This window comes from Sporosarcina sp. E16_3 (genome assembly GCF_017347125.1).
Classification (GTDB): Bacteria; Bacillota; Bacilli; order Bacillales_A; family Planococcaceae; genus Sporosarcina.
Window position 1 is genome coordinate 1 of sequence record NZ_JADPRX010000035.1, and the last position, 41,846, is coordinate 41,846.

The following is a 41,846-nucleotide window of genomic DNA, read 5'->3' on the forward strand; positions in this document are numbered from 1 at the left end:
CCAGCTATGTGGCAAAGAGCGCCACGTCGCTGGATCGACTTATGCCTGTCGCGTCTAGAAGGCGCCTTCCGCTTTTCTTTAGAATAAATTCCCCACTCCCGCATATACATGGCTAGAGAGGATATCTCGTTAAATATGAGCGTCACACAGACGGGCGTCCGTTCATACGATGGATTGACGGAAGGGGGAAATTTTTAAGTGGAAGTCCATATTGTTGTAAAAGGGGATACGCTTTGGAAGATTGCGCGTCAATACGGTATCCCGTTTGAAGAGCTAAAGCGGGTGAATGCGCATCTTGCTAATCCAGATTATATCGTACCTGGAATGAAAATTTTCTTGCCGAAAAGACAGCACCATGGAACGAATGAGCACGTCAAGCACCCTGAGCACGTCAAGCACCCTGAGCATGTCAAGCACCCTGAGCACGTCAAGCACCCTGAGCACATCAAGCATCCTGAGCACATCAAACAACCTGAGCATGTCAAGCACCCTGAGCACGTCAAGCATCCCGAACACGGGAAGGGACCGGTGAAACCAGTACCAAGACCACCAGCGCCAAGACCGCCAATGCCAACACCGAGACCACCAACGCCAGTACCACCATCTAAACCAACACCAGTACCGGCTCCGATACCATTACCGACGCCGACGCCGACACCGACACCGATGCCAGCGCCTCCGCAGGCGCAAATGCCGATGCCGATGCCGATGCCGATGCCAATGCCAATGCATCCGATGATAGGTATTCCATGTGGATGGATGCCGATTTTTGACGCAGATTGTTTCCCGTTCATGCATTCGGGACAAATTCAGGCGATGCCAAGTTCAGAACCACCGATGTATGAACAAGAATCACCAATCTTTTCTGGGCAGGGCCCTGCAACATCTCCCTTAGGAATACCTATGGTAGAAGGGTGGCAGTTGCTCGAATCCCCTGATTTCATGTTTGAAGAAACGGCCGAAATGGTTATGAAACCAGCCGCTGAGTGTTCACCAGAATTTATGCAAGAAGCATCACCAGAATTTGACCTGCAACCTTCTGCTCCGTGTCCGCCTGGGCCGGGTTACGTGCCGCAGGCTATATCACCAGCTATGCAAGGTCAGTGGAATCCTGCACAATTCGGTTATCCTGCAATGCAACACCCGGTTCATCATCCCGGTTGCGGCGGATGTGGATGTGGTTGCGAAGGGCCGCAACACCACCAACCCCATCGTCAGCAAATGATGATACCGATATTTTACGGTCAACCGTGCAATTGCCCTTCATGCATGCAACAGGCAACTCCTTATTCTGGAATGCCTCCTAATCAAGGTTCCAACTGGTTCGGGGCGTATTGACCGGCATATGGAGCTGGATGGAAAATTAGAAAAAATAAAAGATAATGTGTGGAAACTTGAGAAAGATGGCAAACGCTTTTCGGTGAAGCGATATCATTCCAACTCCACCGCGATGAAAGTACACCGTGTACATGATGCCCTTCATTCTGTTTCTTTCACAAATATTGTAGATGTCGTGCCTCAAGACAATAAACTTATGTTTGTTCAGCCGTGGTTAGATGGCGCGAAGGCGGTCAACTTCAAGAAGAGGGCAGATCGGACGGATTCACTTGCTGCTCTTCATGCCCTTCATGAAACCAAAGCACAACTTGACTGGCACGCCTCACCTTATTTACATCCGTACCCACTTATCGCGAAGTGGGGAGACCGGATAAGTCGTTTCCGTGAAATTAGCGGGGCTTGTGAGGCGTATATTGAAAAAGGCCTTGTCGATGAAATCCTGTTTTACGCATTGAACGCGATTAGCGCAGTGAAGAAAACCTATAAAGATAATCTGGATGGTACATTGCTTCACGGTGATGTCGTCCATCATAATATTTTGCGTGATAGAGATGGCATCATCCGTTTCATTGATTTCGATCTAGCAAGCACGGGACCGGCCGGCACTGAGATTGCGCTCTGGATTCATCGGGTGCTGCCACAAATCGACTATGACATTGATTTTCTGTTTGAAGAACAGCCGTCGTTGCGAAGATTAGATTATGCTTCCAAGACACTGCTCCTATTTCCGAATGAAATACTTCGTGAATGGCTTCATTTCTTTTCGTTGTCACCATCTAGAAGAGAAAGACAGGCGAAGCAATTGGTCCCCTTTACCGAGTCCGCACTCTCGCATTGGCCTAAATTATGGTATGATGTAGAACGGATTAACAGATAGTGGAAAAGGTAATCGTCGGACTTTTAGCGTGATAAAGACACTAAAAGCAGAAGACTAAGATTAATCCCATTAAATAGGATTCATTATACTATCCATCCACCGTTTAAGAATGGTGGATGGATATTTATTGTGATAGATAACAATGAAAAATATATACATATAGAACCGTGAAATAGTGTACAATTTAATTGTGTGTACATCTATATAATAGGCACTTAACAAATAGAATGTTATTCCAACATCGCTTAGCCGTTTTGTAATGGCTGAACGCAAAAAAACTGTCAGAAGATCACTGGGGTGGGGTTGAACTGCATTACTCCATGGTCTTATTGCTCTTTTGCTAGATTAGTTCGTTATACGGGTGAAGTATTCCACCTAGTTAATTCGAAATTAGTAGTGCCGAATATATAGCAAAATAATAATTACGTAATTAGAGCCGTAGGAAGGAGATTTCTTTTGATTGAAACATTATTGTTGAACTTTTTGTTTTTACTCTTTCCGATTCTAATTGCTGTAATTTTCATTGAAAATGGTTTGACTAATTTCAATAAATATCTGTTTATTTTATTGTCCTCTGTGACGCTCATTTTTTGTATGGCTTTCCCAGTTAGATTGGAGTTAGGGTATATCGTTGATTTAAGATATATTCCATTTATTATTGCTGCCCTTTTTGGCGGGTACAAAATGGCCTTTCCACTTTATTTCATTTTAAATGCTTATCGGTTCTTTATCGGTGGAGATGGGATTTATCAATCACTTGCGCTCTCGACAATAGTCCTTATTTTGGTGCCTTTATTAAGTGCGAAATTTTTGCAACAAAGCTCGCGCTTTCGAATTTTTTATGCGATATGCGTCACTTTTATTACTATGACGTATTATTTTTTCACGTTAAGCTTTAAATTCCCTGAACTGACAAGTGAATTTTGGGACTTAGCATTTTATACGCTTAGTACTTATCTAATGGCAGTTTTTATACTAATGGCTTTAATAGAGAAAATTATCACGAACATCAAAAGACGCGAAATGTATATGCAAGCAGAAAGAATGAGAGACGTTAGCCATTTTTCGGCAAGTATTGCACATGAAATCAGAAATCCACTTACTGTAACGAGCGGGTTTCTTCAACTGTTAAATGAGTCCAAAACGATTACCGCTGAAGAAAAAATATATATTGAATTCTCGTTGAAAGAATTAGAGCGAGCAGAAACTATTGTTAGTGACTTTTTAACGTTTTCGAAACCGCAGAGTGAACATATGGTTTTCTCTGATTTTAAAAATGACATAAAGTACGTCGAGAATATTATGCAACCGTATGCAAAAATGAATCAAGTTAAAATTCTAGTTCGTTTAACAAATACACTAAAAACAACATATGATGAAAATCAAATGCAACAATGCCTTATTAATTTAGTTAAAAACGGTATTGAATCGATGCAAGAACATGGCGGCATGCTTTATGTTGATGTGACGGAACACAAGAAGAACATCTTGATAAAGATTCAAGATAGTGGAAGCGGCATGACAAGAGAAGGGATTTCACAAATGGGAAAACCTTATTACTCTACAAAACAAGAAGGGACTGGCCTTGGAATGTTCATGGTTTATAGCACAATCAGGAATATTAAAGGTGAAATTAAAGTGAAAAGTACAGTAGGGAAGGGAACAACTTTTCTGTTATACATACCGGTCTAACTGTATTGATAAATAGTGCGGTAATTGTTATGATAAGTGTAATCAAGACTGATGCGAGTAAATTACTGATGACCGCCAACAAAGCGGTCATCTTTTCTTTTGCGGGATAAACTTAGATCAGTTATAGCTTGGCGTAATTGTGGTTGATTCAAGTAGAAGGTAGAAAGTGCGTTCGTATGGTATAATTAATTCTACATATATAGGGGGAGAATAGCGTGTATGACTACATAAAAGGGCAAGTCACACGTGTGACGCCTGAACATATCACACTCGAACAAGGTGGGATTGGCTGGCTCATCATGACGCCCAATCCGTATGCTTTTCATAAAACAGAAGATATACAACAAGTGTTCACTTATCTACATGTCCGTGAAGATATCCAGTTGCTTCTTGGATTCAAATCTCTGGAACAACGGGAATTGTTTAAAAAGCTGATCACGGTATCAGGTATTGGTCCAAAAGGTGCTTTGGCTATACTCGCTAGCGGCATTCCTTCCCAGGTGATTGGTGCAATTGAACGGGAGGACGAAACGTTCCTTGTTCAATTTCCGGGAGTTGGAAAAAAGACGGCTCGGCAGATGATCCTCGATTTGAAGGGGAAGTTGTATGATCTGTTTAATGCAATGGACATGCCGGATGAGGATATAACACTTCTGACAATGGCCGAAAATGGTGCGCTTGATGAAGCGATACTTGCGCTAGAAGCACTTGGTTACTCCCAGCGCGAGCTGACGAAAGTAAAGCCGAAATTAGAAAAAGAAGAACTCGATACAGAAGGATACATGAAAATGGCACTTCGGTTATTATTGAAGCAGGGTTAATTGTATGTATAAACTGAAGTATTGAATCCCGGGTTTAAACTAAGCGAATTCAATGGAATTCTTTATTTAAACCTATATAACAACAGTAGAAAGGGGGACGGACAATGGAGGAACGTGTTATTTCGGGAGAAGTATCGGATTTCGATGAACGGTTTGAACAATCACTTAGACCGCAATTTCTGAGTCAGTATATCGGACAGGAAAAAGTGAAGGAAAACCTCGGTATTTTCATCGAAGCAGCAAAAGGCCGTAGCGAAAGTTTGGATCATGTCTTATTGTACGGTCCACCGGGTCTCGGGAAGACAACGCTTGCAACCGTCATTGCCAATGAGATGGACGTCAACATACGAATGACCAGCGGCCCTGCAATTGAACGCCCTGGTGATCTCGCAGCGGTCGTATCATCTCTTGAACCGGGGGATGTGCTATTCATTGATGAAATCCACAGGTTGAACCGGGCAATTGAAGAAGTGTTGTATCCTGCAATGGAAGATTTTTGTCTAGATATCGTTGTCGGGAAAGGTCCTTCAGCACGGTCTATCCGGCTAGATTTGCCGCCATTCACCCTGATTGGGGCAACAACCCGCGCGGGGGCATTATCAGCGCCACTAAGGGACAGGTTCGGCGTTCCCCTGCGGCTCGAATATTACGATGTTGCGCCACTCAAGGAGATCGTAGTACGTAGCTCTGGCCTTTTTGAAGTGGCAATCGATGGGCAGGCCGCGGTTGAAATTGCCCGCCGTTCTCGTGGAACTCCTCGTATTGCAAACCGCCTGTTGCGCCGTGTGCGAGATTATGCACAAGTAAGAGGCAATGGGAGCATTACAATGGAAATGGCAAATGAAGCACTAGAAATGCTGCAAGTCGATTCACATGGTCTAGATCATATTGACCATAAGTTGATTACAGGGATGATTGAACGCTTTCGTGGCGGACCTGTTGGAATTGATACGATATCTGCAAGTATTGGCGAGGAGTCGGTAACAATCGAAGATGTCTATGAACCGTATCTTCTTCAAATCGGTTTTATCCAGCGGACACCGCGCGGGCGGATTGCGACTCGTCTTGCATACGAACACTTCGGCTATCCAGTTCCCGAGCACAACGATTTCTAATTCAATTATAAAGGGAGAATTTATAGACGATGGATGTAAATGATTTTGATTTCGATTTACCAGATAATCTTATTGCACAAACGCCGTTGCTAGACCGCACAGCAAGCCGTCTTATGGTCCTCGACCCAGAGACGGGGGATGTGGAGCACCGTCATTTTCGCGATCTTCTCGATGAACTTGAGTCAGGGGATATGCTCGTACTGAATGATACGCGGGTCTTGCCGGCGCGATTGATGGGTGTGAAAGAAGATACTGGGGCAATGATTGAAGTATTACTATTGAAGCAAACGGCAGATGATGAGTGGGAAACGCTTGCAAAACCTGCGAAACGTGTGAAGCTTGGCACGATTGTCACATTTGGTGACGGACGTCTGAAGGCAGAATGCACGGGCATTTTGGAACAAGGCGGACGTACATTCAAATTCATCTATGACGGGATCTTTTATGAAATCCTAGATGAACTAGGGCAAATGCCACTACCGCCTTATATTACTGAAACGCTGGATGATCAAGCGCGCTATCAGACCGTGTTTGCGAGAGAACGGGGTTCGGCAGCCGCGCCGACTGCAGGGCTTCATTTCACCGATGAAATCCTGGAAAGTATACGGCATAAAGGCGTCAACATTGCATTTATCACACTGCATGTTGGCCTTGGCACATTCCGTCCAGTCAGTGCAGATACGATTGAGGATCATACGATGCATTCTGAATACTATCATGTCACTGAACAAACAGCGGATGCAATAAATGAAGCAAAAGCGCAAGGTGGGCGTGTAATCGCGGTCGGCACGACGTCTGCGCGGACACTTGAGACAATCGCTTCGGAAAATGGCGGTAAAATAGTGCCTTCAAGTGGCTGGACGTCGATTTTCATCTATCCAGGTTATGAATTCAGTATTTTGGATGGACTATTAACCAATTTTCATTTACCTAAATCGACGTTGATCATGCTTATTTCAGCACTAACAACTAGAGAGCATATTCTAGCAGCATATAACCGGGCGGTTGCGGAAAAATATCGCTTCTTCAGCTTTGGAGATGCAATGTTCATCAAACCGTCACAAAGGAAGGAATCATAAAATGACAGCAGTCACATACGAACATATCAAAACATGTAAACAAACCGGAGCACGTCTTGGAATCGTCCATACACCGCACGGTTCATTTGAAACACCAGCATTTATGCCAGTTGGTACACAGGCGACAGTCAAAACATTGTCACCTGAAGAGTTGAAAGAAGTTGGAGCAGGCATTATTTTAAGTAATACCTATCATCTATGGCTTCGTCCGGGTCAGGATATTGTTGGAGAGGCGGGCGGACTACATAAGTTCATGAACTGGGATAGACCGATTCTGACTGACTCAGGCGGTTTCCAAGTGTTTTCACTTAGTGAATTCCGTAAAATCGAAGAGGAAGGTGTCCATTTCAGACATCATCTGAACGGTAGTAAACTGTTCCTTAGCCCTGAGAAAGCGTTGGAAATCCAGAATACACTTGGTGCAGACATTATGATGGCTTTCGATGAATGTCCGCCGTTCCCTGCTACGCATGAATACATGAAAGCCAGCGTTGAACGAACATCTAGATGGGCCGAAAGATGCCTAGGAGCACATGCACGTCCGGCAGACCAAGCCCTATTTGGCATTGTACAAGGTGGCGAATTTGAGGATTTACGCGCTCAAAGTGCAAAAGATCTTGTGTCACTTGATTTCCCGGGCTATGCAATCGGTGGCTTGTCTGTTGGAGAGCCGAAAGATATTATGAACCGGATTCTTGAACACACAACACCACTTCTACCACAGGACAAGCCGCGTTACTTGATGGGTGTCGGTTCGCCGGACTCACTTATTGACGGCGCTATCCGCGGAATTGATATGTTCGACTGTGTTTTACCAACTCGTATTGCGCGAAACGGTACGCTTATGACAAGTGAAGGACGTTTGAATATCCGTAATGCGAAATTCGAACGTGATTTCCGTCCTCTAGATGAAAAATGTAGCTGCCATGTTTGTAAAACGTACAGCCGGGCTTACATTCGCCATCTTATTAGAGCGGATGAAACATTCGGAATCAGATTGACGTCTTATCATAATCTCCACTTCCTTCTTAATTTAATGGAGCAAGTTAGGGATGCAATTCGCCAAGATCGACTCGGTGATTTCCGTGAAGAGTTTTTTGAAAGCTACGGATTTAATAAACCGAATGCAAAAAACTTTTAAATCTTGTATAATGAATCTTGATTGAAGGGGGGATATATATATGGGTTCAGTAGCACAACTATTACCATTCGTTGCGATGTTCGCAGTGATGTGGTTCTTGCTTATCAGACCGGCGCAAAAGAAACAGAAAGCGACGAAGCAGATGCAAGGAGATTTAAAACGCGGAGATAAGGTTATTACAATCGGCGGCATTCACGGCACAATCGACGCTGTAGATGATTCATCAGTTTTCCTTAAAGTTTCTGAAGGTACGACTTTGCAGTTCGACAGACAAGCTGTTGGACGAGTAACGCAATCAATTTAAGTCTTGTAAGAATATGAAGAGGCGATTGGCTGAGTGGGAAATTTCCCGTTCAGGCAATCGCTTCTTTTTCGATAATAAGCATGTATACAAGCATTAGGGTAAAGGGCATCCTTTCTTAAAAGGGAGAGATCTTAGTTATGAATGATTTACTAATCATCAGTTTCCGAACTGTGTTTCTGTATATTCTCATTTTAGTCATCTTACGAATTATGGGGAAACGTGAAGTCGGGGAGCTAGGGATTATTGATGTTGTTGTCTTCGTTATTATGGCAGAAGTTGCCGCATTTGCACTTGATTCCCCTGATAAGAAACTGATGCACTCTATTGTGCCAATGCTTGTTCTGCTCGTAATCCAACTCGTTTCTTCTTATTTCTCATTAAAAAGTAAAAAATTCAGAGACATCGTCGACGGTGAACCGACACTTATTATTAGACATGGAATAATACTGGAGCAAGAAATGCGAAAACAGCGCTACAATCTGGATGATTTATTCCAACAGCTTCGCGAGCAACAGATTGGCTCCGTTCATGAAGTATCATTCGCTTATTTAGAGCCGTCTGGAAATCTGTCTGTATTCAAACACGATGATGTCCAACCTGTTCTTGCGCTAATTTCAGACGGTTTTATTCAATCTAGACATCTAGCACTTATCGGTAAAACAGAAGAATGGCTTGTAAAAGGACTTCAGCAACTGGGAGTGAATGATGTGAAACAGATTTTCTATTGTTCATATGAGAATAATGAACTGAAGTTTCAGTTGAAAGACGAGTATCAATGATTTTTCAACAGTTTCTTGAATAGGAATAGGTCACTTTTTTTAACTTGACCCGTTAAAATAAGAATCGCAAGAAGGAAAATTGATGTAATCGCGCATTCCATAAATAATCCGAAGTCCCCAATCGGGATGAAAATGGGCCTCATAATACAAGTCATGATAAAGGAAGCATAGGGCAAAGCGAATATAGTGAAGCCGGAAGCGGTCGATTTGTTTTTCCGAAGTGTTGCTATATGAAGGAATGATGTAATAAGTACACCGAAGCCGATTGCAAGGACTGCCCCTGTTACCTGTAGACCAGGTTGGGAGGCAAGGATGAACATGACCGCCAGTTTTGCAATACCGCCGTATACGGAGTTCATCATCCCTGCCTTGGCATCGCCAGTGGCTTGTAAAATTGAATAAAGTGGTCCTTGAATATAATAAAAGAAAAAAACAGGAGCAAGTAACGCCATATAAGAAGCACCCTGAGTTACATGGAATAACTTTACTGCTAAATCCTCACCATGAATAAAAAACACAGTTGCTGCAAAAGTACCTGTTAGAGCGGATAAGCGCAAGGACAGATGAATCCGTTCTTTCAGTTTGCTCGTATTATTTGATGCGACTGCTCCGCTTACAGCAGGAACCAGGACAACAGACAAGGCGTATGGGATGAAAGCTGGGAATAGGAGTAACGGTACGAGTACACCAGATACAATGCCATACAACGTTGTACCAGCAACAGCTGAAACTCCCGAAAACGCAAGTGCCCGAAGAAAGATAATCGGCTCTAGGAACCAAGTAAACGTACCGAACAGGCGACTGCCTGATGATGGCAATGCGATGGCTAGCAGAGGTTCCATAGGATAGCGCTTAAGTTTCCCTTGCTGTTTTGGTCCGCGTTTTTTCTGTTGCCTATATTTGAACAGCAAATATAGGACTGATAGCATTTCCGCAAGAAGCGTAATACCCATCGCATAAGCGGCACTCAGTGCTGTATTGTCGGCTATCAAAAGATGTGGCAAGAGCCATGTGATTAGCGCAATACGGCATATTTGTTCGATGATTTGTGACCACGCTGTTTCTTCGATTCGTGCGATACCTTGGAAATATCCACGGATCAAGCCTCCAATGGCGGCGATTGGCACAATTGCGATTCCGACGTACAATGTAGTGGACGAAGCTGAATTGCCAAGAAGCGTTTCAGCTAAGTAGGGAACGAACAAGATAGAAGCTGGGATAAAAACGACTGCTGTCAAAATGGTGATGAAGGAAGCTGTCTTCATGAGGGAAGGGATTCTTACGGATTGCCCTTTCGCTTCGAGTTCGGCAATCACTTTTGCTATGGCGATTGGTACACCAAGCTGGACAAGTGACAGGAAAAAGATAAAGGCGGGATAAGCAGTCATGTAGATGCCGACCGCCTCTTCGCCTGCAATCCGCATGAATTGAATCCGGAAGACGAATCCTAAAAGCTTGGTTAGGAAGACGGCAACCATCAGGACGACAGTTCCGCGGATGAATGAAGACAATTTAAACAACTCCTTCTCAATTCCGGTCATTTCATATACACTAAACCTATGCAGAAATATCCGTACTTACGACTGTCCAGGAAAGGGATGGGAAATATGCCAAGACGATACGGACAACTATTCACCCATATGCTGCCTGCAATTGAAAGCAAAAAGACTGAATTTCATCTGTACGGTTATACAACAGTAACCGAAGAGGATATTTGGACATTTTGTGTCCAGAAGAAATGGCGTAAAAGAAATATCGAGGAAATGGGGATGCATGAAATTGCAAATGGAATCCTCAAAATCTCACCAGCAGAATATATGACGTTTACACAGATTGAAGAACAACGAGGTGCAAACTGGTTTTCCGACTTGAACAGCGAAGAACTACAAATCTTACTGACACCACAAAAATCGAAAAGTGAGTTATGATTGGGTAAAACACGGTCATTTGACACATGAATGACTGTGTTTCATAATAGACTTATTGTGTTTTTATAATTGTGTAGTATTCAGCGCCAATTTTCACGGGGGCGCTGTCGCTATTCTAGGAGTATGTACATAGATAAATGCCGTACAGTTGCGCTCCATATTTAGAGGGGGAAATTGGATTATGAAAAGAAGAGGACGGATCGTAGCGTTTCTATTATTAATCGTCGTGTTTGGCTTGACGATTGGAACGACTGCAAATCCGATAGTGAAAGATGTAAAACTAGGTCTAGATTTACAGGGCGGCTTTGAAGTCCTTTATCAAGTTAAGCCTTTGAAAGAAGGCGGCCCAAAAATAACAGAAGAAATGGTTAAAGATACAGCTAATGCGCTGACAAGCCGGATTGACGTACTTGGAGTAAGTGAACCAAGTATCCAAATCGAGTCAGGTAACCGGATTCGCGTGCAACTTGCGGGAGTAGAGGACCAAGAATCAGCTAGGGAGCTACTTTCTACTCAGGCAAACCTGACATTTAGGGATGCTGATGACAATCTTCTTCTAGACGGAAACGACCTGAAAGAAGGAAAAGCGAAAGCGAACTTCGGCGAAAATGGTAACCCCGTCGTTACGCTTGAAATGAAATCGCCGACTAAATTTGGCGAAGTTACAACATTGATCTCACAAAAAGCACCAGAGAACGTAATGGTCATCTGGCTAGACTTTGTAGAAGGTGAAGATTCTTTTAGGGCGGAAGTAACGAAAGAGAAACCTAAATTCGTTTCTGCTCCTTATGTGAAAAACCCAATTAACTCATCGAACGTTGAAATCTCAGGGTCATTTTCATTAGAAGAGACGAAGAGCCTCGCGGGAATTTTGAACGCAGGAGCACTACCTGTTCACCTTGAAGAAGTTTATTCGACATCTGTCGGCGCGCAGTTCGGTGAACAAGCGCTTAACAAAACAATCTTTGCGGGGATTATTGGTATCTCGCTTATCTTCTTATTCATGCTTGTGTATTATCGCTTGCCAGGTTTTGTGGCAGTTATTACATTGTCGGTCTATATTTTTATTATATTGCTAGTCTTCACACTTATTAACGGTGTGTTGACGCTACCAGGTATTGCGGCACTTATGCTCGGGGTCGGTATGGCCGTCGATGCGAATATCTTGATGTATGAACGGATACGAGAAGAATTGCGTGTCGGTAAATCTGTTAAGACATCGTTTATGGCTGGAGCGAAATCATCGTTCACTGCCATTCTTGATGCCAATATCACGACACTTCTTGCGGCAGTTGTTTTGTTCAGTTTCGGGACAAGCTCAGTTAAAGGGTTCGCGACGATACTGATCATCAGTATTCTAGCCAGCTTCTTGACGGCTGTATGGGGGTCACGCATACTCTTGGGACTCCTTGTCAATAGTGGTGTGTTTGATGGGAAAACAGCATTATTCGGTGTTTCGAAAAGTAGGATTCATCCAGCTGAAGAACAAATTGAAACGCTGGAGCTAACTACGAAATTTGACCGTTTCGATTTCGTAGGAGCGCGTAAAAAGTTCTATGTCATTTCGGCAGTGTTACTAATTAGTGGTGTCGCTATGCTTGGTGTATTCAAGTTAAATCTTGGCATAGACTTCTCACAAGGAACGCGTGTTGAGGTGCTTGCTGACCATTCATTGACGAAAGATGAACTTTCTACTTATCTTGATAAAATTGGGCACCCGACAGACGATATCGTCATCTCTGGCGATACGAAAAATATCGGTGTCATACGCTTTAAAGAAGACTTCAAACAAGAGGAAGTCAATAAATTTAAAACGGATCTTGCTGCCGAATATGGTTCGGATCCGAATATCTCAACAGTTTCACCAACGGTCGGTAAGGAATTGGCGAAAAATGCAATTTATGCCCTTCTTATCGCAGCGCTTGGAATCATCATATACGTTGCATTCCGTTTCGAATGGCGAATGGGTGTTGCCTCGATTATTGGGCTCTTCCACGACGCATTCTTCATGGTCGCGATATTCAGTATTCTGCGTTTAGAGGTTGATATCACGTTTATTGCGGCTGTCTTGACCATTGTTGGTTACTCCATCAATGACACAATTGTTACATTTGACCGTATACGGGAAAATATTAACCATCGAGGCCGGATTGACGATGAAGCAGAATTGGCAGACATCGTCAACAGATCATTACGTCAGACACTTGGTCGCTCTGTAAATACGGTGCTTACAGTAATATTTGTTGTAGTAGCGTTAATGCTATTCGGAGCAGAATCGATTCAAACCTTCTCAATCGCCCTTCTGATTGGATTGTTTGCAGGTACTTATTCTTCGATTTTCATATCAGCTCAAATTTGGTTTGATCTGAAAAAACGTGAAATGAAGAAAAAAGGCGCGATTAAAGTAGAAGATACGAAGAAGCAGTGGGGCTCAGACGAACCTATCGTTTAAGAACCTATATGATAAGTTTCGGTTATTCATGGAACGGGGTATACTTTATGTATACTCTGTTCTATTTTTTTCTTAAGGAAAGGGGAAAGCTATATGAAATTTCAATGGAATTTGCTGTTAGGTCTTTTATTCGCTATTATTATCGCTATCTTCGCTGTCGTTAATGTTGATGCGGTACAAGTCAATTATGTGTTTGGACAAGCACAGTGGCCACTTATTCTTATTATTTTAGGTGCAGCTCTTCTTGGTGCGATGGTCAGTGGGTTTGTCGCAATGTTCCTGTCCTTTCAATCAAACCGTCGCATTAAAGAGCTTCAAAAAGAAATGACTCTCAAAGAGCAAACAATTGCTGCACAACAGAATGAAATTGCAGAACTGCAAAAGTACACCGCCTTACCATCCAATGACGAAGTATTTATCGAAAACAAAAATGTATAAGCGAAGAGCATCTTCCGGCTACTAATACCGGGGAAGATGCTCTTTTTTGTTAGCGAAATCAGTTTGGTCTTCTACTTCGTGGAATTAAAACAGTCTTTTCTTTTAGAGTCGTAGCCCATCCGCTATAATGAACGTAAGGATGTGAAGGAATTTGATCGAATCAATGAAAAGATGGAAAGTGGATCGACCGGATGAAGAACTTGTAGCGATGTTGTCAAAGGATCTCGGTATTTCATCTGTCCAGGCAAAAATACTTGCTTCAAGGGGAATAATAGATTCCGAAGTGGCAAAAGATTTTTTACATATGGATGCATCAAGTATGCATGACCCTTTTTTACTATATGATATGGACAAAGCAGTGTCACTCATAACAACGGCAATCGCAACAGATAAGAAAATTGCTGTTTATGGCGATTATGATGGTGATGGCGTGACGAGTGTAACGGTCCTGACAACGGCCTTGGAGCGAATGGGTGCAGATGTGTTCTATGCGATACCCAATCGGTTCAAGCATGGCTATGGACCGAATAAAGACCTTTTCTTGGAGCTATACGAAAAAGGGGCTTCGCTTATTATTACAGTAGACAATGGCATTTCCGGCGTCGATGAAATTGCATATGCGAAATCACTTGGCATGGACATCATCATTACAGATCACCATGAAATTGGTGAAGTGTTACCAGCAGCAGATGCCATCATCCATCCTCGACATCCAGAAGGGGCTTATCCGTTCGGAGAGCTTGCTGGAGTTGGTGTGGCATTCAAGCTAGCGTGTGCGTTACTTGAGGATGTTCCGGAAGATTTATTTGAACTAGTTGCTATCGGGACAGTTGCGGACTTAGTTCCGCTTCGGGATGAAAACAGATATTTCGTTAAAGAGGGCATTAGACAGATGCGTGTGTCAAAGCGCCCTGCAATCCAGGCGCTCGCACGCATCGCTAGCACCGAACAAGCAACACTCTCAGAGGAGTCAATCGGATTCATGATTGGGCCCCGTCTGAACGCGGCTGGGCGTCTAGGTGATGCTACCCCGGCAGTTCAACTATTGAAGACAGAAGATACAACGCTTGCTATGACGTTGGCAAAAGAACTCGACACGCTGAATAAAGAACGGCAAGCGATTGTAGCTGAAATAGCTAAAGAAGCGGAAGACATGATTTTGCAAATGTACGGTGATACAGTTCCGCTCGTTTTCGTTATCGGAGGAGAAGGCTGGAATTCTGGTGTTGTGGGAATTGTAGCTTCTAGATTAACTGAGAAATATTATCGTCCGTCCATCGTCTTGTCGATTGACAGGGAAACAGGAATTGCGAAAGGGTCTGCAAGAAGTATTGCTGGTTTTGATCTGTTTGCCGAGCTATCTAAAAATGCACAGCTTCTACCTCACTTTGGGGGTCATCAGATGGCGGCAGGTATGTCTCTTGCAGTTACAGACGTTGTCACGCTACGTGAAAATCTTAATAAACAGGCAGTTCAAGTGTTGACAAAAGAAATGCTTACACCTGAAGTTCGTATCGATGTTCCGCTGTCGATTAGTGAAATTGATGTCAGCGTTTTGGAATCGCTAGAACTACTACGTCCATTTGGCATGGCTTTTGAAAAGCCAATTTACATGCTTGAGAACATTACAGCCACAAGTGTGCGGAAAATTGGTGCGGCAAAGAATCATATGAAGCTGGAATTAGCGGATGAGGGCGTTTCACTTGATGCCATCGGATTCGGGCTCGGTCCTATTGCTGACCAACTGACGCCAGGTGTAAAGTTGTCGGTTACGGGAGATTTGCAGGTGAATGAATGGAACGGCAATAAGAAGCCTCAGTTATTAATCAGCGATATTCGTTCTGATGAGTGGCAGCTGTTCGATTTGCGCGGTGTGCGTGAAGCAACCAGATGGCTTCCAACCATTCCGCTAGACGATACGTTATTTGTAGCTTTCCATGAACAAACGGTTGCACATTTCCAATCATCCATGAAGGGAATTGTTATTACTCTATTCGGACAAGAAACAATAACGAGGGCGAGAAATCTCGTGCTTTTGGATATACCGGACGATGTTGCCCAACTTGAAGAACTTGTGAATTCTGTCCAGCCAGACCGCGTCTATGCGCATTTCCACGCATCCGAATCAAGGTATTTTGATGGGATTCCTGACCGCGAACAGTTTGGCTGGTATTACAGTTTCTTGAAAAAACGCGAGAAATTTGACTTCGTTACGAACGGAGCCCAGCTCACAAAACATAAAGCGTGGAAAAAAGATACGGTTTATTTCATGTCAAAGGTGTTTTCTGAGCTTGGATTTGTTAAGATTGAAGATGGTTTTGTTTTCGTTCAGGAAACGGCCGGTAAACGTGATTTGACGGATGCACCCGCTTACAAAGAGCGCGAACGTCAAATTGAGCTTGAGAAAAGACTGCTATATGCGCCTTATATGGAATTGAAACAATGGTTCGATACTGTGCGAAATGGAATTGTCGACAGGGAGGAACACTAATGGATTTGAAAGAATATGTGACGATTGTACCGGATTATCCGAAAAAAGGAATTAGCTTTAAGGATATTTCAACAATCATGGATAACGGCCAAGCTTATAAGTTCGCAACAGACGAAATCGTCAAGTTTGCGAAAGAAGTTAATACGGATATTATTGTAGGCCCTGAAGCCCGTGGATTTATCATTGGCTGCCCAGTTGCCTATGCACTGGAAGTCGGATTTGCTCCTGTCCGTAAACCTGGCAAGTTGCCAAGAGAAACGATTGAGGTCGAATATGATCTTGAATATGGAAAAGATACATTAACAATTCACAAAGATGCCATAAAGCCAGGTCAGCGTGTACTAATTGTCGATGATCTTCTTGCGACAGGCGGTACAGTGGGTGCGACAGTCGAGCTAGTTGAAAAACTAGGCGGAGTTGTTGCAGGCTGTGCGTTTATCATAGAACTGTCGTATTTAAGCGGCCGTGAAAAATTGCAAGGTTATGACATGCGTTCACTGATTACCTATTGAAAAAGGTCCTCCGCCATAATAAGCGGGGGATCTTTTCATATATCTAGAACGAAGGTGTTAACCACATTTCCATATACTAACCCTTTACATGAGCATGTATTTATACATACAATAGGGAATACAATCATTTTTGCGGATAAAGTCGAAAGGGGTAATATTATGGCGAAAAATCGTGACATGACGGCGGAAGAAATATTCACACTTGTTGCCTCTTATATGAATGAAGAACACGTTGCGTTCGTCAAAAAAGCATATGAGGCAGCGAAGACTGCACACGAAGGACAGCACAGAAGTTCAGGTGAAGTGTACATCATTCACCCTGTCCAAGTTGCGGGTATTCTTGCCGAATTGGAAATGGACCCTTCGACAGTTGCAGCCGGGTTCCTTCACGATGTTGTGGAAGATACAGACATCAGCAGGGACGACATCATCCGTGATTTTGGCGAAGAAGTGGCAATGCTTGTCGACGGTGTGACGAAACTTGAGAAATTACAATATAAATCCAAAGAAGAGAAACAGGCAGAAAATCATCGTAAAATGTTCGTGGCGATGGCACAGGATATTCGTGTCATTCTTATTAAATTAGCTGACCGGCTCCATAATATGCGAACATTAAAACATGTCCCAGAGGAAAAGCAACGGCGTGTTGCAGCTGAAACGTTGGAAATTTTTGCACCGCTTGCCCATCGGTTAGGGATATCAGCTATTAAATGGGAGCTTGAAGATACAGCTTTACGTTATTTGAATCCACAGCAATATTATCGAATTGTCAATATGATGAAGCGCAAACGTGTCGAACGAGAAAACTATTTAGTAAATGTTATGGACCAAGTCAAGACGGAAATTGGAGAGATGGAAATTGAGGCTGATCTTTCAGGTCGTCCAAAACATCTTTATTCAATTTATCGCAAGATGGTTATCCAAAAGAAAGAGTTCAATGAAATCTATGACCTTCTGGCTGTTCGAATTATCGTTTCAAGCATTAAAGATTGCTATGCGGTCCTTGGTATTATTCATACACTATGGAAACCGATGCCTGGCAGGTTCAAAGATTATATTGCGATGCCGAAACAGAATCTTTACCAGTCGTTGCACACAACTGTTGTAGGCCCGGCTGGCGATCCGCTTGAAGTGCAAATCCGAACTGAAGAGATGCATAAAATTGCAGAATTCGGAGTTGCAGCACACTGGGCATATAAAGAAGGAAAAACGATAGCCGAAATCCCAAGTAATATAGATTCGAAATTGACTTGGTTTAGGGAAATACTCGAATTCCAGAACGAATCTTCTAACGCTGAAGAATTCATGGAATCACTGAAATTCGACTTGTTCTCGGATATGGTCTATGTCTTTACGCCGGATGGAGACGTTATTGAACTACCGGCAAGTTCGGTCCCAATTGATTTTGCTTACCGTGTCCACTCGGAAATTGGAAATCGGACGATTGGTGCAAAAGTGAATGGCAAGATGGTCCCGCTAGATACTGAATTGTTTACAGGAGATATTATTGAAATTTTGACATCGAAGCAATCGCTTGGACCGAGCCGTGACTGGTTGAAAATTGCCAATACGTCTCAGGCTAAAAATAAAATCCGGCAGTTTTTCAAGAAACAACTTCGGGAAGAAAACATCCTAAAAGGCCGGGAAATGATTGAAAAAGAAATAAAATCACAAGATTTCGATCTGAAAGAAGTCCTTTCACAGGAGAATATTAAACGCACTATCGAAAAATTCAGCTTCACATCTGAAGATGATATGTATGGGGCAGTTGGCTTTAATGGCATAACCGCTCAGCAGGTCGTTAATCGTCTAGCTGAAAAATTGCGAAAAGTACGCGAACAGCAAGATACAATTGATAAAATCGTTTCAGATATGAAATCACCTCAACCGGAAAAAATGACTGAATCGGGTGTTATCGTTAAAGGGATTGACAATCTACTGATCAGGCTATCGAAATGTTGTAATCCAGTTCCGGGAGATGAAATTGTAGGATTCATCACAAAAGGACGAGGTGTTTCCGTCCATCGTACCGACTGCCCTAATATTGTGGTCGGTGATGACGAGAATGAGCGGATTATCGACGTGGAATGGGCGATTGGACCTTCTAGTTCAAGGAAAGAGTTCCTAGTTGATATAGAAGTGTCCGCATTCGATCGTCAAGGGTTGTTGAATGAAGTGATGATGGTTGTCGCGGATACGAAAACGCCAATGGTTGCGGTAAGTGGCAAAGCGGACCGTGACAAAATCGCCCGCATTCATATGACGATTAAAATTACGGATATTGCACATTTGCAAAGAATTGTTGATCGGATTAAACAAATCCGCGATATCTATTCTGTGGAACGTGTCATTAATTGATTGGAAGGTGTAACAGATGAAAGTTGTGTTGCAACGATCGGGTCCAGCTACTGTCCGTATCGAGGGGGAGACAACGGGTTCAATTGACAAGGGCTACGTGCTACTCGTTGGTATAACTCATGCAGATAGCGAAGAAGACGCTGCTTATCTGGCGAAGAAAATCGCGGGTCTCCGTTTATGGGAAGATACTGAGGGCAAGATGAACCACTCAATCCTTGAGGTGGGAGGGGATATTCTTTCAGTATCACAGTTTACTTTGTACGGGGACGTGAAAAAGGGACGTCGCCCAAGTTTCATAGAAGCGGCAAGACCCGAACAGGCAAAACCGCTATGGGAATACTTCAACCGTAAATTGGAGGAAGAAGGATTAAGAGTTCAAACAGGCGTTTTTGGCGCAATGATGGATGTTGAGCTCGTTAACGATGGACCTGTAACGATTATTCTAGACTCAAAATAACATGAAAAAGGACCTCCCTCAATACCTGGGAAGGTCCTTTTTGCTTGTGTAGAGTGTTTGATATGATCTTTTCTATTCTATTCAGTGTGTGGTACCAGCCTGCTGCCACAATGCATTTTTCTCCATGCTACTGTTGATTGGGTTTCTATATACATTGAGCGAAGGCGCCTTACAAGGGGGCATCCCCTAGCGCCGTAGCGGATTCAATGTGGTTCTATATTTCAACATTTCTAGTTAATTAGTGTTGAAGTAGTCGAGAAGCCCTTGATAGATACCATGCGTTGCACGTTCACGGAACATGTCGCTAGTGACTGCCCGTTCCTCAGCAGAATTTGATAGGAAACCAAGTTCAATCAAAATTGCATTTTGCCTGTTCTCACGAAGAACTAAGAAATCGCCGGGCTGTGATCCTCGGTTACGAAGATTTACCGATGAAGCAAGTCCTTCATTGACGGAAGAAGCAAGCGCTTGTTGATGTGCGTGTGAGTAATACGTCGTAAAGCCTGCTACGCTAGAATCGGGATTGGCATCATAATGGAGACTGATGAAGGCATCCGCAGCATGCTGATTACTGATAGCGACTCGTTTTCTTAATGATACATATGTGTCTGTTTCACGAGTTGTAATCACATTCGCGCCTGCAGCTTTTAATTTAGCTACTAACAATTCAGAAGTGAGAATTGTAATATCCTTTTCGTCAGTCCCTCGCGTCCCTGTTGTGCCGCGGTCATTACCGCCATGACCAGGGTCAATCACGATAGTTAGCCCCTTTAACGTGCCGGCAACACGTGGTATCGATTCTTTAATAACGGGTTCTGTCAATACTGATTCATCGCCCGTAGACACGACCCATGTGGCAACAAATGCAGAAGCTCCTGTCGGTAAAGAAATTTCATACCAATCACCATCTTGTTTGACAATTGGAAACTTTTCACCTGCATCGGCAAGGGCAGCGATCTGTGAAGAAGTCGTAGCGGCTTCACGAATATTCGTCCCGTTTGACAGGATGGTAACCGTACCTAAATTGGAGCTTTCGGAAGCCTGTTTGCCATTCGATGACAGCGTACCATGGAATGAGTAGACCCAACCCGATTCGTTATTACCTAATGATATATGGACCCAATTGCCGTTTACTTCTTTAACATCATAGGATTCACCTTGATTAATGAGGCCAATCCGCTTAGAAGAAAGGTCTGCATTCTTTCTGACATTAAGTGCATCAACCGAAACGGTAAATGACTCGGGTGATGTAGCTTGATTGGTTGCCTGTGGTGCAGTTTGATTTGCTACCGCTGTAATATAATCCGTATGTACCCAACCGTTTATGCCGTTAAATGTAATAGAAGTCCATTCACCGTCATTGCCAGTGGCAATTGCTTCATCTCCAGCGGCCATCCGACCGAGTACAGCTGAATTCGTGGAAGGGCTGGATCTTACATTTAGCTGATTGACGCGTGAAACGACTGCAGTGCTTGTCCCAGTAGATTTATCTGCGGAAGTAGTTAGCCAAGAGGCAATCCATCCAGAACTGTTGCCGTGCTGGATTTGGTACCAGTCTCCAGAAACAGCAATAACTTCTACCTGATCACCTTTTTTTAACGATCCTGTTACAGCATAGGTAAGCCCGGCACCAGACCGGATGTGCACTGATGGCGCATCAACGACGACAGATTCCGTATTGGCGTTAGCCGTTGGAATGTCGTGGAATACGCTGAATAAAAGTATAAATACGATCATCCATTTTCTCATTTTCGACAAAATATCATACCCCCTATAATCCATTGTAGAAGTTTTCACCACAAAAAACTACAATTAATCGAAAAAGGTTGACACTATGACGCAGAATCATTAAGATGATGATTAATTAACAATTTAACTCACACAATAATTTTTTTATATTTATGCCAACGACATGGAAAGTAATTGTATAATTGACTGACAAGAGAGGGACGGACGTGGCTGAAATCCATCCTACAGCGGTTTACAATGAATAACACCATCGAGGCTCTGTGCTGAACGATTTCAATTCAGTAAGTACAGACGGAACCGGCCGTTATCCGGTTTTAAAGTGGGCGCAAAACTTTGCGTCAATTTGGGTGGAACCGCGGAAGCTATAAAGGCTCTCGTCCCTTGCGTAGGCAAGGGATGGGGGTCTTTTTTTGTGTCTCGACTAAACGTGTCTAGACTTCGGGCGCCAGAAGCTCGGGGGCTCACAGGATGTAAGTTACGCAGCCGGTGCCGCAGGACGCGGCGCACTTAGGCTGGGTTCCTAGATAGTCAGTCCAGCTATGCGGCAAAGTACGCCGCGTCGCCGGCCCGTCTTATGCCTGTCGCGTCTGGACGGCGCCCTACGCTTGGGCCTACAGGAAGTAGGTTATGCAGTCATTGCCACAGGACGTGGCGTACTTAGACTGCAATCCTTATTTAGAAAGGGGAATTTATATGAATTTTAAAGTGCCAAGAGGAACGCAGGACATTTTGCCAGCTGAAACATGGAAATGGCAACAAGCAGAAAAAATCATTAACGAAGTATGTGATATCTATCGTTATAAAGAAATCCGTACACCGATTTTTGAACAAACGGAATTATTTCAACGTCTTGTAGGTGAGACAACCGATGTCGTTCAAAAAGAGATGTATACCTTTATGGATAAAGGCGATCGTTCAATGACGCTGCGACCAGAAGGAACTGCAGCTGTTGTCCGCTCCTTCGTGGAGAATAAAATGTTCGGTTACCCAGATCAGCCTGTAAAGCTTTTCTACACGGGTCCAATGTTCCGTTATGAGCGTCAGCAAGCAGGACGTTATCGTCAATTCGTTCAATTTGGAGCAGAAGCAATCGGCAGTGCAGATCCTGCGATTGACGCAGAAGTGATTGCCTTGGCACTGGACGTCTATAAACGTGTGGGATTGACAAAGTTGAAACTTGTCATTAACTCACTAGGCGATACGGAGTGCAGAATTGCGCATCGCGAAGCGCTCATTGCACACTTCAACCCACATATTGAAGAATTCTGCTCTGACTGCCAGTCTAGATTAAGAAAGAATCCATTGCGCATACTGGACTGCAAAGTCGATAGCGGTAATCCGCTCATCGCTTCAGCTCCATCATTAGCTGACTATTTGAATGAAGCATCTGCTCAATACTTTGCAGATGTAAAAGGTTATCTCGACGATGCAGGAATTGCTTATGAAGTCGATGCAAATCTTGTGCGCGGTCTTGATTATTATAACCACACTGCTTTTGAAATTATGAGTACATCAGAAGGATTCGGAGCAATTACGACTTTGTGCGGCGGTGGAAGGTACAACGGTCTCGCTGAGGAAATCGGGGGACCTTCTGCACCTGGTATCGGTTTTGCAATGAGTATTGAGCGTTTGCTTCTTGCGATGGCGGCTGAAGGGAAGTCGTTTGAAGCTGAGCCAGTACTTGACGTTTATATCGTCACACTTGGGGAAACAGCACGTCGTCCAGGTTTTAAATTGCTTGGTGCACTTCGAGAAGCTGGCATTCGGTCAGATATGGATTATATGGACCGGAAAATGAAAGCGCAAATGAAATCGGCAGATAGGCTGAATGCTCGGACAGTCGTACTTATTGGTGAAGATGAAGTAGCTGAAGGCGTTGCTTTATTGAAAAATATGGCTGACGGTGTGCAAGTTAAAGTTCCTGTTAATGAATTGGTTCAAAAACTTAAAGAAACATTGATTGGCTAAGAGAGGCGGATGATGGTAATGAAACGTACACATTATAGTGGTGAATTGACAGAAGAGGTAATTGGACAAGCGGTTACATTACAAGGATGGGTTCAAAAAAGAAGAGATCTTGGGGGACTAATTTTCGTCGACGTACGGGACCGTTCAGGAATCGTTCAAGCAGTATTTAACCCAAGTTTTTCAAGCGAAGCAATTGTAACGGCGGACAAACTGCGCAATGAGTTCGTAATTGAGCTTACAGGTTTAGTTGTTGAGCGTGCAGATGGCCAGAAAAACCCGCTTTTGAAAACAGGTTCGATTGAAATTCAAGTTACTGAATTGAACATTGTGAATGAAGCGAAAAACCCGCCGTTCATGATTGAAGATGAGACAGACGTGAATGAAGAAATTAGACTAAAATATAGATATCTTGATTTACGTCGTCCAAAACTTGCCAATACGTTCAAAATGCGTTCAGATATCACTAAAACAGTTCGTAATTTCCTTGACGATGAAGGGTTTTTCGAAGTAGAAACGCCGATTCTAACAAAATCTACACCTGAAGGCGCGCGCGATTATCTTGTACCGAGCCGTGTTCACGAAGGCGAATTTTACGCACTGCCACAATCACCGCAACTATTTAAACAGATGCTGATGGTAGCTGGATTCGACCGTTATTATCAAATTGCACGTTGTTTCCGCGATGAAGACCTTCGTGCTGATCGCCAGCCCGAGTTCACTCAAATCGATATGGAAATGAGTTTCATGTCAATTGAAGAAATTATTGAGTTAAATGAACGAATGATGCAAAAGGTAATGAAAGATGTAAAAGGAATTGATGTTCAAATTCCATTTAAACGTCTGCCTTATGACGAAGCAATGGGACGCTATGGTTCAGATAAACCGGATACGCGATTCGCTTTGGAGCTGACAGATGTTTCTGACGTCGTTAAAGATTCTTCATTCAAAGTATTTACGGCAGCAATTGAGTCAGGTGGGCAAGTTAAGCTCATCAATGTAAAAGGAGTAGCAGATAGCTATTCTCGTAAGGACATCGACGCACTTGGCGAGTTTGCAGCAGTCTACGGTGCAAAAGGACTTGCTTGGTTGAAAGTCGATGCTGAAGGTCTCAAAGGGCCTATCGCGAAGTTCTTCGAAGGAGAAGAGGGCGAAGGATTAAAAGCTGCAGCGGATGCTGAAGTAGGAGATCTATTGCTGTTTGTAGCGGACAAAAATAAAGTTGTCGCAGATACATTAGGAGCACTACGTACTAAGCTCGGAAAAGATCACAACTTAATTGACGAATCGAAGTTCAACTTCCTTTGGGTGACTGAATGGCCTTTGTTCGAATATAACGAAGAAGCCCGTCGCTACCAGGCAGCACACCATCCATTTACAATGCCAGCAGATGTGGAAGAATTAGTAACAAGCCCTGAGACAGTTAAAGCACAAGCCTATGACCTTGTTTTAAATGGTTATGAACTTGGCGGTGGATCACTTCGAATTTACAAACGTGATGTCCAGGAAAAAATGTTTGAGGCTCTTGGATTCAGTAAGGAACAGGCGAACGAACAATTCGGATTCCTTCTTGAAGCATTTGACTATGGGACACCTCCGCATGGCGGGATTGCATTCGGTCTCGACCGTATTGTTATGTTGTTATCTGGTTCAACGAACTTGCGGGATACAATTGCATTTCCGAAAACAGCGAGTGCAAGTTGCTTGTTAACTTCAGCCCCTGACAGCGTTGATGATACTCAACTAGCTGAACTTGGAATCCGTGTGATGCCAAAAAGTAAACGGTAATCAGTTAAGTTAGAAAAGTGTGAAAAACATTTCTGTTAAATCGTTGAACTGACTAAAGATGTATGTTATTATACAAGTAATACGAATCCTGAAGTGTTCGTTATTTGCCAATCAGTTTTGACCGAACATTTTTTCGTCGGGAGTCCGTATTTCGAGTCGGATGACATGCCTTTAGTCGGGACCTCAAAAGGATCGGATAGGACACCCACCTGCTGATAGCGGGTTCAAAGCGATACTACAAAGACGGCACATTTGGGATTCGTTACTTACAATGATCATACACCCCTCTGACTTACGTGCGGAGGGGTTTTTTATTGGGGAAAATTATAGTTTTTTAAAATGAAGGGCGGAGTTTTTCTTGTTACATCAATTTTCACGAAATGAATTAGCCATAGGTACAGAAGGTGTAAATCGTATGCGGGACATGACTGTCGCGATACTTGGTGTTGGAGGAGTCGGCTCATTTGCTGCAGAAGCATGTGCGCGAAGCGGAATTGGCCGTATTATCCTCGTCGATAAGGACGATATTGACATCACAAATATTAATAGACAGCTCATTGCTAATTTGTCGACAGTCGGCCGTTCTAAAGCAGAAGTGATGAAAGAGCGCATTGCTGATATTAATACAGAGTGTGAAGTCATTTCTCTTCATATGTTTTATACGGAAGAGACAGCGGAAGAGTTTTTCAGTTACAAACCTGATTATGTCATCGATGCATCTGATACAATCATCTATAAAATTCATTTAATTAAAGAATGTGTTGCACGTAGCGTTAAAATTATATCGAGTATGGGTGCTGCTAATAAGATGGATCCAACGCGTTTCCAAATTGCAGATATTGCAAAGACGCATACAGATCCGGTTGCGAAAGTAATCCGTCGCAGACTTAAAAAAGAAGGTATTTATAAAGGAGTACCAGTGGTCTTTTCTGATGAAAGCCCGATTGTCGTCAGGCCGGAAGTTGTTTCCACAGTGGGTAAACCTGATGCCTTCATCCGCAAAGCAAAAATGCCACCTGCATCGAACGCATTCGTCCCATCTGTTGCCGGCCTCGTTTGCGCCAGTTGGGTAATGAATGATATCGTTGCGGATATTCCTATCCGGCGAGTGAAAGATAAAGTTATAACGGAAAGCGCCGTAGGGAGGGATTGAACTTCATCCCTCCTTGTTGCGAAACGACGTGGCGAACTTAGGCTGCAGTTCCTTTTTGGTTGTCACCAAAATATTACTAAGGTTATAATAGGGTGATTGCTTATGAAAGTGAACTTGGATTGCTAGAAAGGATGTTTATGTGTGAATAAAGTGTTAAAGGTATTTGTTTTTGGATTAGTTGCCCTCTTATTAACAGCATGCACCAATGTAGAAGCGAAACAGGGTATGACGGCACAAGACGTCTTTGAAAAAGCGAAAGAAGCATCTGCTAAATTGAAAAATGTGCGTACACAAATTTCTTATGATGATTTTTGGAAAACAACAGCACCTGAAGAAAGATATAGCGTGAAATATGAGATGACTTCGGATGCAATGTTACAACCAGAAATAGTTAAGCAAGACATAAAAGTGCGACCGCTACCGATAAATGGGGAACCATGGGATGCAGAAGTATATAAAGTAGATGGCCGTGTTTTCATCAAAGATACGCAAAAGAATGCATGGGAAGAGTTGCAGTCCGGTTCGATTGCCGAATTGTTCGGTTCGATGATTGAAACTGTTCAGCCGACACTGGATTTGGCATTTTTTAACGATTTCAAAAACGATTTTGTGTTAGAGCCGATTGACTACGGTTATAACTTAAGGCTGTCATTATCGAGAGAACAATATAAAGAACTAAAAAAAATACTATTCTTGTCTAACAACGGCAGTGAAACTGATCCGGATATATTGAACGGTGAGTTTCCACTTATTAATAAATCCGAAATTGTTATTGGAATCGATAGCAAAACATTCTATGTAACTGATTTCAAAATGACAATGGATACAACAACGTACTCAATGGTACAAGTTGATGGTAATTCCCACCGAGTTAAACAAACAATCAATGCAGTTTATAGCTACTACGATAATGTGGATGATGTAAAGGTTCCGGCAGAACTATTAGAAGCCGCGGCTAATTAAAAACCACTAAGCAAAAACCCTCCCAAAAGTTTTACTTTTAGGGAGGGTTTTGCACATTCAGTTATTTTGCTAAATAGTGAGTGATTGTCTCTTGGGATTATTTCACTGTTAATTCTGATGGTACGTATGATAGATTAAGACTATCCACTTTTAATTGGAATAAAATTGAACAAATCAACTAGGAGCGTTTATCATGCCGCTAACTTTTGCCCACCCGGCAGCCATACTTCCATTCACAAGAAAAAGTAAGTATATTAACTTTTCTGCACTCGTAATCGGAAGTATGGCTCCCGATTTTGAATATTTTTTGAAAGGTCGACCAATGGGGGAAATTGGACATACCTTTAATGGGTTCGTTTTGTTTAATTTACCCTTGGTGACATTCATTTATTTTATTTACCATATATTTGTACACCAAATTCTATTCAATCATTTACCGAGTTATCTACAAGATCCGTATGTTAAAAAAATAGATTCAACTTTTGGAGTGAAGATTGTTGTATTTTGTTATTCTGCGCTATTCGGTATGTTAACTCATGTTGTATGGGATTCTTTCACTCATATAAATGGATATGTGGTATTGAAATTCCCTGCTTTATTCACTCACGGCTATAGTATGTATGGTTTTACTATATCCTTGTATAAACTTTTGCAACATGGGAGTACATTATTTGGGCTAACAATGATTTTAGTTTACATGTATTATAGGGCTTTATCTCAAAGGAAACATAACGATACTCCTGTATCTTCTAAGCATAAACTTGTTTTTTGGTCTACTATATTCCTTTTAACAGGACTATTTGTATTCATATGGTATTTAATTTCCACTGTTTCGATTATCAGTTACGGGATATTGGTCGTTAGAATTATAGACTCTTTTTTCTTGAGTTTATTCCTAATTTCTATGTTGATAAAATATGTTCGACTTTAATTGTGATTTCCCGGATTTTAGAAAATTGAAGGTAAGTATAGATTCTGCAGAGCTCTATTTATTTAATCATAGGACATAAATAAATCAAAAAGTCGATTTCCTGTTTAGTAAGGAATTCGACTTTTTTGTTGCAATTCACTTTAATTGAACGGCATCATTTTTTAGTAAGCTTCTTCTTTTCGAGATAATCCCAAAGATAGTAAATAACCCAAAAAGTTAATACTACTAAAAATGAATAAGGTGAATACCTTTTTGGTAGATAGGTAATTAAAGCTATACCAAGAATCAAAAAAGGTGGCATAAGAATCCAGTACTTTTTGTTTTAAAACATATAGTCATCTCTTTCCTATTTAGAGTATAGCGCGGAAGTACGGAATTATCAGTAGTTAACACCAATTTTTTGTACAGGTAAACTAAAGTGAAAAGAGTGTTCATTATTAATATATGAAACTATTCAGTCATGATAACCGTACTAGTACTACAAGGATTTAATTAAATGGCGGGGGAAATTAGTTTTAAAAGACACAATGTTAAAAGTGACAGCAGATCTCGGACAAAACTTAAGATTGTTAATTCAGTAATGGGTGGCTTGTAAGATTTCTCCTTAATTCTAGTAACGGGTTTATTTCTACAACAAGTGGATATGCAATTTACTAACAAGTTAGGTTATGGAGGGAAACCAATGACAAGGTTTATTGACGATTTGGCTGGGTCTATCTATGATGTCTTTAAGTTTATTTTCAAGTGTATTTGTTATCTTATCGCAGGCATGTTAATTGTCGGAGTTCCACTTTATCTAATTGCTTTAGTATTTAATATGTTGCACTAACGGGTGTATTTCTATATCAATCGGGGACGCCCTGTAAACGCAGCTTTTAACAACAGGCTACGCATATATTGTAAAAGGGAGGAGATGTGATGCATTGGGTGATGTGGGTTTTCTGGGGTTTCATTGTAACATTACTTATAGGTTGCCATCTTGTGGATTTTTTAACTGGGAGAAAATATGATTTTATAGAACAGGAAAGGTCATTGAATCAGAACTCAGCGGGATCCGATACTTTACGAGAAGTGGCAAGGCATGACCAACAAAATGGACCGTTTTAATAAGTGCTATTCCAGTGTTGTGTAGTTAAGTGAAGTGTTGAAAGGGGGGGGCCTAAATTAAAAGGTTTCTATTATATCTCGTTTCCACTGTAGTTATGGGATTTATTCTTTATCTAGGAATGGGTTACCAAGTCCGATTAAGAGAAGAATCGGCAACAACATATAATTTAATGCCTTTTATACTATTTGCAACTATTTTCCCTGTTTTTATTGGATTTCTGTTACGTTTGCCTAAATTGATTATAGAGATTAAAGAAAAAAAGCAATGGTCGTTCGATTGGATTAAGGTTGCTGCAATTGGAATCCCGTCTCTATATTTAGCAATGATACCAATTCTGGCTATTTATTTCGGGATGAATTTGTTATTCGCAAAAGAATTTATGCAGTTAGGAGATACTACATTCACATCAATAGCCGGAATTGTATTTGGTTATGTTTTGTTAGACAGCTTAAAAAAATAACAAATCCTCAACTAACTATGTGTGTTTCTACAAATAAAGAAGCGTATTTTTACTAACAGGCAGTTGTGATGGAGATGAGTTGGAAGTGCCAATTTCGATTGCATCCCTCCAGTATGCGAGGAATACAGAAATGAGCATGAAGACTTAATTGTGGATATCAAATTCAAGAAAAACTGGCAGCCTATTCTCGATTAGATTATAGAGAACAGGCTGCCTAACTGGTGTTTTATATGCGTTTCATATCGCCAAGTAAATTCATTTAGAGTTGTTTTTACCTAATCACTTCTTTTTCCGAAATTCTTTCAATCGATCATAAATTGCGGCCATCTTTTTTTCCTCGCCTGCCATAACTGGATTGTAAAACTCTGTATTTTTTAATTTATCGGGTAAATATTGCTGGTTAGTCCAGCCTCCGAACGAACCGAGCGGTGTGTCATGCGGGTATTTGTAGCCGACGTGGCCGAGCTTTGCCGCCCCCGCATAATGTGCGTCCCGTAAATGTAATGGAATATCTCCGACTTTTCCCTCGTTGATTGCTTTTACAGCCGCATCGAATGCTTTATAAGCTGAATTCGATTTAGAGGCCAGGCACATTTCAATAACAGCGCTTGCGAGAGGGATACGCGCTTCTGGCATGCCAAGTTTCACCGCAGCTTCTGTAGCTGCCAGTACATGTGGCCCAACCTCTGGTGATGCTAATCCGACATCCTCATAGGCCATCACTAGCAAGCGCCTATTTACAGCTACTAAATCGCCAGTCTCGAGAAGATGTGCAAGATAATAGATAGCGGCATTGACATCACTGCCGCGGACCGATTTTTGAAGAGCAGACAATAAATTATAAAAATGCGAACCTTTTTTATCACCGAATAACCCGATGCGCCCAAGTAAGTTTTCAAGTAGCCAGTCTTCAATGACTATTTTGCCATCGACTTCATCACTTGCAGAAACGGCAGATTCAAGAACAGTTAACGCTTTGCGTGCATCTCCGTTGACGCCTTCTGCAATCAACGTAAGCTGATCAGTGGTTATGTCAATTACCATTTTTCCAAGCCCGCGTTCTTCATCCGACATGGCATTTTTGAGTACTTCCATTAAATCTTCAGGTTCTAATCTGGATAATTGCCGGATTTCACCGCATCTGGAACGTATGGCGGGGTTGACGTCGTGATAAGGATTTTCAGTTGTCGCTCCTATCAAGACGATTGCGCCACTTTCGACGTGTGGCAGTAATGTATCTTGCTGTAATTTATTGAAACGATGAATTTCATCTAAGAATAGTAGAACTTTCCCTGTAATTCGCGATTCTGCTACAACGTCTTCGACATCTTTCTTTCCCGAAACTGTCGCATTCATGGCGATGAAAGGCAGATTGCTAGTACCGGCAATTGCGTGTGCGAGTGACGTTTTACCGATTCCAGGTTCCCCGTATAACAACATAGAAGGAACATGTCCGTTTTTTATCATCCGGTAAAGTGCCGTCTTTTCACCGATAATATCCTTTTGTCCAGCAATTTCATCTATAGTCCTAGGGCGCATTCGAAACGCCAATGGTTCATTATGCAAAGAGCTCACTCCTTAGTACATCCGTCCTTCTATTATACACATTGGACAAACGCAAATCATTTTAAGGAAGCCTACGGGCCGGTTATGCTATAATATTTTGAAGCAATCGTAAAAAGGACGGGATAGATATGAAGATTTCTACAAAAGGTAGATATGGGTTAACAATTGTCGTTGAGCTCGGCTCTAAATTCGGAGAAGGTCCAGTACCGCTACGGAAAATTGCGGAAGAACAGAAATTGTCTGAAGCATATCTTGAGCAACTAATTCCACCGCTACGTAACAGTGGAATCGTGAAGAGTGTTCGCGGTGCTTATGGCGGATATATGCTGGCTAAGCCGCCGACAGAAATAACTGCAGGGGATGTTATCCGGATTCTTGAAGGACCTATCCAAGTTGTAGAGGGGCTAGAGGGATCTGATATTCCACAACAGGAACTTTGGAAACGAATTGGTGAAGCGGTACGCAGTGTCCTCGATACAACAACGATTGAAGATTTGATGAAATCTGGTGAAAAAGATGATCGCGATAGTTATATGTTTTACATTTAAAGGAGTCTTATTATGAAGAAAATTTATCTTGACCACGCGGCGACGACACCGGTTCATCCGGCAGTAATCGCTACTTATATAGAAACGCTTGAATCTACTTTCGGTAACCCTTCCAGCATCCATAGTTTTGGAAGAGAAGCGCGAAAATGTCTTGATGACGCACGTAGAACGCTGGCACTGTCCATTCATGCAGAGCCGTCGGAAATCATTTTCACGTCGGGCGGAACAGAAGCAGACAATACCGCGGTTTTTGGGGCTGTAATGGCGATGAAAGCTAGAGGTAACCATATTATCACGACGAATAGTGAGCATCACGCTGTTTTAAATCCATGTAAACAACTAGAACTGCTAGGTTTCGAAGTAACGTACTTGGAAGTCGATGAAAACGGACAAATAACTGCGGAGCAAGTGAAAAATGCACTGACGGACAAAACGGTTCTCGTCTCGATTATGTATGGCAATAACGAAGTGGGAACCATTCAGCCGATTCGTGAAATTGGGGCATTGCTGAAAGAACACCAAGCCGTTTTCCACACGGACGCTGTTCAAGCTTATGGAATCGTTCCACTTCATGTGGGTGAACTCGGCGTTGATCTGTTATCCGTTTCAGCTCATAAATTAAACGGTCCAAAAGGAATAGGTTTCCTTTATCAGCGTAAAGGACTTGATACAACACCAGTTCTTTTCGGCGGCGAACAGGAACGCAAACGGAGAGCAGGAACCGAAAATATTCCAGCAATTGTTGCTTTTGCTGAAGCGGTATTAATTGCGCAACAGGCGATGGAACAAAACACTGCAAATTATTCTAACTACGCGGCCATTATGATTGACGTGTTTGATCAAACAGATGTCACTTACGAAATGAACGTGAAAACTGCGGAAAAACTTCCGCAAATACTGAACATAAGCTTCCCGGGGACAGATATTGAATCACTTCTAGTGAATCTTGATATGGCAGGTATTGCCGTGTCCAGTGGGTCTGCATGCACTGCGGGTTCACTCGATCCGTCGCATGTTTTGACAGCCATGTTCGGTGAAGGTTCTTCCAAATTACGAAATTCGGTCCGATTTAGTTTTGGCCTCGGTCTTACAGAGGAAACGATTAAGGAAGCAGCCGAACTTACGGCTGAAATCGTCAAACGGTCTGTGAAATGAAACTATAAAGGATGAAAAATAGAATGAAAACAATTAAATCACCAGCAGAAACGCGCGTCGTAGTAGGAATGTCGGGCGGCGTAGATTCGTCCGTTGCAGCACTATTGCTGAAAGAACAAGGCTATGAAGTTATCGGTATTTTTATGAAAAACTGGGATGACACAGACGAATTTGGTGTCTGTACCGCGACTGAAGATTATGAAGATGTTATCAGTGTTTGTAATGATATCGGAATACCGTATTACGCGGTCAATTTCGAAAAACAATATTGGGATAAAGTATTTACGTATTTCCTTGAAGAATATAAAGCGGGGCGTACACCGAATCCTGATGTCATGTGTAATAAAGAAATCAAGTTTAAAGCGTTTCTAGAGCACGCAATGAGTCTTGGTGCAGATTATTTAGCAACGGGTCATTATGCACAAGTCGTAGAAGTAGATGGTGGCGTGTCAATGTTGCGCGGGAAAGATGCAAATAAAGACCAAACTTATTTCTTGAATCAATTAACACAAGATCAGCTACAAAAAGTAATGTTCCCGATTGGTAATATGGAAAAAAGTGCTGTACGTGAAAAAGCGGTTGAAGCAGGACTTTCGACAGCAGCGAAAAAGGATTCCACGGGTATTTGTTTCATAGGAGAACGGAATTTCAAGGAATTCCTTGGTCAATATCTTCCTGCTCAACCAGGAGATATGACGACGATGGAAGGCGAAACTGTAGGCCGTCATGATGGGCTTATGTACTATACAATTGGTCAGCGTCACGGCCTTGGAATTGGCGGAGCCGGAGAACCTTGGTTTGTTATCGGCAAGGACTTGAAAAAAAATGTCCTTCTAGTTGGTCAAAACTTCGATAACGATGCACTTTATTCCGACAGTTTGACAGCAATTGACGTCAGTTTTTCGACTGTACGTGAACTTCCGAAAACGTTCAGTTGTACAGCGAAATTCCGCTACCGTCAACCGGATACAAACGTTACAGTTGAAATGACTGAAGACGGACATGCAATCGTCCACTTTGCACAACCAGTGCGTGCAATTACACCTGGACAAGCCGTCGTTTTCTATGACGGAGACGAATGTCTTGGCGGGGGAACAATCGATACAGTTTTCAAAAACGGCAAACAACTTGACTATGTTGGATAAGGGGAAGTTAACTATGGAATACAATGAAATTGGAATCGCCGCATTACAGAATGGCGAATATGAAAAAGCAGTCGAATCATTTATGCAAGGTGTCGAGAAGGAACCTGAAAATGCAGTCGGTTATATCAATTTAGGGAATGTTTTTGCTTCACTTGGAGATGCTGAAAGGGCAGAACCGTTTTTCCAAAAGGCGATTACGCTTGATGCTGAAGCTGGCACTGCGTTTTACGGTCTTGCCAATCTTTATTACAATAAAGATCGTTTTGAGGAGGCGGCAAAGTTATATGAAAAAGCAATCCGTCAAGGTGTTGAAGAGGCGGACGCATATTTCATGCTCGGGAAGAGTCTCGAACGTTCGAGTAATGAGAAATTAGCGTTGCCTTATTTGCAACGGGCGACAGAACTGGCACCGGATGATCTTGAAATCCGGTTATCATACGGGATTGTTCTCGCTAATTTGGAGTTATTTAAAGAAGCTGGGAATGAATTTAAATTCATCATCGAACAGGACGACGCAAGTGCCGATGCACATTATAACCTAGGTTTTTTATATGCAGTGTCGACAGAACAGAAACAAGATGCGCTTGATCATCTTGAAAAAGCATTCACAATCGATCCAGAGCATATTCAGGCACGCTATATATATGACATGATCAAGCTGGGCGAAGAAGGAAAATAAGAAGGGGTGGCGGTGATGGAAGGGAACAACATGGCGGGAAATGCGGATGAAATCTTTTTGATTGGACGACCAGTCGTGACAATCTTCCATAACCCCGACAGCCTTTTTACAATCGCGAAATTAAAAGTTCGTGAAACCAATAGTGGGAATGAAGATAAAGAAATCATCGTTAAAGGCAGTTTTCCACAGCTAAATCCGGAAGATGACTACAAATTCACAGGTAAGCTCGTTACTCACCCGACATATGGTGCGCAGTTCGATGTGCATACTTTTTCGAAAGAGATGCCTGCAACTGAAACAGGGCTGGTCCATTATTTGTCAGGTGATTTGTTTCCGGGCATCGGGATGAAAACAGCTCAAACAATTGTCAAAAAGCTCGGCAAGGATGCTATTAAAAAGATCCTTGACGATCCATCTGTCCTTGGTACGGTACCAAAGTTATCCGATGAGAGAAAAGAAACGATTGTCTCTGTCCTCGAACAAAATATGGGGCTTGAGCGGACAATTATCCAATTGAATGAATGGGGATTCGGACCGCAAATTGCTATGCGTATTTATCAAAAGTATCGTGAAGAATCGGTTTCATTGCTGACTGAAAATCCGTATCGGCTTATTGAAGAAATCGAAGGGGTAGGCTTCCAGCGTGCGGACGAACTCGGTAAGAATCTAGGTATTACAGGAAACCATCCTTCAAGAATCAAAGCAGCCATTCTTCATTCGATGAACCAGGCCGTGCAATCAGCGGGTCATGTATACGTTGAAGCGGAAGCCGTTATGCCTGATGTCAAACGTCTGCTAGAAATGAGCCAGCGCATTGACATACCATTTGCTGATATTTCCCAGGCAATTATTGTGCTTGTCGAGGAAGGGAAACTATCTGCTGAAGAACGAAGATTATACATACCTTCCCTATACTTTTCAGAAATCGGCATCGCTGCGAAGCTAGAGCGGATTATGGAAAATGACACAGCGGATCAATTTCCTGTGTCTGAAATAAGAAAAGCGGTTGGGGAAGTGGAAGAGCGGCTCGGCGTCAATTATGCGGAGACGCAAGTGGCAGCGATTGAAACTGCGCTTCATTCGCCATTAATGATCTTAACGGGAGGTCCCGGAACCGGGAAAACGACTGTTATTCGTGGTTTTGTCGAAGTCTATGCAGAACTTCATGGATTATCGCTCGATCCTAAAGAGTATGCCAAAAAGAAAGAACCCTTTCCGATTGTGTTAGCCGCGCCGACTGGACGTGCAGCTAAGCGTATGTCGGAATCAACTGGATTACCTGCGATGACAATTCACCGGTTGCTTGGATTCAATGGGCAAGAAAAGGATGAAGAGACAGAGCGGGAAGTTGAAGGTCGCCTCATTATTATCGATGAAATGTCGATGGTCGATACATGGCTCGCTCATCAGCTATTAAAGGCGCTTGCCAATGATGTCCAATTGCTATTTGTTGGGGACCAAGACCAGCTACCGCCTGTAGGACCCGGTCAAGTGCTTCGAGATATGCTAGATTCTGGCAAAGTTCCTGTCATTGAGCTGACTGAAGTATTCCGTCAAAGTGAAGGCTCGTCAATTATTGAGATGGCTCATATGATTAAGAGGTCAGAATGGACAGACGACATTACGAAGAAAACATCGGATCGTTCATTTATCAAAGCGGGCAGCGATCGAATACTCGAAGTTGTCCAGCAAGTTGTGAAAAATGCCATTGCCAAAGGCCACCCTATTAAAGATATCCAAGTTCTTGCACCGATGTATAGGGGGCCGGCGGGAATTGATGGTTTAAACAAAATGATTCAAGAAATGGTCAATCCGCCAGGACCGAAACGCAAAGAAGTTGTTTTTGGTGAAGCGATTTACCGAATTGGTGATAAAGTGCTACAGCTTGTCAATCAACCTGAGAGTAATGTTTTCAACGGTGATATGGGTGAAGTCATTGCGATTATCAAAGCGAAAGAAACCATCGATAAAAAAGAATTGCTAGTGGTTTCGTACGATGGCATTGAAGTCACCTATGAACGCAATGATCTCAACCAGCTGACACTTGCTTATTGCTGTTCGATTCATAAATCCCAGGGCAGTGAGTTCCCGATTGTTATAATGCCGATCGTCCGTGGTCATCGTAAAATGCTACGACGTAATTTGCTGTATACAGGCATCACTCGTGCGAAAAACTTCCTTATCCTCTGCGGTGAGCCTGAAGAGTTCAGGGCGGGTATCGCGCGAACGGACGAATTGGAAAGACAGACGACGCTGAAAGAACGTCTAAATGGCGATGTCGTTGAACCGGTGGCTGCAGAGGCTTCAGAACACAAAAATGCAGAGGTTTCTAATGAGTCGAATGTAAGTTCGATGGATTCGAAATCGATCATTTTTGCACTTACCATGGATACTTTCCTGACAATTGATCCGCTGATTGGCATGAAAGGGGTAACCCCATATGAATTTCTTGAAGCTTCAGATTGACAATAAGGCGGAACTTTTCTATAATCCAATTAGAAATGCTGATTCGAGACAAACCAATCATATGTAATACGTTGACGGAGAAAGTAGGCAAGTTTACTCGTCCAGAAAGGAGCCCCTTGGCTGAAAGGGTTCTCGAGAAAAAATGTTGAAAAGCTACTCCTGAGTGCAGCTCATTCCTGCCGTCCGCCGCGTTAAGGCAACCAGAGATGCCGGATTCAATTAGTCCGGTAATTAGGGTGGTACCGCGAGACTAAAATCTTCGTCCCTTGCATTAGGGGCGGGGATTTTTTTGCGCCCGCAGGACGCGGGTGTGCAGCCTTTGCGACAGGACGTCGCGCACTTAGGCTGCGTTCCTTTGATTGCAATTAGAATTTCGAAGTTGCAATTACGTTTCCCGAGTTGCAATTAGAAATCAAAAGTTGCAATAAGAAGCTACCACCCGAAATCTACACGTTTTCAATTAAAAAGGAGGATTCACTCATGAAAAAACTAACAACGTCACAAATTCGTAACATGTTTTTGGACTACTTCAAGGAACACGGTCACAGTGTTGAACCGTCTGCACCACTTGTACCAATCGATGATGCATCACTTCTTTGGATTAACAGCGGTGTTGCAACGCTAAAAAAATACTTTGATGGACGCGTAGTTCCGACAAATCCACGTATCGTCAATGCACAAAAATCAATCCGTACAAATGATATTGAAAACGTTGGGAAAACAGCACGTCACCATACATTTTTCGAAATGCTAGGCAACTTCTCAATTGGGGATTATTTCAAAGAAGAAGCAATCGTCCATGCGTGGGAATTTCTAACAAATGAAAAGTGGATTGGTTTTGATCCAGAACTCCTATCCATCACAATCCACCCAGAAGATGAAGAAGCATATATGATTTGGCGTGATAAGGTTGGTATTGCAGAAGATCGTATCATCCGTCTTGAAGGAAACTTCTGGGACATCGGGGAAGGTCCTAGTGGTCCGAACTCAGAGATTTTCTACGACCGTGGACCGGCATACGGCGATGATTTCTCTGATCCCGAACTATATCCAGGTGGGGAAAATGAACGTTACCTAGAAATTTGGAACCTAGTATTCTCGGAATTTAACCATAATCCGGATAATACATATACACCTTTGCCGAAAAAGAACATCGATACAGGGATGGGTCTTGAGCGGATGGCATCCGTCATCCAAAACGTTCCGACCAACTTCGATACGGATCTTTTCATCCCAATCATGCATGCCATCGAAAAGTTTTCCGAAGAGAAATATGGTGCAGATGAACAAAAAGATATGGCATTCAAAGTAATTGCTGACCATATTCGTACAGTTGCTTTCGCAATTGGTGACGGAGCACTTCCGTCCAATGAAGGCCGCGGTTATGTGCTTAGAAGATTGCTGCGCAGAGCCGTTCGTTTTGCGAAACAGCTTGGCATCAACAAGCCGTTTATGTTCGAACTTGTACCAGTTGTAGGAGAAATCATGCAAGACTTCTATCCCGAAGTGACTGACAAGAAAGAGTTCATCATGAAAGTTATTAAAAACGAAGAGGAACGCTTCCATGAAACGTTAACGGATGGAATGACAATCCTTTCTGGTGTGATCGACACTGCAAAATCATCTGGAACCCCTATCGTTCCAGGAGCTATCGCATTCCGTCTCTATGACACATATGGCTTCCCGTTCGAGTTGACAGAAGAATTCGCTGAAGAAGCAGGGGTTACTGTTGATCGGGCTGGGTTCGATTCGGAAATGGACAGCCAACGTAAGCGTGCGCGTGCAGCTCGTCAAGACGTCGATTCTATGCATGTTCAGTCGGGCGTGCTTGGTGAAATTCACGATTCAAGCGAATTCATTGGGTACAATCAACTGCAATGCGATGCAACAGTTGTCGCACTTTTACAGGCAGGTACATTAGTTGACACTGCATCGGAAGGTGACGAAATTCAATTCATCTTGGATCGCACTCCATTCTACGCGGAAAGTGGCGGACAAGTAGCGGATAATGGAACAATTAGCGGCGAAACATTTGTTGCAGATATCAAAGACGTACAGAAGGCACCTAACGGTCAAAACTTGCATACGGCAATCATTCGTTCAGGTGAAATGCATAAAGGTGCAGCCGTTCAAGCGGAAGTGAACCAAGAGGCCCGCAAACTAACGGTTCGAAATCACACGGCGACGCATCTTCTTCACAAAGCATTGAAAGAAGTACTTGGGGAACATGTTAACCAGGCAGGTTCTTACGTCGGTCCTGACCGTCTTCGTTTCGACTTCTCGCATTTTGGTCAAGTGACGAAAGAAGAGCTTGAGAAAATCGAACAGATTGTCAATCAAAAAGTCTGGGAAGACATCGCTGTCGATATTGCAGAAAGACCGATTGACGAAGCCAAAAAACTTGGTGCAATGGCGCTCTTCGGTGAAAAATATGGCAAAGTGGTTCGCGTTGTTTCAGTTGGAGATTACTCATTGGAGCTTTGTGGAGGCTGTCACGTCGCTTCAACGTCTGTTATCGGTTTGTTCAAACTTGTATCTGAAAGTGGAATCGGTGCAGGCACACGACGCATTGAAGCACTTACGGGGCAGATGGCCTACCGTTCATTCAAAGATGAAGAGGAAGTACTGGTTAACGCTGCAAGCCTTTTAAAATCGAATCCAAAAGACGTCGTGGCGAAAATTGGGTCAGTGTTAGCTGATATGAAAGAACTTCAACGTGAAAATGAATCACTATCTGCTAAACTTGGAAACAGTCAAGTGGCGGATATCATGGCTTCTGCGCAGCAAATCGATGACGTTACAGTTATCTCTGCACGTGTGGATGTGAAAGATAATAATGGCCTACGCCAGATGATGGACGAAATGAAACAGAAGTTATCAAAAGGAATCATTGTCCTAGGTGCAGCGGCAGACGGCAAAGTTATGCTAGTATCAGGCGTGACAGAAGATTTAAAATCAGGGAACTATCATGCAGGGAAGATCGTCAATCACGTAGCTACACAATGCGATGGAAAAGGCGGAGGTCGCCCAGATATGGCAATGGCAGGTGCAAAAGATGTGTCTAAACTTGATGATGCCCTACAATCCGTGTATGATTATGTCAAATCTGTTTAACTGGTGAATCAAATCGGGTATAATTAGAAATGTAATTATATCCGATTCATAAAACGGATGATCTGAAAGCGGGGTGTCGATTATGGAATCATACGATAAGACGATGAAATTTAACTTTCCTGAAGAGTCAATGGAGCAAGAAGTAAAGCAGGTTATGCTTCATGTGCACAAGGCACTTGACGAAAAGGGCTACAGTCCAATTAATCAGATTGTAGGTTATCTTCTTTCGGGCGATCCAGCTTATATACCACGTCATGACGATGCACGTAATTTGATCCGAAAGTTGGAACGGGACGAGATCCTAGAAGAACTTGTGAAGTTTTACGTTCGTGAAAACGGAGGGAAAACAAAGTGAGAACAATGGGGTTGGATGTTGGATCCAAAACGGTTGGCATCGCGATCAGTGATGCCCTTGGGTGGACTGCTCAGGGCATTGAAACAGTTAAGGTCGATGAAGGTGCTGGCCACTTTGGCATGGAAAGAATCCAGGAACTCGTGAAAGAATACGAAGTAAGCGGATTTGTGGTAGGATTCCCTAAGAACATGAATAATACAGTCGGACCAAGAGGGGTAGCATCTCAAGATTATGCTGAACTTTTGAAACAAACATTCGGCTTTCCTGTTGCGTTGTGGGACGAGCGATTGACGACGATGGCAGCGGAACGTGTGCTAATCGATGCAGATGTCAGTCGTAAGAAAAGAAAGACTGTTATCGATAAGATGGCAGCAATCATGATACTCCAAGGGTATCTTGATTCAAAAAACAGATGAGGTGATCGTAATGGAACACGGACAAGAAACAATGACGATTGTAGATGAAAACGGCGAGGAACACGTATGTGAAGTAATCTTCACATTTGATTCAGAGGAATTTGGTAAGTCATATGTACTTTATCATGTACTTGATGGACAAGAAGAGGATGAAGACGGCGAAGTCGAAATTCATGCATCTGCTTTCGTACCATCTGAAGACAATGAAGACGGCGAATTGATGCCGATCGAAGACGACGCAGAATGGGAAATGATTGAAGAAATGTTGAACACGTTCCTTGCAGAAGAGGACGAAGAAGACGAAGAAGAGTAAATTATATGTGCACGGACGGGACGGTGCGGTACAGGCCGTTCCGTTTTTTCATTGTGAGATAAGAAAGTGTAGGTTTAGAACCTTTAGCGGTGTCTAGACTCCAGGCGCCAGCCGCTCGGGTCATAAGCAATCCAGCTATGTGGCAAAGAGCGCCACGTCGCTGGATCGACTTATGCCCGTCGCGGGCCTA

Annotated in this window: 36 protein-coding genes, 1 other RNA gene and 2 other annotated features; of the genes, 34 read left to right on the forward strand and 3 right to left on the reverse strand. The window is 42.8% G+C overall.

Annotation, left to right across the window (positions count from 1 at the left end; translation table 11 throughout):
• Window positions 1–198: 198 nt before the first annotated feature.
• The 9 genes from I2483_RS16350 (at window position 199) to I2483_RS16390 (ending at window position 9,146) form a co-directional block, all read left to right on the forward strand.
• Window positions 199–1,338 carry a LysM peptidoglycan-binding domain-containing protein gene (locus I2483_RS16350; protein WP_207278163.1) on the forward strand — a complete coding sequence of 380 codons (1,140 nt, stop codon included), beginning with the start codon at window positions 199–201 and terminating at the stop codon, window positions 1,336–1,338.
• Window positions 1,339–1,345: 7 nt separating this feature from the next.
• A complete protein-coding gene (locus tag I2483_RS16355; RefSeq protein WP_207278164.1) occupies window positions 1,346–2,215 on the forward strand; it encodes an aminoglycoside phosphotransferase family protein in 870 nt (289 codons plus the stop codon).
• A gap of 456 nt (window positions 2,216–2,671) precedes the next feature.
• Window positions 2,672–3,907, forward strand: a complete 1,236-nt coding sequence (locus I2483_RS16360) for an ATP-binding protein (protein ID WP_207278165.1) — start codon at window positions 2,672–2,674, stop codon at window positions 3,905–3,907.
• 215 nt (window positions 3,908–4,122) lie between these two features.
• Window positions 4,123–4,728 carry a Holliday junction branch migration protein RuvA gene (gene ruvA, locus I2483_RS16365; RefSeq protein WP_207278166.1) on the forward strand — a complete coding sequence of 202 codons (606 nt, stop codon included), beginning with the start codon at window positions 4,123–4,125 and terminating at the stop codon, window positions 4,726–4,728.
• A 104-nt stretch (window positions 4,729–4,832) separates the two neighbouring features.
• A complete protein-coding gene (ruvB, locus tag I2483_RS16370; RefSeq protein ID WP_207278167.1) occupies window positions 4,833–5,843 on the forward strand; it encodes a Holliday junction branch migration DNA helicase RuvB in 1,011 nt (336 codons plus the stop codon).
• 29 nt (window positions 5,844–5,872) lie between these two features.
• On the forward strand, window positions 5,873–6,922 hold the full coding sequence (queA, locus tag I2483_RS16375) for a tRNA preQ1(34) S-adenosylmethionine ribosyltransferase-isomerase QueA (protein WP_207278168.1): 1,050 nt from the start codon (window positions 5,873–5,875) through the stop codon (window positions 6,920–6,922).
• A 1-nt stretch (window position 6,923) separates the two neighbouring features.
• On the forward strand, window positions 6,924–8,063 hold the full coding sequence (tgt, locus tag I2483_RS16380) for a tRNA guanosine(34) transglycosylase Tgt (RefSeq protein ID WP_207278169.1): 1,140 nt from the start codon (window positions 6,924–6,926) through the stop codon (window positions 8,061–8,063).
• A gap of 40 nt (window positions 8,064–8,103) precedes the next feature.
• Window positions 8,104–8,367: a preprotein translocase subunit YajC gene (gene yajC, locus I2483_RS16385; RefSeq protein ID WP_207278170.1), complete on the forward strand. Its 264-nt coding sequence runs from the start codon at window positions 8,104–8,106 to the stop codon at window positions 8,365–8,367.
• Window positions 8,368–8,504: 137 nt separating this feature from the next.
• The gene (locus I2483_RS16390) at window positions 8,505–9,146 is read left to right on the forward strand and encodes a DUF421 domain-containing protein (protein WP_207278171.1); all 642 of its coding nucleotides are present in this window, start codon (window positions 8,505–8,507) and stop codon (window positions 9,144–9,146) included.
• On the opposite strand, the gene I2483_RS16395 is transcribed toward I2483_RS16390, so the two are convergent.
• Entirely contained in the window at window positions 9,140–10,657 is a 1,518-nt protein-coding gene (locus I2483_RS16395; protein WP_207278172.1) for a putative polysaccharide biosynthesis protein, read from the reverse strand. The two genes, I2483_RS16390 and I2483_RS16395, sit on opposite strands and share 7 nt — an antisense overlap.
• Window positions 10,658–10,753: 96 nt before the next feature.
• Between I2483_RS16395 and I2483_RS16400 the strand changes: the two genes are divergently transcribed.
• From I2483_RS16400 to dtd, 7 genes are all read left to right on the forward strand, one after another.
• Entirely contained in the window at window positions 10,754–11,074 is a 321-nt protein-coding gene (locus I2483_RS16400) for a post-transcriptional regulator (RefSeq protein ID WP_207278173.1), read from the forward strand.
• Window positions 11,075–11,255: 181 nt separating this feature from the next.
• Window positions 11,256–13,526 (forward strand): protein translocase subunit SecDF, encoded by a 2,271-nt coding sequence (gene secDF, locus I2483_RS16405; protein ID WP_186668605.1) that lies wholly within the window; start codon window positions 11,256–11,258, stop codon window positions 13,524–13,526.
• A gap of 93 nt (window positions 13,527–13,619) precedes the next feature.
• Complete coding sequence (locus I2483_RS16410; protein ID WP_207278174.1) at window positions 13,620–13,964, forward strand: LapA family protein; 345 nt, start codon at window positions 13,620–13,622, stop codon at window positions 13,962–13,964.
• A gap of 151 nt (window positions 13,965–14,115) precedes the next feature.
• Complete coding sequence (gene recJ / locus I2483_RS16415) at window positions 14,116–16,455, forward strand: single-stranded-DNA-specific exonuclease RecJ (protein ID WP_207278175.1); 2,340 nt, start codon at window positions 14,116–14,118, stop codon at window positions 16,453–16,455.
• Window positions 16,455–16,967: an adenine phosphoribosyltransferase gene (locus I2483_RS16420; protein ID WP_067208211.1), complete on the forward strand. Its 513-nt coding sequence runs from the start codon at window positions 16,455–16,457 to the stop codon at window positions 16,965–16,967. The genes recJ and I2483_RS16420 overlap by 1 nt, the downstream gene beginning before the upstream one ends.
• Before the next feature lie 159 nt (window positions 16,968–17,126).
• Complete coding sequence (locus tag I2483_RS16425; protein WP_207278176.1) at window positions 17,127–19,325, forward strand: RelA/SpoT family protein; 2,199 nt, start codon at window positions 17,127–17,129, stop codon at window positions 19,323–19,325.
• Between the two features lie 16 nt (window positions 19,326–19,341).
• On the forward strand, window positions 19,342–19,782 hold the full coding sequence (gene dtd, locus I2483_RS16430; RefSeq protein WP_207278177.1) for a D-aminoacyl-tRNA deacylase: 441 nt from the start codon (window positions 19,342–19,344) through the stop codon (window positions 19,780–19,782).
• 234 nt (window positions 19,783–20,016) lie between these two features.
• Here the strand turns inward: dtd and I2483_RS16435 are convergent, their stop codons facing one another.
• Entirely contained in the window at window positions 20,017–21,531 is a 1,515-nt protein-coding gene (locus I2483_RS16435) for an N-acetylmuramoyl-L-alanine amidase family protein (protein ID WP_207278191.1), read from the reverse strand.
• A gap of 149 nt (window positions 21,532–21,680) precedes the next feature.
• Window positions 21,681–21,916 (forward strand) — a binding site (T-box leader).
• Window positions 21,917–22,224: 308 nt separating this feature from the next.
• Here I2483_RS16435 and hisS point away from each other — a divergent pair.
• The 9 genes from hisS (at window position 22,225) to I2483_RS19490 (ending at window position 29,899) form a co-directional block, all read left to right on the forward strand.
• Window positions 22,225–23,499, forward strand: coding sequence for a histidine--tRNA ligase (gene hisS / locus I2483_RS16440; RefSeq protein ID WP_207278178.1), 1,275 nt, complete (start codon window positions 22,225–22,227; stop codon window positions 23,497–23,499).
• A gap of 18 nt (window positions 23,500–23,517) precedes the next feature.
• Window positions 23,518–25,284: an aspartate--tRNA ligase gene (aspS, locus tag I2483_RS16445; RefSeq protein ID WP_207278179.1), complete on the forward strand. Its 1,767-nt coding sequence runs from the start codon at window positions 23,518–23,520 to the stop codon at window positions 25,282–25,284.
• Between the two features lie 82 nt (window positions 25,285–25,366).
• Window positions 25,367–25,547: non-coding RNA, 6S RNA (gene ssrS, locus I2483_RS16450), on the forward strand.
• 95 nt (window positions 25,548–25,642) lie between these two features.
• Window positions 25,643–26,437 carry a tRNA threonylcarbamoyladenosine dehydratase gene (locus tag I2483_RS16455; protein WP_186668624.1) on the forward strand — a complete coding sequence of 265 codons (795 nt, stop codon included), beginning with the start codon at window positions 25,643–25,645 and terminating at the stop codon, window positions 26,435–26,437.
• A 141-nt stretch (window positions 26,438–26,578) separates the two neighbouring features.
• Window positions 26,579–27,400 (forward strand): DUF6612 family protein, encoded by an 822-nt coding sequence (locus I2483_RS16460; RefSeq protein ID WP_207278180.1) that lies wholly within the window; start codon window positions 26,579–26,581, stop codon window positions 27,398–27,400.
• 193 nt (window positions 27,401–27,593) lie between these two features.
• Window positions 27,594–28,331, forward strand: coding sequence for a DUF4184 family protein (locus tag I2483_RS16465; RefSeq protein ID WP_207278181.1), 738 nt, complete (start codon window positions 27,594–27,596; stop codon window positions 28,329–28,331).
• 682 nt (window positions 28,332–29,013) lie between these two features.
• Window positions 29,014–29,160 (forward strand): hypothetical protein, encoded by a 147-nt coding sequence (locus I2483_RS16470; protein WP_207278182.1) that lies wholly within the window; start codon window positions 29,014–29,016, stop codon window positions 29,158–29,160.
• Window positions 29,161–29,249: 89 nt separating this feature from the next.
• Window positions 29,250–29,438 (forward strand): hypothetical protein, encoded by a 189-nt coding sequence (locus I2483_RS16475; protein ID WP_207278183.1) that lies wholly within the window; start codon window positions 29,250–29,252, stop codon window positions 29,436–29,438.
• Window positions 29,439–29,665: 227 nt separating this feature from the next.
• Window positions 29,666–29,899 (forward strand): hypothetical protein, encoded by a 234-nt coding sequence (locus I2483_RS19490; RefSeq protein WP_255550489.1) that lies wholly within the window; start codon window positions 29,666–29,668, stop codon window positions 29,897–29,899.
• A 279-nt stretch (window positions 29,900–30,178) separates the two neighbouring features.
• Here the strand turns inward: I2483_RS19490 and I2483_RS16485 are convergent, their stop codons facing one another.
• Window positions 30,179–31,465 carry a replication-associated recombination protein A gene (locus I2483_RS16485; protein ID WP_207278184.1) on the reverse strand — a complete coding sequence of 429 codons (1,287 nt, stop codon included), beginning with the start codon at window positions 31,463–31,465 and terminating at the stop codon, window positions 30,179–30,181.
• Window positions 31,466–31,593: 128 nt separating this feature from the next.
• On the opposite strand from I2483_RS16485, the gene cymR reads away from it, so the two are divergent.
• From cymR to I2483_RS16530, 9 genes are all read left to right on the forward strand, one after another.
• Window positions 31,594–32,013 carry a cysteine metabolism transcriptional regulator CymR gene (gene cymR, locus I2483_RS16490; RefSeq protein ID WP_186668635.1) on the forward strand — a complete coding sequence of 140 codons (420 nt, stop codon included), beginning with the start codon at window positions 31,594–31,596 and terminating at the stop codon, window positions 32,011–32,013.
• Window positions 32,014–32,025: 12 nt separating this feature from the next.
• The gene (locus tag I2483_RS16495; protein ID WP_207278185.1) at window positions 32,026–33,168 is read left to right on the forward strand and encodes a cysteine desulfurase family protein; all 1,143 of its coding nucleotides are present in this window, start codon (window positions 32,026–32,028) and stop codon (window positions 33,166–33,168) included.
• A gap of 23 nt (window positions 33,169–33,191) precedes the next feature.
• On the forward strand, window positions 33,192–34,313 hold the full coding sequence (gene mnmA / locus I2483_RS16500; protein ID WP_207278186.1) for a tRNA 2-thiouridine(34) synthase MnmA: 1,122 nt from the start codon (window positions 33,192–33,194) through the stop codon (window positions 34,311–34,313).
• A gap of 13 nt (window positions 34,314–34,326) precedes the next feature.
• Window positions 34,327–34,992 (forward strand): tetratricopeptide repeat protein, encoded by a 666-nt coding sequence (locus I2483_RS16505; RefSeq protein ID WP_207278187.1) that lies wholly within the window; start codon window positions 34,327–34,329, stop codon window positions 34,990–34,992.
• Window positions 34,993–35,007: 15 nt separating this feature from the next.
• Window positions 35,008–37,458 (forward strand): SF1B family DNA helicase RecD2, encoded by a 2,451-nt coding sequence (recD2, locus tag I2483_RS16510; protein WP_255550490.1) that lies wholly within the window; start codon window positions 35,008–35,010, stop codon window positions 37,456–37,458.
• A 62-nt stretch (window positions 37,459–37,520) separates the two neighbouring features.
• Window positions 37,521–37,728, forward strand: a binding site (T-box leader).
• 210 nt (window positions 37,729–37,938) lie between these two features.
• Window positions 37,939–40,572, forward strand: coding sequence for an alanine--tRNA ligase (gene alaS, locus I2483_RS16515; protein ID WP_207278188.1), 2,634 nt, complete (start codon window positions 37,939–37,941; stop codon window positions 40,570–40,572).
• Between the two features lie 82 nt (window positions 40,573–40,654).
• The gene (locus I2483_RS16520) at window positions 40,655–40,927 is read left to right on the forward strand and encodes an IreB family regulatory phosphoprotein (RefSeq protein WP_186668645.1); all 273 of its coding nucleotides are present in this window, start codon (window positions 40,655–40,657) and stop codon (window positions 40,925–40,927) included.
• On the forward strand, window positions 40,924–41,343 hold the full coding sequence (gene ruvX, locus I2483_RS16525) for a Holliday junction resolvase RuvX (RefSeq protein ID WP_207278189.1): 420 nt from the start codon (window positions 40,924–40,926) through the stop codon (window positions 41,341–41,343). Before I2483_RS16520 ends, ruvX begins: the two co-directional genes overlap by 4 nt.
• A gap of 10 nt (window positions 41,344–41,353) precedes the next feature.
• Window positions 41,354–41,656 (forward strand): DUF1292 domain-containing protein, encoded by a 303-nt coding sequence (locus I2483_RS16530; RefSeq protein ID WP_207278190.1) that lies wholly within the window; start codon window positions 41,354–41,356, stop codon window positions 41,654–41,656.
• The last annotated feature ends 190 nt before the right edge of the window (window positions 41,657–41,846 follow it).

Bases quoted from the DNA above. Each gene is read 5' to 3' on its own strand.
- I2483_RS16355 (WP_207278164.1), top strand. From the start codon at position 1,346: ATGGAGCTGGATGGAAAATTAGAAAAAATAAAAGATAATGTGTGGAAA.
- ruvB (WP_207278167.1), top strand. From the start codon at position 4,833: ATGGAGGAACGTGTTATTTCGGGAGAAGTATCGGATTTCGATGAACGG.
- queA (WP_207278168.1), top strand. From the start codon at position 5,873: ATGGATGTAAATGATTTTGATTTCGATTTACCAGATAATCTTATTGCA.
- tgt (WP_207278169.1), top strand. From the start codon at position 6,924: ATGACAGCAGTCACATACGAACATATCAAAACATGTAAACAAACCGGA.
- yajC (WP_207278170.1), top strand. From the start codon at position 8,104: ATGGGTTCAGTAGCACAACTATTACCATTCGTTGCGATGTTCGCAGTG.
- I2483_RS16390 (WP_207278171.1), top strand. From the start codon at position 8,505: ATGAATGATTTACTAATCATCAGTTTCCGAACTGTGTTTCTGTATATT.
- I2483_RS16400 (WP_207278173.1), top strand. From the start codon at position 10,754: ATGCCAAGACGATACGGACAACTATTCACCCATATGCTGCCTGCAATT.
- secDF (WP_186668605.1), top strand. From the start codon at position 11,256: ATGAAAAGAAGAGGACGGATCGTAGCGTTTCTATTATTAATCGTCGTG.
- I2483_RS16410 (WP_207278174.1), top strand. From the start codon at position 13,620: ATGAAATTTCAATGGAATTTGCTGTTAGGTCTTTTATTCGCTATTATT.
- I2483_RS16420 (WP_067208211.1), top strand. From the start codon at position 16,455: ATGGATTTGAAAGAATATGTGACGATTGTACCGGATTATCCGAAAAAA.
- I2483_RS16425 (WP_207278176.1), top strand. From the start codon at position 17,127: ATGGCGAAAAATCGTGACATGACGGCGGAAGAAATATTCACACTTGTT.
- dtd (WP_207278177.1), top strand. From the start codon at position 19,342: ATGAAAGTTGTGTTGCAACGATCGGGTCCAGCTACTGTCCGTATCGAG.
- I2483_RS16435 (WP_207278191.1), bottom strand. From the start codon at position 21,531: ATGAGAAAATGGATGATCGTATTTATACTTTTATTCAGCGTATTCCAC.
- hisS (WP_207278178.1), top strand. From the start codon at position 22,225: ATGAATTTTAAAGTGCCAAGAGGAACGCAGGACATTTTGCCAGCTGAA.
- aspS (WP_207278179.1), top strand. From the start codon at position 23,518: ATGAAACGTACACATTATAGTGGTGAATTGACAGAAGAGGTAATTGGA.
- I2483_RS16465 (WP_207278181.1), top strand. From the start codon at position 27,594: ATGCCGCTAACTTTTGCCCACCCGGCAGCCATACTTCCATTCACAAGA.
- I2483_RS16470 (WP_207278182.1), top strand. From the start codon at position 29,014: ATGACAAGGTTTATTGACGATTTGGCTGGGTCTATCTATGATGTCTTT.
- I2483_RS16475 (WP_207278183.1), top strand. From the start codon at position 29,250: ATGCATTGGGTGATGTGGGTTTTCTGGGGTTTCATTGTAACATTACTT.
- cymR (WP_186668635.1), top strand. From the start codon at position 31,594: ATGAAGATTTCTACAAAAGGTAGATATGGGTTAACAATTGTCGTTGAG.
- I2483_RS16495 (WP_207278185.1), top strand. From the start codon at position 32,026: ATGAAGAAAATTTATCTTGACCACGCGGCGACGACACCGGTTCATCCG.
- mnmA (WP_207278186.1), top strand. From the start codon at position 33,192: ATGAAAACAATTAAATCACCAGCAGAAACGCGCGTCGTAGTAGGAATG.
- I2483_RS16505 (WP_207278187.1), top strand. From the start codon at position 34,327: ATGGAATACAATGAAATTGGAATCGCCGCATTACAGAATGGCGAATAT.
- recD2 (WP_255550490.1), top strand. From the start codon at position 35,008: ATGGAAGGGAACAACATGGCGGGAAATGCGGATGAAATCTTTTTGATT.
- alaS (WP_207278188.1), top strand. From the start codon at position 37,939: ATGAAAAAACTAACAACGTCACAAATTCGTAACATGTTTTTGGACTAC.
- I2483_RS16520 (WP_186668645.1), top strand. From the start codon at position 40,655: ATGGAATCATACGATAAGACGATGAAATTTAACTTTCCTGAAGAGTCA.
- I2483_RS16530 (WP_207278190.1), top strand. From the start codon at position 41,354: ATGGAACACGGACAAGAAACAATGACGATTGTAGATGAAAACGGCGAG.